The sequence below is a fragment of the Bifidobacterium hapali genome, from assembly GCF_002259755.1.
GTDB lineage: Bacteria > Actinomycetota > Actinomycetes > Actinomycetales > Bifidobacteriaceae > Bifidobacterium > Bifidobacterium hapali.
Window position 1 is genome coordinate 1 of the sequence record NZ_MWWY01000022.1, and the last position, 57671, is coordinate 57671.

Here is a 57671-nt window from a genome sequence, read left to right on the forward strand (position 1 = left end):
CGAGGCGATCTCGCCGCGCAGCGCATCCGCATCAGCCTGCGGTGCGGTATCCTTGCGTTCCGGTTCGTCCTTCGCCACCGCGGCCCCTTTCGTCTTGCCGAGCAATCGCCGCTTCCAGTTTCTCACTACCGACGAATCCACTCCCAATCCCTCCGCCACCTCACGCGAGCTCGCTCCACCGGACACGACCTTGAGCACGGCCTCGCGCTTGAGCTCCTCAGGTATGGGCCCGTGGCGAAGCCGGCGTTCGCCGGGCGCGAGCTCGTCAATCCACGAGGCCAGCAGCGTCTTGCTCGGATACCCCATTTGGCGGATCGTGCGGCTCGCTCGCCGCCCGTGCGTCAGGTAATGGTCCACCGCGTCCCGCCTCTGCTCCAACGTGTAACGCGAATACCGCTCGCCACGCGTCGAGGGTATTCCCGTCTTCTATTCCTCGAGCCAGTCCCGATGCCACATACGCAACGCCTCACGACTGGGATACCCCAACTCCCGGATCGCGTCCGCCGCGCAGCACTCATACCTCACATACAACTCCACCGCACGCCGACGCTGCTCCCTCGTATACCTCGCCATGATGGCTCCTCCCGGATCACAGTCCAAGAAAACGGCACCACCTCACACTGCGGAAAAACACTGCCAAACCTGTCGAACAAACATTGAAACAAAACATTGTTGTGTCAGGTCGATGCTCATTGCTCGCCGCTCTCCTCACGGAGAGCGTGGATTGAAATTCTCTCGCCGATTTGTGCGAACGAACCCGGATCGGCCGCTCTCCTCACGGAGAGCGTGGATTGAAATGCGATCTAACTGACGCTCTGCGCGAGTACGCGCGCCGATCTCCTCACGGAGAGCGTGGATTGAAATACGTACGCCTACGCGGACCGCGACATTGCACACGCCGCTCTCCTCACGGAGAGCGTGGATTGAAATAATACGATAGTCCACTAAAATCAATACGATAGTCCGCCGCTCTCCTCACGGAGAGCGTGGATTGAAATACCTGTTGGAACACGAAAGCAGATGGCACGGGTACCGTCGCTTTCCTTGCGATGTGTTCAATTGGAAGTGGGCCGTGTGAGAGCGGATTGAGATGCATTCGCGCTTGCATGCACCGCCAACGAGGTGATCTCCATAGAGAGTGATCAGCTAACGCTACGCAGAAGCACACACACAGACGTAATTTCAATCTGCGCCTTCGGTAAGGGCGTAACCAAGACCATCTTAAACTCGACGTACGCTCCAAATGATCTCAATCTACGTTAAAGAGAACGACAACCTTTCACTGGGGCAACCACGAACAAGCATATCCTCTCATCCCAAGCGTTCTTCTCATAGAGAGCGAACTCAGTAAAAGCAAACGTTAATGACGGCAAAGCTATTTCAATCCGTGTGCATCGACGTTACTGAGAGCAAGGTTGATGCACGTAGCAGATTTCTCTCGCTTGGATAGTGCTCAGTGAGCATGAACCGTCACGCACCTGTAGCAGTGCAGCAGTGGCAGAAAACGCTCGCTGAGACCACTGTCAGGGAGAGAAAGCTGCCACGCAGTTACTTCCATCTATATTGCATCTTCACTTTGCGAATTGAGAGGCAGATGTTCTGAATAAATTCTCACTATTAATAGGTTTCAGGGTATATAGCAGCCTTACACCAAGGCCACACTGCCTCTCAATTCACAAACTGATCCCTGCACAATCGAGAACTGCCTCTCAATTCGCGAAGAGACTCCAAAACACTGCACACCACCCCCACACAACCACACAAACCAACCTTAAAACACCACAAAAGTCCCACACTCGCTATTGAATTCGCATTCATAAATTCGTGAATGAGAATGCTAGGCAGAAACGAATCTAGAACGTTCTCATCTAGCACTCTCAGCGAGCAAGCTATCACTCATCAACCGCACTATATTTCAATCCACATCTCCAATGCTGTGTGCGCGAGACATGACAAATTGGAGCCTATCACGAGTTGAATCATTATAAACTTTATGGTCTGGTTAACAACTACTGCATCTGTAGATGAGAAAGAAATCATCCCTTAGCTACTTTTTGTGAAGTGAGAGGCAGTTTTACCATCGTGCAGGGGTCTTTCTGCGATCTGAGAGGCACCGTAGTTCGGTTACAAGGCCGATATATACCCCCGAAACCTCGTAATATGAGGGCAGAATGCAGAATGTGGTAAGAACGCCTGCCTCTCAGATTGCAGAAGGACCACTGCAAACACCAAAATCTGCCTCTCAGATTGCATATTGCAAGAGCACAGTACGAATGAGAGCACTGAGTGGCGGTTTTCTCTCGCTGACAGTGGTCTCAGCGAGCGTTTTCTGCCACTGCTACAGGTGAGTGGTGGTTTTTGCTCACTGAGCACTGCTCAAGCGAGCAAAAACCGCCACGCGCATCGACCTAGCCCTCAGTAAATCCAATGCGTGTGGTGTGTTGCGTGTGGATTGGCATGACTGTTTCCCCCTTATTCACTCATCGCATTGAAGTTGATCTTGAATGGGCTGCCGCTAACTGCATATCTGTAGTTGTGTATCCGTAGCAGAATGATGAAATGTTTGAAAATGTGCTATTATGTCATCTTGGTTTTGATTGTTAACGCTAACGTGAGTCAACAATGAATCAGGTATGATTCATTCGCGAGTCAAGTACAGTGAGATTAATAATCGGCCAGAAGAGGAGAGTATCGCGGCAACGCCGCGCAATCATCAGTTAAGTAATGAGGTATGTTGCCATGAGTAATACCACGGGTGACATGAACGATCCAGCCGTCGATCTCACAGACGATGGACGCAACCAACGCGGCTCCGGCCGTTACATTGTCGGTCTTGCATTAAGCGCAGGTCTTGCCGGTCTGCTGTACGGTTATGACACAGTTTCCATCTCCGGCGCAATCGATTTCTTACAGACTAAGTATTCGCTGAGTCCAGCTCTACAGGGCATGGTTATCTCGTCCATCATGATCGGTGGCGTGATCGGTGCCGGTCTGTCCGGCTTCTTGTCCGACCGTTACGGCCGTCGTAAACTACTCATGTTCGGTGCTGCGTTCTTCTTCGTGGCGGCCCTGTGGTCGGCGTTTACGTTCAGCCCGGCCACGCTGATCCTTGCACGCGTCATCGGTGGCGTCGGCATCGGTCTTGCCGCAGCGCTCGCCGTCACGTACATTACCGAATCCGCACCGACCAACATCCGTGGTGCACTGACCAGCGCCTACCAACTGCTGACGATTTCAGGCATCTTCCTGACCAACGTCATCAACTATTTCATCGCATCCTCCGGCACCCGCGACTGGGGTGTGAACATCGGTTGGCGTTGGATGCTCGGCATCGGCGCGATCCCCGCTGCGATCTTCTTCGGCGCACTGTGGTTTAGCCCCGAATCGCCGCGTTTCCTCGTGCAGATCGGCAAGGTCGAGGAAGGTTTTAAGGTCCTTGAACGCATCAATGGCACCGAAAAAGCACGCCGCGACGTTGAAGAAATCCAAAATCAGATTGCTGAAGAAAAACAAGCCAACGCACAGTTCTCCGACCTGTTCAAGCCGGGCCTGCGCAAAGCCCTGCTCATCGGTATCTTCCTTGCAATCTTTAATCAAGCTATCGGTATGAATGCGATCAGCTACTACGGCCCGGTCATGTTTAAAGACATGGGCTTCGGCGGTAACACTGAATTCCTCGCATCCTCCTGCGTGGGTGGCATCGAGCTTGTGTTCACCGTCGTTGGCATGTATTTGATCGATACTGCGGGTCGCAAGAAGCTCATGGCTGTCGGCTCCGGACTCATGGTCGTGTTCGCGCTCGGCATCAGCTTTGCGTACGCGAACAATTATCAACTGCTCATGCTGATCTTCGTGATGTGCTTTACGTCTGCGTTCGCGTTCTCGATGGGCCCGATTCCGTGGATTATGATCCCGGAGCTGTTTCCGACATACTTGCGTGGCCGTGCCACCGGCATCTGCACAGTGTTCCTGTGGGCTACGAACTGGGCGATTGGCCAGTTTACGCCGGTCATGATCAACTCTATCGGCGGTATGGGAACGTTCCTTGTGTTCGCTGGTACTAATCTGCTGTGCTTCCTTGGCGTGGTTACCTTCGTACCTGAGACCAAGGATAAGACGCTGGAAGAGATCGCGGAGCTGTGGAAGCCGAAGTCTGAGCAGTCGAACGCGCAGCTTGAAGTGGCGCGTGCCACTGCAGACCTGCGTCAGGCCGAGGCGGATATCAAGGTAGCCGAAGCTGAGCTGGCTCGCGCTCGTCGTGCTAAGGAACGTGCGATTGCTACGAAGGCGGCTGCTGAAGCGTTGGTCGCCGCCCAAAAGCAACGGTGACCTGATGTGTTGTGTGATGCCATCGCGTGAATCGACGTATTTTGCGGTCACGCGATGGTAAATCACACGTGTATGCCATCTCGTGCCCGAGTTCGCAGCAGAAAAGGATTGCAGATATGACCCGGGATCATGCCCTAGCAGCGCTCCTCGTTACTATGTGAACTATGTGACAGATTCCTCAATATTGCCTCTGGTCAAACGGCTCTGCGATTGCTAGGGTGAATTCGGATTCAATACATTCGGATTCATTGAATCCGAATATCCCTACCAACAGATGCGACTTCCGCGCAACGACCCTGTGCGGACTGGTGAAAGGCGGACAATGTTCGACAAGCGGCTTTTGAGCATGGCACCCGGCGTGCGAGGACTGGTGGCCGGCAAAGTGGCATGCCTATGGGTGTCATTGCTCGCCAATATTGCATTTGTAATGACACTCGTGTCGTTACTTGGTTCGCTGTTAAACACGATCGATTCGACGGGGCATGCGTTAGCCGCCGCAGACCTATTCGGACTCGTCAATGTCCCATTGTCCTCAATGTCAATCACGATCTACACAGTCGTATTTGTCGCATGCGCAGCCGTACGCTACTCTATGACGCGACTCGCCGCAGGACTCGGCACTGAAGCCGCCGAACGAGTTAAACTTGGACTTCGCGATCAGCTCTACCGCAAAATGCTCCGGCTCGGGCCGTCCTATGAAACTCGCGTGAAAACGTCCGACATTGTACAGTCGGCTGGTGAAGGCGTCGAGCAAATCCAAAGTTTCTTTGAACTGTTCCTACCCCAACTGTTTTACGCAATCCTCGCCCCGATCACTTTGTTTGCAGTGCTCGCGCCGGTGAACATGCCCACAGCCGTGACGCTACTTGTCTGCGCGCCGTTGATCGTACTGATCGTTGGTATGGTAGCCATGAGTGCGGCTCGCATGTTTAAGAAATATTGGGGCAGCTACACCGATATGGGTGCCACGTTCCTCGATGACATGCAAGGCTTGGAAACGCTGAAAATCTTCGACGCCGACGAGCGCGCGGCTCGCGAAATGGATGAAAAAGCTGAGCATTTCCGCATAATGACGATGCGTGTGCTGCAAATTCAGTTGCGTTCCCTGTCTTCGATGGACTTGGTCGCATACGGTGGTACTGCAGCTGGCATCGGAGTGGCGTTGTGGCAGTATGCGCAAGGCTTGTTCGCAAACGGGCACGAGCCGTCGCTATCACTTGTTGGCGTGCTGCTCATAGTGTTGCTGTCTGCTGATTTCTTTATTCCGCTGCGTCAGCTCGGCTCATATTTCCACGTTGCGATGAACGGAATGACGTCAACCAAGCGTATTTTCCGTCTGCTGGATACTCCTGAACCAGCTCATGGTGACGTTGAACTGGCTGATACAGGCCGGTTCGCGCCGGTTGTTGCGTTTGAGCACGCTGGATTCTCGTATTTCAACAATGACGAAACCAGCGCGCATCGTGACGAGCGCGCGCTTACTGACGTCTCATTTATGGCAAATCCTGGTCATGTAACTGCAATCGTCGGCGTGTCTGGTTCTGGCAAGTCGACGGCTGCAGCGCTGCTTGCTGGCACGTTGACCGGATACGACGGCTCGATCGCACTGCTCGACTTGCGCGGACGTCACGAGATCCGCGATATTACTGCGCAGTCGCTCACGCGTACGATCACGCTGGTCGGCGCGCGCAGTCACTTATTCGCGGGCACGTTGCGCGAGAATCTTGCAATGGCATGTCGTGACGATGCTTCGGCGACTGATGATGCACTGTGGGATGCGTTACGTCGCGCGCGTATCGACGATTTCGTACGCAGTCAGCCGAACGGACTCGATATGAGTATCGAACCGGATGCTGCGAACTTGTCTGGCGGTCAGCGGCAACGTATTGCAATCGCTCGCGCGCTCCTGCATGACAGTCCAGTGTACGTATTTGATGAAGCGACGAGCAGCGTTGACGTAGAAAGTGAAACGCTGATTCTTGCCTCGATTCGTGATCTTGCGGCGGCTGGCAAGACGGTTATTATGATCACGCATCGCATGGCGAACGCTGAACATGCGGACATGATCGTCGTGTTCAGTCATGGCGAAGTTGTCGAAACAGGTATGCACCGCGGACTGATCGGTGCGCACGGCGAGTACACGCGACTGTTCCGCGCGCAGCAGGAGATTGAACAAGTCGGTCGACGTACGATGACGGATGTTGCGACTGACTCGAACATGAGCGTGAGCGCGAACACTGATGACGGTTTTGCTGTATCGAACAACAGTGATATCGATTCATCTGCAACCGCCGATACGGTGACAGCTTCGTCGCAAACTGCACACGCGCACACAGCCGCGCAGGAAGACACTGCGACAGCAGGCGCGTTTGATACCGCCGTTATCGCGCGGTTGCTGCGCATCGCACAACCGCTCGCCGGTATCATGACACTCGCTAGTGTTGCCGGTACGATCGGTCACCTTGCAGCCACGCTATTACCTGTATTCGGCGTATTCGCATTGGCTGCACTCGCCGGTCACCCGGTTTGGTCGATGGGCGCGAGCGCTGCTGTTGCAGCGATGATCATCTGCGCGGTACTGCGTGGCGTGATGCGATACGTGGAACAGTACAGTAATCACAATGTTGCGTTTCGCTTGCTCGCACTATTCCGTTCGCAAGCGTTCGCCGCATTGCGTCGCCTCGCCCCAGCTAAGTTGGCTGGCAAAGGCAAGGGTGATTTGATTGCGCTCATCACCACTGATGTCGAGTTGCTTGAGATTTTCTTCGCGCACACGATTTCGCCAGTCGTGATCGCGGTAACTACTACGATCGTGTACGCGATATTTCTGCTCGCGCTCAGCCCGGCGATGGCTCTGCTGCTCATTGTGTCGCATCTCATTATTGGTGTGTTTGTACCGCGATTCTTCGCCACTAATGTGCAAAATCTTGGCCCAGTTATTCGCCATCAAGCATCTGAACTTGACAATGTGATGCTTGACGATATGCGCGGGCTTCGCGAAATCATTGGCTTTGGTCGTGGTAGCGAGCGAGCCGCGCGCATTGTAGAACGTACGCACGCACTGTGGAAAGAACATGCGCGACTCAGTCGTGTTAATGGCGGATTTGCGGGCATTGGCATGGTACTGGTGATGGCGTTGACCGTTGCTGCAGCAGCGCTCGCAGTTGTGATGTATGAAGGCGCGGCCGGTTCGGATGGTGCCGCTGCTTTGATCGCTGCATTCACGCTGTTCGCAAGCTCGTTCGGCCCGACACTCGCGTTGAGCGCACTACCGGCGAACCTCACACAAACGTTCGCCGCCGCACGTCGCCTGTTCGATCTTATGGATGAGACTCCAGCAGTCGCTGAAACTGGTACTGCAACGCCAGCATATACGGGTATGTCACTCGACCATGTTACGTTCGCATATCCGACGGCTGGTTCGTCTACAGTAGGCGAGTTGACGTCGTCTGCTGCGGTACTGGATGACGTCTCACTTACTATTCCAGCATCTGGAATTCTCGGCGTGCAAGGACCGTCTGGTCGAGGCAAGTCCACGCTGCTCAAGCTCCTCATGCGCTACTGGGACCCGCAATCGGGCACTGTCCGGTTCTCCGGTGAGCCGCTGCCGAACGTGGATGCGGCCTACCGTCGCCGCACACAAACCATGATGAGTCAGGAAACCGCGCTGTTTGATGGCACGATACGAGATAATCTGCTCATCGCACTGCCGAACACGCTTCGTGACAGTCAGCGCGAGTCAAGCCGTGCAAACGACGCCCAGTCAAGCCGTGCGAGCGACGAACTACTACGTGACGCGTGCCGTAAAGCATCCGTACTTGATCTCATTGATTCGCTGCCTGACGGATTGGACACGCCGGTCGGTGAACTTGGTGATCGACTGTCTGAAGGTGAACGTCAGCGTATTGGATTGGCGCGTATTTTCCTGCGCGATGCTGACCTCATCCTGTTTGACGAGCCCACGAGTCGACTTGACGCGTTGAATGAAGCAGTGATTTTGCAGTCGATCAACGCGCTTGCATGCGAACGTGATGCTGCAATTGTGCTTGTATCTCACCGTGAATCGGCAATGCGTATTGCTGATCGAGTACTGCGATTCTGATAGTTGCCTGTGAATCGTGGTGACCCCCAGTTTCTCAGGTGATCGCGGTGATGGTGAAGGATTGCATCATGATGATGCCGGATTGTCACCGCGCGATGGTGCAATGGTAGGTTGTAGATCAGGAGGTGCCATGAGCGCGGTTGAAACGGTGAACGAGGATTCTCTCGCTGAAGCGAAACGAATCATCTCAGCAGGCGGACTGATCGTTATCCCTACGGATACGGTGTACGGCGTGGCGTGCGACCCTCGCAATGCAGCGGCAATCGCGCGCATTTACGAGGTTAAGCAGCGGCCGAGGTTCAAAGCATTGCAAGTGTTGCTTGCAGATATTGACCAGCTTGACGGTCTCGGGCTGGACCTGCCAGTACCGCTCAACCGGCTCGCCGCGCGTTTCCTACCTGGTGCATTTTCGCCGATCGCAGTTGCTCGTGACGACTGTAATCTAGCGACCGTCAGCGCAACAGCAGATGGCACGCGCACGCAAGGTATTCGCATCCCTAATTCTGCGGTTTCCTTACGCATTTTGAGCGCAACCGGCCCGCTCGCCGCTTCGAGTGCGAATCGTTCCGGCGACCAGAGTGCGCAAACCATCGACGAGGCTTGCAACGCATTTGGTGATGCGATCGACCTATATCTGGACGGCGGTCCGACGCAAGGCCATGTAGCAAGCACGGTGGTTGCTGCCAATCCGCTATCGCGTGACGGCATTGAAATCTTGCGTGAGGGCGTTATTCCGCAATCGGTTATCCGTAAAGCCATTCATCTCAACGGTGGGGGACTGGGCGAGTGAGAATCTACCTGTTCATCGCTGCAATCGCTGGCGGCATTACGTGGCTGATCACCCCGCTGATTCGCCATCTGGCCATACAAATCGGTGCTGTTGGTAAAGTTCGTGCACGCGACGTGCATACCATTCCTACTCCGCGCATGGGTGGACTTGGCATGCTCCTCGGGTTTCTTGGCGCGATGTTCTTCGCAAGTCGGCTACCGTTCACCGATAACTTGTTTCGTTCCAGTCATCAAGCATGGGTAGTAATGGCTGGTGCAGTGATGATCTGCCTACTCGGCATGGCGGATGATCTATGGGATTTGGATTGGATGCTCAAAATGGCAGGGCAATTGCTTATTGCCGTGTTTGTAGCGTGGGGCGGTTTACAAATTATTTCCCTGCCACTTGGCTCGCTCGTAACTGCATCTCCGAGTATCTCGATTACTATCACCGCATTTTTGATTGTCGCATCGATTAACGCTGTCAATTTCGTAGACGGATTGGATGGACTCGCATCCGGTATTGTTGCGATCGGCGGTATCGCGTTCGCAATCTACTCGTATATTATTGCGCGATCGTCGCCTTCATACGCATCAATGGCCACGCTGATCGACGTGGCAATGATCGGTATTTGTGTCGGTTTTATCTTGCATAACTGGCATCCAGCAAAACTGTTTATGGGCGACTCTGGTTCCATGCTGCTCGGCTATCTCATCACATGCGCGTCAATTGTCATGACTGGCCGGCTTGACCCTGCAACTATCCACGCGAGTATCTATCTGCCGGTGTTCATGCCGATCCTATTGCCGATTCTCGTACTGTTTTTACCAGTACTCGATATGTGTATGGCGATTGTGCGCAGACTTGCCAAAGGCCAATCGCCAATGCATCCAGACCGCATGCACTTGCACCATCGCATGCTCAAAATTGGCCATTCAGTCCAAGGTGCAGTATTGACGTTGTGGGGTTGGGCGGCACTGATCGCCTTCGGTTCACTGATGATCCTATTTTTCCGTGCACGTTACGTAGCGATCGGCATGGCTATCGCAACCGTAATACTCACGATTATCACCATGTATCCGTACTTAAAACATCGGATTCCTGAAATACGCGAGGAAAACGCGGAAATTGAGCAACGTGCGAAGCATCTCCGCGGCAATAACGGCAATAGTGGCAATAAATAGCGCACAGCAACATTCCATCTCATACCACAGTCGTGTGTCATTCGTCAATACACGCTCATATAGTGGGTCTATGGCTTTAATTCCTGACATGAATTCAGCAACCAATTACGCCCCGCTTCCTCCGATCTTCTCCCAGCTCGGCCTCGCTTATGACGACGTGCTGCTGCTGCCGAACGAGACGGATGTTATCCCGTCCGAAGTGGACACGACCACGCATCTGACGCGTGAAATCACCATGAAGGTCCCGGCGATTTCCGCTGCTATGGACACGGTCACCGAATCTGAAATGGCCATTGCAATGGCTCGTAACGGTGGCATCGGTGTGCTGCACCGCAACCTGTCGATTGACGATCAGGCTGCACAGGTCGATGTGGTCAAGCGTTCTGAATCCGGTATGATCACCGATCCGCTGACCGTCAACCCTGACGTTACGCTTGCAGATCTTGACAAGCTGTGCGGCAAGTTCCACATTTCCGGTCTGCCGGTCGTTGACAAGGACAACAAGCTCGTCGGTATTATCACCAACCGCGACATGCGTTTCATCGCGTCCGAAGATTATGACCATTTGAAGGTACGCGACGTGATGACCAAGGAAAACCTCGTTACTGGTCCGTCCAACATTTCCAAGGAAGACGCTCACCGTCTGCTCGCGCAGCACAAGGTTGAAAAGCTCCCGCTGGTCGACGATGAAGGTCACCTGACCGGTCTGATCACCGTTAAGGACTTTGTGAAGACTGAACAGTATCCGGATGCTACCAAGGATGAGCAGGGTCGTCTGCGCGTGGCCGCTGGCGTTGGCTTCCTTGGTGACGCGTGGCAGCGTGCTTCCGCTCTGATGGAAGCTGGCGTTGACGTGCTCGTTGTCGACACTGCGAACGGTGAAGCTCGTCTTGCACTCGACATGATTCGCCGTATCAAGTCTGATCCGGCCTTCAACGGCGTGCAGGTTATTGGTGGTAACATCGCTACCCGCTCCGGTGCGCAGGCCATGATCGACGCTGGTGTCGACGCCGTTAAGGTTGGTGTCGGCCCGGGCTCGATCTGCACCACGCGTGTAGTCGCCGGTGTCGGTGTTCCGCAGCTGACCGCCGTATACGAAGCCGCTCTGGCTTGCAAGGCCGCTGGCGTGCCGTGCATCGCAGACGGTGGTATTCACTACTCTGGCGATATTGCTAAGGCTCTCGTGGCCGGTGCATCCTCGGTCATGCTCGGCGGCGCGCTTGCTGGCTGCGAGGAAGCTCCGGGCGAGAAGGTGCTCCTGCACGGCAAGCAGTACAAGCTGTATCGTGGTATGGGTTCGCTGGGCGCAATGGCTCCGCGCGGCAAGAAGTCCTACTCGAAGGATCGATACTTCCAAGCTGACGTCACCTCCAACGACAAGGTTGTGCCGGAAGGCGTCGAAGGCGAAGTGCCGTATCGTGGACCGCTCAACGCTGTGCTCTACCAGATGATCGGTGGTCTGCACCAGTCGATGTTCTACATCGGTGCGCACAACATCAAGGAAATGAGCGAAAAGGGCCGCTTCATCCGTATCACTGACGCCGGCTTGCGTGAATCGCACCCGCACGACATCGTGATGACCGCTGAAGCTCCGAACTACTCCGGTTTCCACAACTGATCGGAACGCGAGTTCTTCTTTCATTGGCTCCCCTAGGGGGAGCCTTTGTTATGCGCGAATAGACTGCCATTGTATTGGGCGCGCGATAGCCTGTACTGTTCGATATCGGACAAGACATGCGGCAAGGAAAGGCGGCTCACGATGGTAGATGCACACGATGCAGAAACATACAGCGCGAAGGATTCGCGCCTGATCTGGATCGATTGCGAGATGACAGGACTCGATATTTTCGGCGGTGACGAGCTGGTCGAAGTATCTGTCGTGCCAACTGATTTCGACCTCAATGTGCTCGATGAAGGCGTAGATTACGTGATCAAGCCAAGCGAAGCCGCCGTGGCGCACATGAACGACTTCGTACGCAACATGCACACCCGTTCCGGTCTGATTAACGAATGGGAACATGGCCTGTCTCTTGAAGAAGCCGAGCAGAAAGTCACTGAATACGTGGCTCGCTTCACCCCAGACGGCGTGCGTCCGCTACTCGCCGGCAACACGATCGGCTCCGACAAGAAGTTCCTCGACCATTACATGCCGAACCTGATGAGTCACCTGCACTACCGTAGTGTCGACGTGAGCACGCTCAAGGAGCTTGCTCGCCGCTGGTATCCGGCCGTATATGAGAATCGTCCGCCGAAGAACGGCGGTCACCGCGCGCTCGCCGATATCATCGAGTCTCTCGACGAACTGCGTTACTATCGCGAGGCGTTCATGGCACCGGCTCCCGGCCCGGATGAAACCACTGCCAAGCGTATCGCCGCCGACGTTGTCGCCACCAGTATTCTGAACAAGTAAAGTAGCGAAGGAGCCCGCATGACCGCAGTCGATTGGACCGAGATCACCTCTCCTGTAGACATTCAGCTGGTCGTCGCCGACATGGACGGCACGTTGCTTGATGAGCACAGTGAGATTCCATCTGATTTCTGGCCGATGCTGGAACGTCTGCAGTCACGCGGGATCGAATTCGTACCCGCTTCCGGCCGTCAGTACGCCACGCTGCGTTCCATGTTCGCCGATCGTGTACCGCGTGAACTGTCGTATATCGCGGAAAATGGCAACGTTGTCGTCGCGGACGGCAAGGTGATCGAAGTCCACGGTGTCGACGTTGCTGTCTCGCGTACAGTCATCGATCTCGTCGACGATGCTGTTGCGAACGCAACGCACGATATCGGTCTCGTACTATGCGGTCTGAACACGGCGTATATTCAGCGTACTGATCAGCCGTTCGTGGACGAATGTCGCAAATACTATCACGCGCTCGAAATTGTTCCTGATCTGCATGCTGTTCTGCCGAGCGTTGAACATGGTGATGAGACGATGCTCAAACTTGCGATCTTTGACTTCGGCGACGCGGAAACAATGGCGGCTGATATGCTCAGCGGCATTGCGCGTGATTACCAAGTGGTTGTCTCTGGTGCGCATTGGGTTGACATCATGAGTTTGGGAACTGATAAACGGCGCGGTGTTGAAGCATTGCAGCAGCATTTGAACATTGCTGCGGCAAACACCGCGGTGTTCGGTGATTATCTCAACGATTTGCAGATGTTGTCTGCAGGCGAGTGTTCGTTTGCGATGGGCAATGCGCATCCTGAGCTCAAAGCGGCTGCGCACTATATTGCGCCTACAAACGTTGAGCATGGTGTAATCACTGTTGTTAACCGATTAATTGGCTGATCGGCTGATCGGCTAACGACGAGCGTGCGGTGATCGTGAACGGATAGGGGGAGAAGCGTGCGGCAAGCTGAGGCGTTGGCGATTTTGCAGGCCGGTGCAAACGTGTTTTTGACCGGTGCACCGGGTGCTGGTAAAACGTATGTGCTGAACGAGTTCATTACTGCTGCTCGCAAATCCGGTGCGAGCGTGGCGGTGACCGCGTCCACAGGCATCGCGTCCACTCATATCAACGGGCAGACGATACATTCATGGAGCGGTGTTGGCGTTGCCACCAGTTTGACGGCTAATTTGCTCAAACTCATTCGCACCCGTCGCCGTAGCCGTATTCAAGCGGCTGACATACTGGTTATTGATGAAATATCGATGATGCACGCGTGGCTGTTCGATATGGTCGATCAAGTATGTCGCGCGATGCGCCGTGACCCGCGTCCATTCGGTGGCTTGCAAGTCGTCTTGTCGGGTGATTTGTTCCAGTTGCCGCCGGTAAGTGTTTCAGGACGCAATAATGACGTAATCGCACCCACGCCGGAGTTTGTCGCCTCGCGCGAACGCTATGCGAAAGCTGGTCTTAACCCAGAAGGATTCGTGACTGAATCGCTGGTCTGGCCTGAGCTTGCGCCGACGATCTGTTATCTGACCGAACAGCATCGTCAGGACGCGGGTCAGTTGCTCACGGTGCTTACTGATATTCGTGACGGTTGCGTCGATCAGGATGATCGTGATGCGCTCGTCACGCGGCTTGGACTTATGCCCGCGCCAGACGAGGTAGCTGTACATCTGTTTCCGGTCAACCGGCAAGCTGATAGCCTCAATGATTTGCGACTCGCACAGATTGACGATACGGAGCACATTTTCCATGCTGAGCAAGCAGGACCTGCAAATCTCGTTGATCGATTGAAGAAAAACATGCTTGCACCCGAACGACTGGTACTCAAAACCGGAGCCGCGGTGATGGCGCTGCGCAACGACGCGGATCGACAGTATGTCAACGGTTCGATCGGCACGGTGCGCGGGTTTGCGACCGAGGCAAAGGGCGGTTGGCCGATCGTTGAGTTTGAAAACGGCAATGTGGTGACGATGAAACCGGCCTCATGGGAAATGATGGATGGCGAGACTGTGCTCGCATCGGTTAATCAGGTGCCGTTGCGTTGCGCGTGGGCGATCACGATTCACAAATCGCAAGGTATGACGTTGGAACGTGCTGTCATGGATTTGCGGCGAACGTTCGCACCCGGTATGGGGTACGTTGCACTGTCTCGTGTGGAAAGTTTGAATGGGTTGTATTTACAAGGTGTCAACGAGCGGATGTTCCTCGTTTCACCTGACGCGGTGCGACTTGACGGTAAGTTGCGCGCGGACTGCGAAGCGGCGGTCGGGTTGCTGGAACGCGACGGTGCGGCTGCGTTTAATCCGACGGCAACGCAAACGAATCCGGATGCCGAATTTGAGCAAGGCGCACTGTTCTAAGCGCTTGGTATGTGACGCTCAATTGTCCATAAATATCGGTTAACGGTGAGACGACTGGTTGTACGTTGGTTGCCAACATATGCGTTTCTGATACAGTAGCGAGGTTTGCCAGAAAGGAGTATGACATTGGCAACTGAAGATACGACGAAGAACGTGGACGACATCGCCGCATCGAAGAAGAAACGTACGGAGATTATCATTGCTGCGATTGTGGCTGCTGTAGTGATCGCTGCCGCTGTATTTGTTGTCGTGACTAGGTTCGGCGGTAAAGACGTGGAAACGCTCAAGGCCGAATGTGCAACGGTATCCGATGATTTGCGCGTCTCACAAAACGAGTACAACAATCTTGTCAACGGAGATGCTGCTACGGCTGCCGCATATACCGAGGATGATGTGACCGATGCGGCGACTATTGATACGCTCGCCAAGGAGCTTGCGGTCGAAACCCCGGAACTCGCATCCTGCAACGTCGATGCTGATTCCGAATACGAGTCCGCGATTGACTCCATCAAGAAAAACACCACATGGTATCAGGAGCACACCAAGAGCGTGCAGAAAGCAGTGGACGCCGTCAATAACAGCCTCAAAAAGTGAACTGACGCTATACGCCATCTGTGACCAAGCCCTCCGGCACATTGTCCGGAGGGCTTTTACTATTTCTAGGGCTACAGGACTGTTGTGTGGCGTCCCGTGCGTGGCGTCTCTCCTGTGCGTGGCAGAAATCGCTCGGTGAGTACTGCCTAAGCGAGAGAAAACCGCCACTCGTGCGGTCGGGGCTTATGCGGTGGCAAGGCTGTTAATGAGTTACTCTGCGACACGCCGATTGTCGAGGCGGGTGGTATCGTATGAGCCATGACGTATCTCATGTGTTGTTGTTGTCGCTAACCGAAAGCCGCCCCTTATGGGCTTGACGATCGGCTGACAGCAGCATAATTTGAGATAGGATTCATTCACGCGATTAGTATCGCCAGATGTGTGCGATGATTGTTCTGCGTAACAACATTCAGCAAACAGCAGTGCTCTTGGTAGAGATGTAGTGGCGAACGGCAGTGAGCCAAGGTAAGTCGCGCGTGGCGCGTTCATTATTGCACAAGAGAGTTGTCAGCGTAGCTGACTGAGTTACCTCAAGAACGTCTGGCAATCGTGACCATCCCTCAAACCGCTTCACGGCGAACTCTAACAAGGGAAGACACGAATTTGGCATCATCCCATAGTTATTCACGTGAACGAGAGAATCCCGTTTCTACTGTCATTCAGTCGATGAGTCGGCCCGAACTTCCGCCATCATCATTCGCACTCAATAGAACTATCTGACAGATCAAGAAACGAGCATTATTATGGCTATCCACCACTCACTTGCAGAACTCATCGGCAACACGCCACTCGTCACGTTGAATCACGTTGCCAGCGACGTACGCGCCACTATCGCCGTCAAAATCGAATATCTCAACCCCGGCGGCTCATCCAAAGATCGCATTGCTGAACGCATCATCGACGCAGCCGAACGTGCCGGTCAACTCAAGCCCGGCGGTGTCATTGTCGAACCAACTTCCGGTAACACTGGCGTCGGCCTCGCGCTTGTCGCACAGCAGCGAGGTTATCGTACGATTTTCACCTTGCCGGACAAAGTCAGCGAATCCAAGCGTGCTGTTTTACGCGCCTACGGTGCTGAAATCGTCGTTACACCAACCGATGCCGGCCCAGACGATCCGCGTTCGTACTATCAGGTTGCGCAACGACTTGCAGATACCATTCCCGGCGCGTTCCGACCTAACCAATACGACAATCCCAACGGTCCAGCCAGCCACTACGCAACCACCGGCCCTGAAATCTGGCGAGACACAGATGGCAAAGTCACGCATTTTATAGCCGGTATCGGCACTGGCGGCACGATTTCTGGAACTGGACATTATCTTAAAGATGCGTCAAACGGTGCGGTTACGGTCGTTGGTGCGGACCCAGAAGGTTCGATCTACTCGGCCAGCGACCGCTCTGCCATCCACCAGTACGATATCGAAGGCGTCGGCGAAGATTTCTATCCGAAAGCCTTCGATCGCACCATCACCGACGATATCGTCAAAGTCAACGATCACGATGCATTCCTCATGACCCGTCGTCTCGCAGCTGAAGAAGCGTTACTCGTCGGCGGATCATCCGGCATGGCAGTAGCCGCAGCCGTGCGATACGCGCGCGAACATAACCTCGACGAACACCAACTCGTTGTCGTGCTGCTGCCCGACTCAGGACGCAGCTATCTCGAGAAGATATTTAACGACGATTGGATGCATGCGCATGGTTACGGCGATATCGTCGAAGCAACTGCGCAACCGTCCCTCGCCGCGCAATATCACACTCTGTAACGCGCTATCGGCAATACCAATAGCGACACCCATACGTTTCATCACAACTTCCATTACTCTCAAATAAGAATTATCCGAAAGGACACGAACCATGACCATCTCCACTAACGCCGCCGCGCTCGCCGCATCCAAGCTCGCCACTCGTGCCATTCACGCAGGTCAAGAGCCAGACCCTACCACTGGAGCAGTTGTCACGCCGATCTACGCTACGTCTACGTTCAAGCAAGACGGAGTCGGCGGACTGCGCAACGGTTACGATTACAGTCGCTCGATTAACCCGACTCGTAACAGTTTTGACGCGCAGCTTGCTTCTGTAGAAGGTGCGAAATATGCGCTCTCATTCTCATCGGGCCTTGCCGCGATCGACGTATTGCTGCGCTCGACGGTTAAGCCGGGTGACAATATTTTGCTCGGCAATGACGTGTATGGCGGCACGTATCGACTGCTGTCGAAAGTGTTTGTGCCGTGGGGTGTGGGCCTCGATGTGATTGACATTACGGACACGAATGCGGTAGATGCTGCGCTTGCGGCTAAATCGTACGCGTGGATTTGGGTGGAAACGCCGTCGAATCCGCTGCTCAATATTACTGATATTGCTGCAACGGTTGCGGTCGCGCACAAGCATGGTACTCGGGTCGCGGTTGATAACACGTTTGCATCTCCGGTGCTTCAGCATCCGCTTGATGACGGTGCCGATGCAGTCGTATATTCGACGACCAAGTATATTGGTGGTCACTCTGATGTGGTCGGCGGTGCGGTGCTGCTCAACGATGAAGAAACGCGCGATACAGTAGCATTTTTGCAAAATGCAGCCGGTGCAGTGCCTTCGCCGTTTGATTCGTGGCTTGATATTCGTGGGCTCAAGACGCTTGACCTGCGCGTTAAACAGCACAGTCGTAACGCATTGAAGATTGCACAGTGGCTTGAAGGACATGACGAGGTGGAGCGCGTGTGGTATCCGGGTCTTGAATCACATCCGGGACATGAGATCGCGGCACGCCAAATGCACGGTGGTTTCGGCGGCATGATTTCCGTGCAGATTAAGGCCGGATTTGAGGCGGCTAAACGGTTTGTTGGAGCGACTCAGGTGTTTACGCTTGCCGAGTCGCTCGGCGGTGTTGAATCGCTCATCGAGCATCCAGGCGCGATGACGCACGCTTCGGTGGCGGGCACGACGCTTGAAGTGCCGGCGAATCTGGTTCGTTTGTCGGTTGGCATTGAGGATGCTGACGATTTGATCGCCGATCTCGATCAGGCGTTCAAAGCGATCTGACTGCTTTCGCTGATTATGTGAAGGCAGACGCTATGGTTGCTGAGGATGAGGACCCTCTCATGAGGGTTTTCGCAAACTGAGAGGCAGATTTTCGACTTTGCAAGGGTCTTTCTTCGATCTGAGAGGCAGTAGCCAAAGTAAATTACACCTATTACCACATTGTTCGGGGGTGTATCGCTCGTTATTACCAAGGACTGCTGCCTCTCAGATCGAAGAAAGACCCTTGCATTGGAGTAATACTGCCTCTCAGATTGAAGAAAGCCGTGTCACGTCATGTCATGTATCGAAAGGGCCGACATATTATACCGTTTATACCGTGTGGATGGCCTCGCCTACACTGGTGAGACATGACGGATAATGCGGCGGCGCTAGGCGCGCTCAAACGGTATTTTGGCTATGATTCATTCCGGCCAGGTCAATCTGGGCTGGTCGAGTCGATCCTCGCCGGGCGTGATGTGCTTGGAGTTATGCCTACCGGCGCAGGCAAATCAGTGTGTTATCAGATTCCTGCCACGTTGCTGCCCGGCGTTAGTGTGGTTATCTCGCCTCTGATCTCGCTTATGCGCGATCAAGTTGACGCGTTAGCTGACGCGGGTATTCCTGCCGCATTCATCAACACCACGCAAACTCCGGACGAGCAAGGCATGGTGCTCGCGCAAGCAACTCATGGTGATGTGAAACTGTTGTATGTTGCTCCAGAGCGCCTTGAAACTGAACGATTCCGTGACTTTGCCGCACGCACGCCCATCAGCCTCATTGCCGTTGACGAAGCCCACTGCGTCTCCCAATGGGGACAGGATTTTCGTTCTTCATATCTTGGCATCGGCGAGTTTATCGCAGCATTGCCTGTGCGACCGGTCGTTGCAGCATTCACGGCCACTGCCACTGAACGAGTGCGTCGTGACATCGTTGCCATGTTGGGGCTGCGCAACCCGCAGGTCACGGTCACCGGGTTCGACCGAGATAACCTGTATTTTGATGTCATTAAGCTGGAAACGAAGCGCAAGGCGGCATGGGTGGCTAGTTATATCGCATCGCACCCAGACGAATCAGGCATTGTGTATTGTGCCACGCGCAAAGAAACGGAAGCACTCGCCGCTTCGCTCAATCAAACTGTGCTAGTGTTGCGTCGTGCTTCTGGTACGAAGATCGAAGAGCAAACTGCAAATCCGGTGGCGGTCGCTTACCACGGCGGTATGTCGCCCGAAGCGCGCAATCAAGCCCAACGAGACTTCGTTACCGACCGTATTCCAGTAGTGGTTGCCACTAATGCGTTCGGCATGGGCATCGACAAATCAAACGTGCGTTATGTGATTCATCACAACATGCCCGATTCGATCGAAGCTTACTATCAAGAGGCTGGCCGTGCAGGTCGAGATGGAGAGTCGAGTCGTTGTACATTGTTGTGGAATGAGTCAGATATCGTTACCCGTCGTCGCCTGCTTGACACTGATTATGACAACGATCGCATGACTGCTGAGCAGCAGGAGATCAACCGAATCAACAAACGACGCAAGCTCGAAGCGATGATAGGCTACTGTCGCACAACAGATTGTCTTCATGTGTATATGACGCGTTATTTCGGTGAAACTGTGCCGACCGATCCTCATGAAAAAGGACAGAGTCATGCTGTTTGCAAGGGTGGTTGCACGAATTGTAATAGTACGTTTGCCACACTTGACGTGACTGATGTTGCGCGTGCAATTAGTCGCTGCGTGCACGATGTTATGTATGACTATGACGAGCAGGGGCGGCCAACTCGTATGCCCATGAGGCAAGGTTTGGGTTCGGGAAAGATCGTGGCCGTGTTGCGTGGTTCGCGTGCGCAAGATGTACTTGCTCGAGGGTTGGACCGTTGCCCGAGTTACGGTCGGCTTGCGCAAACACCCGAGGCTCGCGTACGTGATGTGCTCAGTCAGATGACCACTGACGGATTGTTGACGATTTGTGAAGGCCGATTGCCGATTGTCGGATTTGGTGGTCGTGCGGCGGAAACTGTCGCGCCAGATTTTCATTATGAAATTAAACGCATCGAACGCACGACATCTCGATCGACTGGACGTCGCAGTGGCGGTTCGATGGCAACGTCCGGCTCTGCTCTGGGTTTGTTCACATCGGCAAACGGCAACATCAACGATCTCAATAATCTCAACGAGATGAGTGAAACTGATGAAGCGCTCTTCCAGCGATTGCGCACGCTACGTCGTGAGATTGCGCAAGAAATCGGCAAACCGCCGTATATCGTGTTCTCTGACAAAACGTTGCGCGACATGGCTCGCGTCAAACCATCCAACGACGAACAATTTCTGTCGGTCAACGGCGTCGGTGCGAGCAAACTCGAACAGTATGGTAAGCCTTTCATGGAGGCCATTGCTGAGTTTACCGCAAGCATTCCGGACGCTACGAGCGCAGTTGAATCGTGAGTCATAGATAACGCTTATAGGCAATTTGCGCGGGTACGCTTGCGCGTGCCAGCGATGGTGGAAGAATAGAAATCGGTCAATCATCCCTCAAATAAGGAGTCCGATATGGCAGATAAGCCAGTAGTCGAAAGCTTCCAACTGGACCACACGAAAGTCAAGGCCCCGTACGTGCGTTACATCGACACGCAAACCGGTCCCAACGGCGACGTGATTTCTAATTACGATTTGCGTCTCGTCCAACCGAACGAAAACGCAATTCCGACCGGTGGGTTGCACACGATCGAGCACACGATTGCTGTGCTGTTGCGCGAACGTATTCCCGGGTATATTGATTGCTCGCCGTTTGGATGCCGTACTGGTTTCCACCTGCTGACGTGGGGCACTCACTCGACCGAAGATGTTGCGCGCGCTCTTAAGGAATCGCTTGAGTTTATCGCATACAAGGCTACGTGGGATGACGTACCGGCGACGACGATCGAAAGCTGCGGTAACTACCGTGACCACAGCTTGTTCACGGCGAAGGAGTGGGCGAAGGATATCCTCGCGAAAGGTATTAGCTCCGATCCGTTCGAGCGCAAGGTAGTCTGATTTCGATCAGTTAACTGACTGGTAACTGACTTGGTCAAGTGACTAACGGGCGGCGAGTTGCATGGCTGCTGCGTCAGATTCGTCAACGATACGACGAATCGCTGACTCGGCGCCAGCACCGTCGCCTTTGCGAATAAGCGCCGCTGTTTCAACGTGGAGATTGAGCGCTGTTTGATTCGCGACTTGCGGCATGAGTTCGTATTGTGTGCGTCCTTGCAAGGTTGATGCAACCACGTCGCCGAGCCGCGCAAACATGAGGTTTCCGGATGCTTCAAGTAGCGTGCGATGGAATAAGGTGTCGGCGTTGAGATAGTCCTGACCGTTGGCATGGTTGGAATATGACACCATGTCAATGGCTGCGCCAGTGAGTGTAGCCCAGTGTTCGGTTGTTGCATTGGAGGCTGCGAGTCGCGCGGCGATTGGTTCGACTGCGGCGCGTAACTGGAACAGCTCATGCAGAGCTTGTTGACGATGAGTACCGCCGAGACGCCACTGTATGACTTGCGGATCGAACATATTCCATTGATCGATGGGGTTGACTGTAGCGCCGATCTTACGTTTGACGCTTACAAGCCCCATTGATTCGAGAACACGCGTTGCTTCGCGGGTTACCGTACGCGATGGGGTAGTGTTGCCGTTCATATCTGGCTCTGGCAGTCGTTCGCCGATGGCAATATCACCGTTAACAATTGCCATACCCCATTCGTCGAGTAGACGATCGTGTAATGGACGGTCGGTTACAGGTGCAGCGGTTGGAGAATTGATCTCATGAGCATGCGATGTATTGGTATTTTCGGCGGTGAACACAACAGACATAAGACAAGTATGACATAGATTTCTGATTATGGCATACATATTCCGTACTTTAGTGTCGTGTTGTGTTGCGTAATCCAATTATATGGTCTATATTTAATTACGACATATGAAATATTAGTATGACTATGAAATGTCATACAACATAACGTGACTAGAAAGAAATGCAGTATGAATAACGCAGCAACGTCGACGCAGCAACAGAATATTCCGAGCATTGTCTCTGCGAACACTGTGCCAGCCGGATATTTTGCCGATTGCAAGCCTATCGCCATCATCATGGGCGTATGTGGATGTGGCAAAACCACAGTTGCCGAGCATCTCGCTGCTGAACTTGGTGTGAAATATGCTGAAGCTGACGATTTCCATCCTAAAGCCAATATTGAAAAAATGGCCGCTGGTCATCCTCTGACCGACGAAGACCGTTGGCCGTGGCTTGACGCGCTCGCAGCATGGATTGATCAGCGTGTTGCTGCCGGTGAGCCAGCCGTGGTCACCTGCTCGGCACTCAAGAAAATCTATCGTGATCGACTGCGTCGCAAGGGCGTAGTGTTCGTCTATATGAAGGGCACGTATGACGAAGTATTACAGCGTATGTCTGGTCGTCAAGGTCACTTTATGAAGACGGATATGTTGCAATCTCAATTCGACATTCTTGAAGAGCCAAGTGCAGACGAAGTACATATCGATGTTGAAATCGGCCACGGTACTACGCCACAGCAAGAAGCTGCCGCAGTCGTCGCTGCGCTCGGTTTGTAAATTTGTTCCATTATCAACCACATCACCAAGGAAGGTACTATTTATCATGCAAATGGGAATGATCGGCCTCGGCCGTATGGGCGGCAACATGGTTAAGCGTCTGCGCGATGGTGGCCATGAAATCGTCGGTTTCGACATGAATCCGCAGTCAGCGCGCGACGTTGACTCGCTGGAAGCGCTTGTTGCTGCGCTCAAAACGCCGCGTGTCGTCTGGGTTATGGTGCCAGCTGGCGTGCCGACTGAATCAACAATTGCGAAACTTGGCGAGCTGCTTGAACCGGGCGATATCGTTGTCGACGGCGGCAACTCAAAATACACGGAAGATCGCGAACATGCGGCTGCGCTCGCTGAACGTGGTATCGGATTCCTTGACTGCGGTGTTTCCGGTGGCGTATGGGGTGCTGAGCGCGGCTATGCGTTGATGGTTGGCGGCTCAGCCGAGGATTACGCCACAGTACTGCCGATTTTTGAGACGTTAAAACCAGCCGGTGAATACGGACTCGTACACGCTGGTCCGGTTGGCGGCGGCCACTTTGCGAAGATGGTGCATAACGGCATTGAATACGGCATGATGCAAGCGTTCGGTGAAGGATTTGCCACCATGATGCGCAGCGAATATGTAACCGATCCAGCAAAAACAATGGCTTCGTGGCGTTCTGGTTCTGTGGTGGCTAGCTGGCTGCTCGACCTATTCGAAAACGCCACCAAAGATGATCCGACATTACACAATGTACCGCCGGTCGCCAATGAATCCGGTGAAGCTAAGTGGATGGTAGAAGCGGCGCTTGAACTTGGCGTGCCAACGCCGACCACTGCTGCAGCACTGTGGCAGCGTCAAGACTCGCGCGGTGCAGCCGATGATATTCTGCGCGTAGTCACCGCACTGCGCGCCCAGTTCGGCGGTCACGTCACCAAGATCGACGAAATCGCCACCCACTGACGCGCGTTGTGCTCATTGCGAGTTGCTGGGCGCGCAATTCTGCTGCGCCCCAGCAACTATTTGCTTAAATTCGCAATTAATGGGTAAGTGATTGCAGCCGTGAAGCAAACAAAGGACATCCAGTGTTCTTGAGATGTAGAGTCTCTTCCTGCATAGTGCGTGGAGGACGCTTCTTTGAAGAGACAAGCAGACACATCACTAGTATTCTGCGTCAGAAGTTCGTTTACGATGTTCGTTGCCCCTCTGGCAGTACACCGCCACGTGTTCCGATACGTGGCGGAAAACGCTCGTTGAATGGCTTTCAGTGAGAGAAAACCGCCACGCGTATTGGTGGCCTCCTGGCTTCCTTCGCAAGGGGAGCCACTCTCACTAAAGGGGAGTGAATGCTCTAACGAATTAACGACTCAGGAGACTAATGGTTTGTTATGTCTTTAATCAACAGTCATAAGCGGCTGCATGCCGATCTTGCGGCCGAAACGCATGGCCTGTGGCTTGTGCGGGTCGAAGGCAGTCCATTCAGCAAACGGAGAGTCGCTGTGGCTGGTGTTGTTCGGATTGCCTGTGCGCATGAAATTCGCCCAGTAATCGCACATGGTGTTCGATAGTTCATAATGCCAGCCGCTGAATGGTCGCCAGCATGTGTGCAGCGAGTTAAAGGTGAACCATAAGTCGGATGAGTGGAATGCGCCGGCATCGTCGCCGGGCATCTGCACGTCGAACTGGTAGAAGAATGGGCGTGGGTTGCCGGCATCAATCCATGTACGTGCTAACGCGATATTGCCGAGTTCGCCTTCGGGTACTGTCGTGCCATCGCTGCGGGTAATCGTGAACTCGCCGGTAGTGTTACCTACCAGCAGATCGATGGGGTGCCGACGATCTTGGGAGAGTAAGCTGTCACCATACTGTCCGGTCAGGAAACGACCATCAACACACGGTATCCAGTTGACGAGCATCGGCCAGTCACCGTCTCTGCCGGAATCTGGTGGAACTGGGAACGCGCATGCTGCGTCGAGCAGTTCGTTCGCTGGAATTTTGCGTGCTTCCTTGACGGATTTGACGCCAAGAAACGATAGGAATCGTTCACCGTTGTGTTGCGATTCCTCAAGTGACCACAAGTGCTTGTTGAATACGCCAAGTCCGCCACCGGATTGCATGATTGCATGCTGGAAGAGATTGCCTGACATCGAGCTTGCGCACTGAGCAAGAACACTGGCAGACCCGGCGGATTGTCCAGCGACGGTGATGTTGTTCGGATCGCCACCGAACACAGCAATGTTGTCTTTTACCCATGCGATTGCCGCATGCTGATCCAGCAAACCGAAGTTCGCTGCCGGCTCGTTGCTGCCGTTGCTGCGGTTGAGATCAGTGTGGGTAAAGAAGCCAAACACGTTCAACCGATACGCAATGGTCACCACAACAACGCCTCGGCGTGCGAGCGATGAACCGTCAAATTCCTTTTCTACGGTACTGCCACACTGGTATGCGCCGCCATAAATCCAGACCAATACTGGCAGTTTAGATTGACGCTCATCAACACAGTGTGCTGTGCCGGAACCGCGCAATGCAGGAGTCCAAATGTTGAGATATAGGCAGTCTTCACTGGTAGGGGTATCTGGGTCTACGCTCCATTCGCGACCGTAGAATTCGGTTGGCTGACTCATCGGTTGCATGCTGATTGGCGCGAAATCATGGGCTGGTAGCACGCCTGTCCACGGCCTCGCAGGCTGGGGAGCCCTCCAACGGTATTCACCGACAGGTGCCGCTGCGAACGGAACGCCTCGAAACGCAGTGATATTCGGATCTTGCATTGCAAGACCTTCGACGATGCCGTAGCGAGTGGTGACTTGTCTGGTGACCATTATTGTTGCTCCTTTGCTGTTGTGGTGACATGTGTTGTGGTGACATGTGTCGGGATGATATGGCTGACGCGATCAGTGTCCAGTGTAATGGTGATTTGTGTCTGGTCAGGGAAAACCACAGTGACTCTGCCGACTCGGGTACTGGTGATATCCAGTGCAACGACGTGGCCATTCCTCCATGTCATATCGAGCACGGCTCCGCATATGAGTCGCATCCCGGTGAGCGTGCCGCTGTGAAGTGGGTCGGGAAGAGATGGCAGTACGTATATAGTGTCACCGTAATCTTGAATGAGTGTCTCATACATGGCAGCGACAGCACCAAAATTGCCGTCGATCTGGAACGGCGGATGATTGTCGAGTAGGTTATCGAGTGTCGAGTCGGTGAGCAGTTTCGTCATATTGAGCCACACGTTGTGCTTGTCCCATAGCCTTGCGTAGAGAGCGATAACCCATGCTTTGCTCCATCCCGTGTTGCCGGAACCGTTGCTCATACGTTTGCGAACAAATCGCGCTGCGGCATTGATCAGATCTGGCGTGGTGTCGTGACGGATTTCGGTGCCGGGGAACAGTGCGAACAGTGGAGAAAAGTGACGGTGTCCTGGCTCGCTATCGGCGTATTCTTCGGACCATTCCATGATGCGTCCATCGGAGCTGATCGATGTGGGACGAAGTCCATGCAATCGTTCACGTACGTCATTCATGAGATCGGAGGAATCGTCGCAGACGGCGTCCGCCGCTAACTCGAGATATCCAATGAACAGCGCGCGCAGTATTTGGTTGTCGATGGTTGCGCCGGTACACAACGCGCCGCGCGTGCCGTCACGCATCACATACTCATGTTCCGGCGAAATCGAAGGAGATACTGCCCAGTACCCGTCCTTGTCGCGGATCATGGTATCGATGAAGAACGTTATGCATTCGGTGAGTACGGGTAATTCTTGACGGAGGAATACCAAGTCGTGCGTATACCGGTAATGCTCGATAATGTGTAGGCAGAGCCATGCGCCACCTAACGGCCACGCGCATGAGGGGAGGAACGCGTCCTGCATGGCACAGTCGCCCCACACATCCGTATTATGGTGGGCGACAAATCCTCGCGCACCATACATATGCCGCGCGACTGCTCGTCCGCTGGGCAGCATGGTATGGATGAGATCGATTAATGGCAGTTGTAGTTCGCCTAATCCGGCACGTTCCGCGAACCAATAGTTCATTTCTGTATTGATATTAATGGTGTATTTTGAACCCCATGCTGGCTCATAATCCTTATTCCAAATGCCTTGTAGATTGGCTGGCAGACATCCTGGCCTGCTGGACGAGATCAATAGATATCGTCCGAATGCGAGATATGTTTCCCATAGTGCGACGTCTGGGTTGGTGTTTGTGCTTTCTTGACGAAGTCTGTCGAGCCGCTGCTTCGTGGTCAGCTGTTCAAGTGACGCATCTTTGATGCTGTCATCGAAGTGAATCGCACTGCGATCGTACAGTTCGTGATAATCGCGAATATGGCGTTCTCGCAGCGCATCGTAGTCGTGTGCTGCTGCTTTGTTGAGTGTCTGCCGACACCAGTCAAACGGATCGGCGGTGCGATAGGTGGTGCGTCCGGTTATGTATATCGTCGCTGCGGTGGTATTCGTTGTGCGCACGGTCGCGCCGATACGATCGACGACGCCGTTATCGGCAACGACACGAACCAGAAGTTCGTAGCTGATGCCGTTCGAGCCGCCGTTCGTACCGTACAAGCCGATGGTTGCGTTATCTACGATGCGCATGCCGTCGCATCGCCAAGCCAATGGATTGTGCAAATCCATACGAGATACGGTCGTAGTGAATGAGATAGGCTGTTGCGCGGTGATGCGGTATGCGATTACGTGATCAGGATAAGTTGCGAAACATTCGCTATGCATAGTGACGCTACTGTCAGCGCGTGTGACAGAGACGACGGCTTCGTCGATGTCGAGTGTGCGTTGTGTGGTGTGCGGTTTCGTTGGCGTGGTGAAGCTGATGTGCACGTCGCCAAGTGGCTCGTAGTGGCGCATATCAGGGCTGGTTGAGCACAGGGATTGGCTTGCGAGCTTGTGCGCTTCGCTGATATTGCCTTGTTGGAGTAGTTGACGGATGATGGGCAGATATTGTTGTGCGTCCGGGTTGACGCGGTCCATCGGCCCGCCTGACCATACGGTTTCCTCGTTGATTTGTAAGTGTTCTGTACGGTCGCCGCCGTATATCATCGCACCGAGGCTACCGTTGCCGACAGGGAAGGCGTCATTCCAGTTCGCCGCTTGACGGTCTGATACGACAAGGTGTTTGTTCATGGAGGGCTCCTGTATGGAGATGAATCATTCGTTGATTCTTGATATAAAAATTTCTTTTCTATTAAGAAAATTTCTACTGCTGGATAGAATGGTACCATGATGATGTAACTTGTCAAACAATATGAAGTGGCACAAAAAGTCAATAATGAGAACACTCTCCTTCTTGATTTTAGCTGATAGATATACTCGAAATAGTGCGAAAACTTTCTGATTTACAGAGGTATTGATGATGACAAATGAGGGACGTAAAGTAACGTTGGCTGAAATTGCTCGTCGATCAGGAGTTTCAATTGCTGCAGTATCGAAAGTGGTGAATGGTCGTGATGGCGTATCTGACGCGACACGGCAGAACGTCGAGCGTGTACTTGAACAGGTCGGTTATCGTCGTAAGCGGCAGCTTGACGCAAAAATGTCATCTACTATTGAGGTGATTCTTCCATACACGGATAGTAACGGCATTGTGGAATTTCTTCGAGGCGCGACCACGCAGGCTAATGCGATGGGTGTTGGTATTACCGTTAGCGAACCTGGACCTAGGGTCGATCGATATGAGCTGTTTCTGCAGATTCTCAGGCGTAACCCGTTGGGTGTGGTTGTTGAGCTTCCTGATATCACTGATAAAGAGCGACGACTTTTTCGTTCTCGATCAATACCGTTTGTCATTGTAGATCTCGGCCGTGGTACGAGTGATGAATCCTTGTCTATAGGCGTAGATAATTGGACGGGAGGACTACTGGCTGGTCGGCATCTTACGAGTCTGGGGCATCGCCGCATCGCGGTGGTGTCAGGACCAGAAACTTCTGAATCATCATCGGCTCGTATGGCAGGGTTTGCTATGGCACTGAAGGAGAAAGGGCTGTATCTTGACCCAGAAATGGTGTGGACAGGAAGTTATCTGGTGGAATCTGGTTATGAAGCTGCGATGAAATTGTTAAGTATGAGGGAACCTCCTACAGCCATATTCGGTTTCAATGATTTGTCGTGCCTTGGAGTATTGCAAGTTGCTGCAAGGCGACGCATTGTAGTGCCTGAAGAACTTTCTGTTATCGGTTTTGATGACGTGTTCCCGGCTCCAGCAATCGGGTTGACTACAATTCATCAGCCGTTTGAAGAGATTGCGCAAGAGTCGGTCAAGATGCTCGTGAATGCGAAAAATCAGCAGGATGAAGGTCGACATATCGTTGACCGTCGTATTGTTATGACGCCGAAGCTTGAGGTGAGGCAAACCACGGCTGCGCCTCGAGCCTAATCTGAAACGTTATGAACGCTTGCGTAAGTATGAGGTCTCATGCTCCTAACCGTTGTATGGCGAAGCGGTGCTGCCCCGTATGATCAACTCGGTGGGGAACGTGAGATTGGCTGACGGCAGGTCCTGCTCATGGCGACGTAGCAGCATATTGACGGCTTCGGAAGACATCTCGCGAATGGGCTGACGGATGGTGGTGAGCGATGGCCCCATGTATGCGGAGGTCTGTACGTCATCGAATCCGACGACCGACAAATCATCTGGAATGCGTAGGTGAAGTATATGGGCGGCGTCATATACGCCCATGGCCTCCAAATCATTGCCGGCCACAATGGCGGTGGGTCTATGGTCTTGATCAAGTAGTTGCAAGGCGAGTTCCCTTCCGCATACCGTAGTGAAATCGCCCTCTTTGATGAGTGAATCGTCGGCTGGGATTCCTCGTGCGGCAAGTGCGGCAAGATGCCCGGCAAGTCGTGCCTGGGAGCACAGCATGGTCGATCGACCGGTAATCACGCCGATATGGGTATGACCCAACGCTAACAGATGACGAGTCGCTGCCAATCCTCCGCCCCAGTTGTCTGCCTTGATTGACGGTACATTCGGATTCGGATCTCCTGATGGGTCCAGCAATACGTAAGGGATGCCGCGTGAAGACAGTCGTTGTGCGGCATCTTGTGCCGGGTTGCTCAATACGAGTATCACTCCGATCGGATTGCGTTCCAGGCAGGCGTCTACCCAAAACGAAGGGGCGTCGCTGACTCCAAGCGTTTCGGTGATGACCACGCCTAGTTGACGATCTCGGGCGGCGCGTTCCACGCCGGTAATGACTTCGAGTCCCCAGACGTTGTCGAGTCGTTCCAGCACTACGTCAATGAGAGGGGCGGCAGCGGATCGATTCTTGCGGTAGTTCATTTCCTCTAGTACGGCCTGCACTTTATCTCGTGTCGCTGGTGAGACGTCTGGCTTGCCGTTGAGCACTTTGGATACCGTCGCCGTGGATAGCTTCAGTTGGGCGGCGATCTCTGTCAATGTGGCCCTTTGCTGGAGGGAGGGCGGGCGTTGCTGCGTCTTGTTTCGTGCCATGATCAAAACTCGTCATTGAGATATTTTTCGAAAAAAAATCTTAAAATTATTTTACATGATGTTGCATGGGTGGGGGTGTTGTGAGCGCTATCAATAACGATTACAATGCTTGTAAAACACAGTAATTTCAAGGTTTTTGCATGTCTTGGTCGGGAAAGTGCGTACGGGCGTGTCGGAATGCTATGTATACTTGACAGCCTTTCTTGGTGGGTTGTATAACAATAACTGTTCTTGAAATATCGAGAACAGAGAGAAAGTTTTCGCACACAAAGGAGAGTGCAATGGCACGACGTGACAGTAAAGCTCGATTGATGAGCGTGGCAGCGGCGACCTGTGCGGCCCTGACTGTTTTGGCGGGCTGCGGATCAAGCTCCAAGGATAACGGCACCCGTCTTGCTTCGGACGGTAAGCCTGAGGTGGAGATTCAGGTCCTTAAATGGGACAATCAGGCAGCCATGAAGGATATGAAATGGACCGACGAGCTGGAAACTGCTTGCGATTGCCATATCACATGGAAGGAAGTTTCCACCACTGCGTGGGATCAGCAGAAGGCCACGGCCCTCGCAGCCGGCGACGTCGCCGACATTTCCATCAACGGCCTGTACTATTCCGATGCGGTCAGCCAGTATCCGTACTTCGAAGACCTCAGCAAGCATCTGGACAAGATGCCTAACGTCAAGAAAATGCTTGATGAGCAGCCCATCCTGAAGAAGTGGGTCACTGATCTCGAGGGCCATATCTATGTGATGGGCATGAGCAACGTGCAGGGCGGCATGTCCGTGCACCGCCGTCTCATTAACAAGACCTGGCTGGATAAGCTCGGCCTGGACATGCCGACCACATGGGACGAGCTCATCAACGTGCTGGAGAAGTTCAAGACCGAAGACCCGAATGGCAACGGCAAGGCTGATGAAATCCCCATGGACATCAGAAAGTTCGCCACCAATTCCTACCGTTGGTGGGACCCGTTCGTCATCATGAACGATACCGGAATCCCGACGTCATTCAATACGGCTCCTGGTCAGGAAGGCGTCTATGTCGACAATGGAACGGTGAAAGCGTGGATGACTGACGACCGCTACAAGGCTGCCATCGAGTTCTATCACACGCTGTCGAGCAAGGGGCTGCTGCCTGCCGACGCGCTCACTCACGAGGATTCCTCGTATGATTCCGAGAAGCAGGGCGATGGAGAGGTCGCATCCGTTGGCGTCGCCATTGAGACGAATGCATACTCATTCGGTTCCGACCTGGCGGACCAGTATGTGGCGCTGCCGCCGCTGAAGTATGACTCGTCCATGTCGGACGATGATCTGGTCTGGGATACCTCTCTGCAGGCGTCCAAGTACGGTCAAGGTGCGCTTGCGGTCGCCAAGGATGCTCCGAACAAGGAAGCCATCTGGAAGATCGTCGACAAGATGTACAGCACCGACATGGCGCTGCAGATCAACTACGGCACCGACTACGTCAAGAAGACCGGTGACAAGGAATACACTGTTGATCCCTCCCGATACGATCCTGACCTCAAGATTGCGCCGACCATTAACATGACCACCTATATCCCTGATGACATCGTGGTAAAGGGTGATCTGGACGCCGACCGCAATAAGGCCGTGGATGCTCCGTTTGAAGCGGCTCAGCGTCACGTCAACGAGAAAAGCTACATGCCGGTCTATGTGAAGATGACCACCGAAGACGGCACCACGCTGAGCAACCTGTATAACCGCGTGATGACGTATGTCATGACCACCACCGGTAACTGGATTCAAAACGGCGGCATCGATGAAGGCTGGGACGAATACGTCAAGCAGGTCAAAGCCGCGGGTCTCGACGAAATGCTCAGCCTTTGGCAGAAGGCGTATGACGAGCAAGTCACCGATCCTCTGCCGCTGTTCCCCGACGAGGAGTAATAAATAGCGGCCAGGCTTGGGAAAGACTCTCATGGAAGAGAGTCTTTCCCAAGCCTCTCACCCACGATTTCATCGACATACTTCATAAGGAAGACCAACTATGAGCAAGACAGCGCAACGAGGCGTACAAAACGCAGATTCGTCCGTACCTGACAACATTGCATTACAGCGAAATCAACCACTGCCAATCCGACTGATAGCGCATTTCCGGCGCTTCTGGCAGATATGGCTGATGATTCTTCCGGGTTGTTGCTTCGTGCTGTTCTTTGCATACGTGCCAATGTGGGGCATTCAGCTTGCTTTTCGTGATTTTGACCCGCGAAAAGGCCTTACGGGAGGCAAATTCGTTGGATTCAAATACTTCAATCAGTTCTTCACTGATCCGAATTTCGTGGCGGTCATTACCAATACGGTACGCATCAGTCTGTGGACGCTGGTCATGGGATTCATTTTCCCGATCATCCTTGCACTGATGATCAATCAGGTCGCCAATGCCAAAATCAAGGGATTCATTCAGACGATCACCTACATGCCGCATTTCATCTCCACGGTGGTCATCGTCTCAATGCTCAATATCCTGTTGACGCCCAACACCGGCATCATCGGACGGCTGTTCCCCGGACATAACCTGATGGGTGAACCCAGCGCATTCACCGCATTGTACTGGGTCAGCGAGGTCTGGCAGCATGTCGGTTGGAATTCGATCATCTATCTGGCGGCACTGTCCGGAGTGAACACGGCGTTGTATGAGGCCGCGAAAATTGACGGCGCAGACAGACTTCAACTCATACGACACGTTGACATCCCGACCATCCTGCCGACCATGGGCATCCTCCTGATCATGAACATGGGCGGCGTGCTGTCGGTCGGCTTCGAGAAGGTCTATCTGATGCAGAACGTGCTCAACCAGCCGGCATCCGAAGTCATCACCACATTCACCTATAAGATCGGCATCCAGCAAAGCCAGTTCTCGTATTCCACTGCCATTGGCCTATTCAACACGGTCATCAATTTCTGCTTCCTCGTCATGGCGAACTTCATCGCCAAGAGGACGTCGGACACCAGCATCTTCTAAGGAGTCACGCCATGAGCCAAGCTACGCAAGCGACCGCGATCCCCGCGGCCAAGGTATCATCCTCAGACATTCCATGGAACAAGCATGTTCGGCAAAAGCAGACCGTGTCCGATTGGGTCATCAATATCGTCATTGCGACACTGATGGTTGCGGTCATTCTTGCGATCCTCTACCCACTATGGTTCATTATCATCGCGTCCATCTCCGATCCCAAGCTTGTGGCTACGGGACGCGTGACGATGTTTCCTCGCGGCGTGCAGATGGGCGGTTACCAACGCATTTTCGAAGATGCCCGCATCTGGACCGGATACCGCAACACCCTTATTTACTCGTTCGTCGGCACCGCCCTGAACATGGCGGTCACCCTGCCGATGGCTTTCGGTCTGTCTCGCCGCGAATTCAAACCAAGACGAGTCATACTGTTCCTGCTGACGTTCACCATGTTCTTCTCCGGCGGTCTGATCCCCAGCTACCTGCTGTTCAAGGAGGTTGGCCTGCTCGACACCATGTGGGTATTCATCCTCCCCAGCGCTCTATCGGTGTGGAATCTGATCATCGCACGATCGTTCTTTGAAACATCGATCCCGGAAGACTTGCACGATGCTGCGCAGATCGACGGTCTGGGATATTTCGGGTACTTCTGGAGAATCGTGCTGCCATTGAGTTCGGCGATCATCGCGGTCATCGCACTGTACTATTTCGTCGGTCACTGGAACGACTACTTCACTGGCCTTATCTACATCAGAACTACCAATAAGCAGCCTTTGCAGGTGGTCCTGCAGTCCATTTTGCTGTCGAACCAATCCGCGCAGAACACGGCGACATTCGGCGATACCGCCCAGCAGGCGCGTCAGGTCGCCGATCAGATCAAATACGGCGTGATCATCGTGTCGACCCTGCCGCTGCTCATCCTCTACCCCTTCCTGCAGAAGTACTTCAATAAAGGCGTGATGATCGGCGCGATCAAGGGCTGAACCTACCTTCATTGTCGTTCATTCCGTGATTTCTCATAGGAGAGACAACCATGACTCAAATGACACATGCCGAAGCGCTCGAACAGGCGAAACGCATTGTTGCGCAGATGACGCTTGACGAGAAAATCGATCAGCTCAACTACACGGCTCCGGCGATCGAACGGCTCGGCATTCCCGAATACAACTATTGGAACGAAGCGCTGCACGGCGTGGCCCGTGCGGGAGTCGCCACCGTGTTTCCCCAGGCGATCGGCTTGGCTGCCATGTTCAGCACGAACGAACTTGAGCGAGTGGCTGAAGTGATCGCCGAGGAAGGTCGTGCGAAATACAACGAGTATTCCGCGCACAACGATCGCGATATCTATAAGGGCTTGACCTTCTGGTCGCCGAATGTGAACATCTTCCGTGACCCGCGTTGGGGCCGTGGCCAGGAGACATACGGCGAGGACCCGTATCTGACTTCGCGCCTCGGCGTCGCGTTTATCCGCGGGCTGCAGGGCGATGGTCGGTACCTCAAACTTGCGGCTACGGCTAAGCATTTCGCAGTGCATTCCGGCCCGGAAGCCAAACGCCACGAGTTCGACGCGATCGCATCGGCCAAGGACATGGCTGAAACCTATCTGCCGGCATTCAAGGCGGCAGTCAAGGAAGCTGACGTGGAATGCGTCATGACAGCCTACAATTCCACCAATGGCCAGCCGTGTTCGGTCAACGATGATCTGCTCAAACGCCACCTGTACGGCGAGTGGGGATTCGAAGGCCACGTGGTATCCGACTTCATGGCACTTGAGGATGTACACGACAACCACCATTACACGAAGGACGCGGCCGAAACGATGGCCGCGGCGATCAAGGCAGGACTTGACTTGTGCGCAGGCCGTTGCTCGGGTGCGACCAAGGAAGCGATCGAACGCGGGCTGATCAGCGAGAGCGAGGTCACTCGTGCGGTCGAAGCGCTGTATGCCACACGCGTGCGGCTCGGCATGTTCGCAGACGACTGCGAATATGACAGGATCGATTACACGGTGAACGATTCAGCCGAACATCGCGCTTTCAACCGTGCGCTTGCGCCGAAAACGTTCGTACTGCTCAAGAACGACGGTATTCTGCCGCTCGACAAGTCGAAGCTTCACGCAATCTCAGTAACTGGCCCGAACGCCGATTCCGTGCAGGCAATTCTTGGCAATTATTTCGGTCGTCCAAGCCACAAGTCCACTATTCTCGAAGGCATCGAACGCGCGTGCGGTGACGACGTGCGTGTCTATTCGGGACTTGGATGCTCGTTGTTCGGCGTGCATGCCGAATCGGGTTTGTCCCGCGAAAACGAGCGCGAATCCGAAGCGATCATCGATGCCGAACATTCCGACGTGATCATCGCCGTGCTTGGCCTCGATGCCACTATCGAAGGAGAGCAAGGTGACGCGGGCAATTCGATGGGAGCCGGCGATAAGGCCGACCTGAGCTTGCCGGGCCGTCAACGTCACTTGCTTGAGCAATTGCTCGCCGTCGGCAAGCCGGTGATCGTATTGCTCGCATCCGGCAGTGCGTTGAGTCTTGACGGACTCGAAGACCATCCGAACCTTGCTGCGCTCATGCAAGTGTGGTATCCAGGCGGTCAGGGCGGTGACGCCGTCGCCGATGTGTTGTTCGGCAAGGAGAGCCCGTCCGGCAAACTGCCGGTCACGTTCTACCGTGACTGCACGGCGTTGCCTGATTTCGAGGACTATACAATGGCGGGACGCACCTACAAATATATGGATGGCGAAGCCCTGTACCCGTTTGGCTATGGCCTGACGTATTCGACTACGGCGCTTGGCGACATGAGCGTGGATGTGAACCGTGTCGCTCGCACGGCAACCGTGAACATCGAGATCGAAAACACGGGGGAGCGCGCTGAACGCCAGATCGTACAGGTGTATGTCAAGAACCTTGATTCGCCTCTCGCCGCACGCAATTGGCAACTTGCCGGTTTCGAGCCGGTTGAACTGGCTGCGGGGGAGACGCGTACGGTGAGCGTGTCCGTTGATCCAGATGCGTTCATGGTCTACAACGAGCGCGGCGAGCAGATCATCGACGGCGATCGCTTTGAGGTCTACGCCGGTGTAAGCCAGCCTGACGCGCGGTCTGCGGAACTGCTCGGCTTTGCGCCGCAATCTCAGATCGTCGAATTCTGACGATCGCGTAAAACCGCCGTTGCAGTCTGAGCGCGGCATGCATAGCAACCATATGCATGAGGGCTGCAACGGCTTTTCATCCATTGGTTTCAAGGAGATCATCATGACGTTGCAGGTTACTCCGTTGGTGTCTGACGGTTGTCTGATTCAACGGGACAAGCCATTCCATGTGTGGGGTTGCGGAGAGCCGGGGCGTACCGTCATCGTGACGCTGACCGTATCAGCGGGCGAACCGGCAGGCAAGTCCACCACTGAAGCAGCTATTGCTGCGGCCGCCGATGGCCGTTGGGAAGTCGAGTTGCCAGCCCAGCAGGCCGGAACCCGGGCGACGATCGGCGTGACCGACGGCACGTCAACGATCAGCGTCGGCAACGTGCTGTTCGGCGACGTATGGCTGCTCGCAGGGCAGTCGAATATGGAAATGCGTCTCGACCGCATCGCCAAGGAAGCCCCGCATCTGCTTGACGAGGCCGATGACGACAACATTCGCTGGTTCAACGTGCCGCAAGTGTTCGACTTCCAGCACGAGCATGATGATCTGTATGCCGGGGAGTGGTTCCCGAGCGCGGCGACACGGGCGATTGACATGTCCGCAATCGGCTACTTCTTCGCCAAGCGACTGCGCAATGGCGTGGATGTGCCGATCGGACTGATCAACACCGCGGTCGGCGGCAGCAAAATCGAAACGTGGATGAGCCGCGAACGACTCGCCTCGATGGGTGCGCTACCGGATGATTTCGACAAATACACGCCTGATTATGTGGCGCGTCAGCAGCGGCTGTTCATCGAAGCCGCCGCCGCATACGATCGTGAAGCGGACGCAGCGGATTGTGGATTGTCCCAGCATTGGCAGAATCCCGAATTCGACGATGCCGACTGGGATACCATGACGCTTGGCGAATCAGGGCGACCTGAGTTGCAGTCGCCAGGCATCGTTTGGCTGCGCAAACATATCACGGTCGATGATCGGTATGTCGGCAAGCCTGCGCAACTGCGTTTCGGTACGCTGCACGATGCCGATCGCGTGTATATCGACGGCGGGCAGATCGGCGAAACGTTCTATCAGTATCCTCCGCGCGATTATGATATTGCCGCATTGCCGAAAGCGTTCACGTTGGCGATTCGATTGAAAATCGAAGGCAATGCAGGCGGATTCACGGCCGGCAAGCGGCATCTTATCGTCGTCGGCGACGCGCTTGAACGTGACCTGAGCGATCTGAACGAGCGGGCCGAGTGCACTGGGCGCAACGACGAGACTGCAGAAGATTGCTCGGTTGATGGCGTGATTGACGTGGATGCTTTAGGCGCATGGCGATTCCGCCGTAGCGTATGGATGCCGGTCAAACCGGGCGATGAGTTCTTCCGCATGGAGCCGGTGGGCGACTACCATGCGATGATCGTGCCGTTGCGCCGACTCGGCTTCACTGGTGCACTGTGGTATCAGGGCGAGTCGAACTGCGCTCACCCGCGCGGATACGCGGACCTGCAAATGGCCATGGTTCAGGATTGGCGGCGACTGTTCAACCAAGGCGAATTCCCGTTCATTTACGCCCAGCTGCCGAACTATCAGCTTGACGATCCGTCGTCCTGGCTGTATTTGCGCGATGAGCAACGACGTGCGCTCGCGCTGCATAACACGGCGATGGTGACGACGTACGATGTGGGCGATGACAGCGATCTGCATCCGTTCAATAAAAAAGCGGTGGGCGAGCGTATGGCCATTGCCGCCGAGACGCTCGCTTACGGGGCCGATCACGAGCCGATGGGACCGTTGCCGTGCGCGGTGAGGTATGAGAGCAATCGCATTGTTGTGCGGTTCACGCACGTCGGCAGCGGATTGCACGTGACCGGTCGCCTGCGGTTCGATCTTGTCAACGGTGCCGGTTTGCCTCGCGTTGCTACGTTCGACGGGCGAATTATTGCGCGTGACCGTATTGCCATCGACCTGCCGCTCGGTACGGTTCCCGGCCGGGACGCACGACTGCGTTTCCTCTGGGAGGCCTCGCCGATGCCGACGCTCGAAAATTCACAAGGATTGCTCGCCACTTCGTTCGACATGGCCGTCGACTGACACCATTGACTGACAACGTCGGTTGACAATACCGGCTGAAATTACCGTACCGCTGAGCCACAAGGAAAGACATCGACCATCATGACAACGACATCCTCACACTCACTGTTATCCCGTTTCGGCTATGATCCGGACGACATCAACGCGCGCCTCGCACATGTCTGGCATGAGATTTTCGAAGGGCCGAACAAGTTCTACTGGACCACCGACGACGGACTCGGCTACGTGATGGATACCGGCAACCATGACGTGCGTACCGAAGGCATGAGCTATGCGATGATGCTCGCCGTGCAATACGATCGACAGGATGTATTCGATCGGTTGTGGGTCTGGGTCATGCGCCACATGTACATGCCGGAGGGACATCACGCGCATTATTTCTCCTGGTCGGTGAAACCAGACGGTTCCGCTCGTGCCAACGGTCCGGCTCCCGACGGTGAGGAATATTTTGCAATGGCATTGTTCCTCGCCAGTCGACGCTGGGGCAACGAAACCGGTGTATGCGACTATGCCGCACAAGCGCGTGAACTGTTGCATTATTGCGTGCATAAGGGGCGCGAAGAGAGCGGCGACCCAATGTGGAACGCCAATAATCGACTCATCAAATTCATTCCCGAAGTTGAATGGACTGACCCCTCATATCATCTGCCACATTTCTACGAAGTATTTGCTCAAGAGGCAAATGAACAAGATCGTACCTTCTGGCGTGATGCTGCCGACGCGAGTCGCGTCTATCTGACACGTGCATGCGATCCCGCCACCGGCATGGACCCCGAATACTCATTGTATGATGGCACACCACACACTGAAGAACAGTTCGGACGACACGACTGGTTCTATTCTGATGCTTACCGTACCGCCGGCAACATCGGACTAGATTGCCTCTGGAATGGAGTAACCGACACGATACTGTGCGATCGCATCGCCGCACTGCAGCAATTCTTCCTCACCCATGACCGCACCTGTGCCTACACGGTAGACGGTACACCAGTCGGCGACGAACGCGTATTGCACCCGGTCGGATTCATTGCCGCCACGGCTGAAGGCGCGCTCGCGGCAATCCATGCCGATCCGCTCGCCTACCCGAACGCCGAACGCAACGCGCGCGCATGGGTTGACCTGCTATGGCATACGCCAATGCGCGTTGGCCCGCGGCGATATTACGACAACTTCCTCTATGCGTTCGCCATGCTCGCGCTCGCCGGCAGCTACCGGTGCGAGTGGTGAGCGGAACGCGTCGAAGTTGCTGATTGTGCGCGGTTACCTCTCGTTGTAACGGGAATGGAATCGGGATCGATAGAGATACGTAAGATTCTAGGGAGACGACAACCATGATTCAGTCGATTCAGCCGACTAAGGCATTGTGCGAAACACGCACTATTCTCAACCCAATTTTGCGAGGAATGCATCCGGACCCGACGTGGATATGGGATGATACGCGTGAGGAAGTAGTGCTGGTGAACTCGTCATTCGAGCTTATCCCAGGGCTGCCTATTCATACGACGCGTGATTTCGTCACGTGGACTCACATCGGTGATGCAGTCGACGAAGACATGGCACATCGGCTGTTTCTCGACGGTGTTGCCGACTCAGGCGGATTGTATGCGCCGACTGTGCGGCGTATCCACGGACAGTACGTCATTGTCTGTACTACGACTCGTATCAATCGTGACAAGGCAATTGCTGACGGGTTGAGCGAAGAACTTGCCCAATGTGATGCCGCCGGCGGTAACTTCGTCATCACCGCCGACTCGCTCACCGGACCGTGGCGCGGACCGTTCTGGGTACGCGGTGCACAAGGCATCGATCCGGATATTTTCGAGGATCGAGACGGCACTATTTGGTGGACGCAGACACGACCGGCCATCGACTCGCATTGGGATGGGCAAACCGAAGTGTGGACCGCGCCGATTAACCCGGAAGACTGGACGATTGCGGGCGAGCGCACCGTGATCTGGCGAGGCTACGGTTTAGATGCGGTATGGGCAGAAGGCCCACATTTGTACCGGCTCGGCGACTGGATATACCTCATGACTGCTGAGGGCGGCACCTCGTTTGAACATAGCGAGATGATCATGCGCACGTTCGCACCCGATGGGCTTGCCCGTGCGATAGCCGATTATGAACAGGATTGCGCTACGCGTGGAGTCAGTATTCGTCCGGCGAGCGCAGGGGAGCGTAGCGTACTCGGTGAGTATGATCGTTTGTTCCGTGCGTGTAAGCGCAATCCTGTATTGACGCATCGTCATTTTGGGCCGTCTGAAACAGTGCAATGTGTTGGCCATGCTGATCTGCTGCATCATCCTGTGGCCGGTTGGATGCTGGTTTGTTTGGGCGTGCGGCAGAGTATTGGTGCGTCGCCGATGCAACGATACAGTTATTTGGGGCGTGAAACGTTTATTGCACCGGTGACTTGGGATTATGAGCTGGAAGGTGCGTTGGACTCGCTGGGCGATGGCATAGACCCGGGATGGCCGATCGTGACTCCGGGAATTGGTCGTTTGCCGAAGTGGTTGAGCGTGTCGCTTGATGAATCTGGTGCGGCGGTGGCGATTGAATCGTTGCATAGCGGTGAGCGTGACGACTGTATGAGTGTTGGTGATGATACTGCGACTATTCGTGTACATGCAGCGAATGGGTACCGTTTTTGTCTGATTGACGATATGGATTGTTCTGCTGTGGTCGGATTAGGCCATACGCTGATGTTGCGGCAGGATTCCTCGCATACCGTCACTGTGAGGGCGACTGATTCGCGGGTAGGGCCGATTGCTGTAGTGCATCTTATGGATGGTGATGACCCGATATGGGCACAGTTCCCGTTACATGGTCAGGAACGAGTCGGATTGCGATTGCACGATAATCAGCTTGATGTGATTGCTCTAGCGGATACGACGTTGACTGGTCCTCATCCATTGGTCGCGTCGCAATCGTTGCATATTGTGCACGGAGATGTTGCCGGTGCGCGAGTGCTGGCTTCGTATGATGCGCGATTTTTGAGTACTGAGCATGCCGGCGGGTTTGTCGGATGCTTGTTCGGCGTTCGCGGTGACGAGCCGGAATCGTAAGCGATCTGACCGTTCCCACAGATTGAAGGAGTGAATCATGGTCGATCATATGTGGTTGGAGCCGCGTACTATCCGTCAGGCAGTATGCGATGACACGTTTTTCATTGACGTTGCTGCGGTCGGTGAAGATGCGCGCTCGCTGCGCATTCGTAAGGATATTGCGGAACTGTTGCAGCGGCCGTGCGTACTGAATCCTGCGGTCGCCACGGTACTGCTGGCTGTCGGTGATGTGGGGTTGCGATCTGACGAAGGATTTGTGATCAACGTTGTTGACGGTCGTACTGAGATCGTCGGCACAACGACGCGGGCGCTGGTATATGGGTTCTACGATTGGTTGCGTCGGCGTATGCTTGGCGAGCCGGTGAACCATGTCGTGAGCGAGCCCTCCCAACCGATTCGCATGATCGACCATTGGGATCAGACTGACGGTTCTGTAGAACGAGGATATGCTGGCGAATCGATATTCTTCGGTCGATGGGGCAGTAACATTCATTGTGAGATTGGCGATTTTCCCGAGCGTGACGCATCCGATGTGTTCCGTGGCGACATGCGTAGGATCGAGGATTACGCGCGATACTTGGCTTCGGTTGGTATTAATGCGGTGTGTTTGAACAATGTGAACGTGCGTCGGTTCGCGATCCGTTTGATCGTGCGCCCGTGGATTGACCGCGTTGCGCAAATCGCACGTATCTTCTCCGAATTTGCGATCAAAACGTACTTGTCGGTGAACTTCGCCGCGCCGAAACTGATTGGTGGGCTTGACACTTGCGACCCATTGGACCCGGCAGTGAACGCGTGGTGGCAGGCGACGGTTGACGCCATCTACGATGCCATACCAGATTTCGGTGGATTCGTGGTGAAAGCCGATTCGGAAGGTGAACCCGGACCGTATGCGTATGGGCGCACTCATGCTGATGGTGCCAATATGTTCGCCCGGGCACTGCAGTCGCACGGTGGCATTGTTATTTGGCGTGCTTTCGTGTATGACTGCCATCAGGACTGGCGTGATCGCAAGCTTGATCGAGCCAAGGCCGCCTACGACAATTTCCATGATCTCGACGGCCAGTTTGCGGATAATGCGATATTGCAAATTAAATTCGGTCCGATCGACTTCCAGCCGAGCGAACCGCTCAATCCGCTGATCGGTGCGATGAAGCGTACCAATTTGATGATCGAATTCCAGATTGCTGCCGAATACCTCGGCCATCAGATCGATGTCAACTACATGCTGCCGCAATGGCTTGCAGCTATTCGAACAGATACGGGCGCTGGCGATAACGGTGTATTAGATACTGGACAGTATTTGCAGCAGGCCGCTGTCAATCCTGCACTGGTCGGCTATGCTGCGGTCGCTAACGTCGGTATGGACGATAACTGGACTGGACACAAGCTTGCGCAAGCCAACTTGTACGGGTACGGACGCATGTGTTGGGACCAGTCGCTGAGTGCGCAAACCATCGCACGCGAATGGGTTTCATTGACGTTCGCCGATGCAGACACTGATGCGCAGCAGACGATCACATGGATATTGGACACGTCGAATGATACGTATGAATCGTATGCGGCCCCTCTCGGCGGTGGATTCATGGTTCGACGCGAAGACCATTACGGTGTTGGCATTAACGATTTCGAATACGATCGCTGGGGCACCTACCATTATGCGGATCGTGACGGCGTCGGCGTAGACCGCACTGTTGCGACAGGCACAGGATACATCGGCCAGTATGCCACCGCCATCGCCGCTACATTGGAAAACGTAGATACTTGTCCGGATCAGATGCTGTTATTCTTCCACCATGTGCCGTATTCTCATGTACTTCACGACGGTACGAGCGTTATCCAGCACATTTACGACACGCATTTTGCTGGCGTAGATATGGTGGACGAGTATATCCGCCGTTGGGCGACGCTGCAGGATCGTATTGACGACGAATCTTTCGCTAATGTGGCTGAACGGCTACAACGGCAACGCCGCAATGCTATCGAATGGCGTGATCAAATCAACACGTATTTCTATCGCATGAGTGGCATTGCTGATAGTCAAGGACGACTTATCTACCGGTGAATTTGCGAGCCGTTGTTCGAAGTGAAGCAACGGCTCCTCACATAGAACAGGACTATATGATGACCAATGATGTGCTCATAACCGTAACCGGAACGAACCCTGTGATCAACAGCGACGTTCCCGATCCTGACATCATCCGCGTCGGTGACACCTATTACATGGCTACCACCACCATGTTTCTTATGCCAGGGTGCGATATTCTTCGATCGTACGACTTGATTCACTGGGAATTCCTCACCCACGCCTACGCCAAACTAGGAGATGAGGCGACACAACAACTCGCCGAACACGGTCGCAACGCGTATGGGCGTGGCATGTGGGCTCCCTCGCTGCGCTATCATGACGGACTATTTTCGATCGTGTTCGTAGCCAACGATACGCATCGAACGTACGTGCTCGAAGCAACTGATCCGGCAGGCCCATGGTCGAAACGTGTCATCGAAGGCTTCTATCACGACAACAGCGTGCTCTACGATGACGACGGCCGCGTGTACATCGTCTACGGCAATATGCAGCTGCATCTCACCGAAATGGAACCTGACCTGAGCCGACCCAAACAAGGCGGTCTTGACCGTATCATCGCCGAAGACAATCCTCGTGCCGGGCTCGGATATGAGGGATGCCATATCTACAAGCACAACGGTCGATACTATGTGTGGACTTGCCATTTCCCACCGAATCATCGCAAAACCGAGGCTTGTCTTGTCAGCGAAACGTTGGACGGCGAATTCACGGCTCGAGAAATTCTCGACGACGATCTCGGCTTCCACGGACTTGGGGTCGCACAAGGTGGCATGGTAGACACGCCATCCGGCGACTGGTATGCGTTTATGATGCACGATCGCGGCGCGCTCGGACGAGCGCTGACGATCATGCCAATGCGATTCGACGATGACGGATTCCCAGTGCTTGGCGACAATGGTCGTGTGCCACGTACCGTGAGCGTGACCGGTGTGAGCGCTGAACGTGCGAAGCACACGTATGCACCGCTCAACGGCAGTGACGATTTTCGATATATTGCGGATGCTGATAACAACGTTGCATCAACCGACCTTCACCCATACTGGCAGTTCAACCACAATCCCAACCGTGCAGCATGGTCACTCAGTGAACACTCGGGCTGGCTGACCATACGTCCCGATCACGTCGTGCCGAACATCAACTATGCGCACAATACGCTCACCCAACGCACTGTCGGTCCACGTTGCGCCGCCGAAGTCACACTCGAAGCATCCGATCTACGGGTTGGAGACGTCGCTGGACTTGCCGCAATGCAAGGCTATTATCGGTTCGTCGCCGTTACCAGAACCGCTGACGGTCTTCAGCTTACGGTGCGTGTGAAACCGTACCGTGAAGGCAGCGTATTTGGCGACGGCAACTGGGATTCGGCGGCAGTCGAGACAGCGTCCGCGATCCTGCACAGCTCGCGCGTACGACTGCGTGCCGTATACGATTTCACAGACATGGCAGACACCGTAACGTTCTTCTACCAGCCAATAGAAGACGTTGATGCGGGCAACGGCACGACTCGGCACGCTGACAACACGTTTGACGTGACCTCGTACGATTGCTCATCCCGTTCGTGGCAGCAGCTAGGCGATACATACCGACTGTATTACACACTTGACTACTTCACTGGCTGCCGAATCGGACTATTTGCCTATGCCACAGCCCAAATCGGAGGCGAAGCACGGTTCGCTGATTTCCGTTTCATCGAACCACAAGATTTGCACGTTAAGCCATAACTTCATGCTAAAGAAGCGTACTGCTATCAATACTTGATCAGCCCATTATTCAATCCACTGCCATCACATACATCAAACCGCCAACCATGTCATCAAGGAGGATCTCATGACTCAGTATCACGTCAGCCCAGCCGGCAATGATCTCAATACCGGCGACGAAACACATCCGTTCGCAACGATTTCGCACGCGGCAGCAATCGCCGTTGCGGGAGATGTAGTGACCGTGCATGAAGGCACGTATCGCGAATCAGTCGATCCGCGCAACAGCGGACTAAGCGACCAATATCGCATCGTATATCAGGGTGCGCCGGGCGAGAAACGGCCGGTAATCACCGGTTCTGAGCGCATCGCCAGCTGGCTGCCAGTGGACGAGCATCCGCAAGTATGGACTGCAACGGTGAACAATGCCATGTTCGGTGATTTCAACCCATTCGCCGACATTATCTTCGGAGACTGGCTGGAAGCACCAAAACGCGGGCGCGACCCAGAAAAGCATCTCGGCGACGTCTACCTCAACGGCCGATCATGCTACGAAGTCACCGACTTGAAGGACGTGTATGAGCCAGTCGAACGCACTACGGTCACCGATAACGCGTTAGGTATCGAATGCCCAGTACTCGACAGCGACCAGACTCGCTACGTTTGGCATGCGCGCGTTGATCAGGCGGCTGGCACAACGACGATCTGGGCAAACTTCCATGATTACAATCCCAACGAAGAATTGACCGAAATCAGCGTGCGGCGCACCTGTTTCTTCCCGTCTCAACATTTCATCAACTACATTACTGTACGCGGATTCGAAATGTGCCAAGCCGCATGCGACTGGGCGCCGCCCACATCGCAGCAGTGGGGCATGATCGGTCCGAACTGGGCGCGTGGCTGGATTATTGAAGACAACGTGCTGCATGATGCCAAATTCAGTGCGGTCAGTCTCGGCAAAGAGATTTCCTCCGGCAATAACGAATGGTGGCGTCAAGATCGCAAAACCGGCTACCAGTACCAGCTGGAAGCAGTATTCAAAGGACTACGCGTCGGTTGGAAGAAGGAACAAGTCGGTTCGCATATCGTACGCGACAACGACATCTACGACTGCGGGCAGAATGCTGTCGTCGGACACATGGGATGCGCGTTCAGCCGAATCGAACATAACCACATTCATCGTATCGGACTCAAACGTGAATTCTTCGGTTGGGAAGTCGCCGGCATCAAATTCCATGCGGCAATCGACACAGTGATCGCTCATAACAACATCCACGACTGCTCGCTCGGCACATGGCTCGACTGGCAGGCGCAAGGTACTCGCGTGACCGGCAACGTGTATCATCACAACGTTCGTGACTTGATGATCGAGGTCAGTCATGGCCCATACCTTGTCGACAACAATATATTCGCGTCCGACATTATGTTCCAAAACTTCGCACAGGGCGGTGCATTCATCAACAATCTCATCTGCGGATCTATCGACACGCACACAGTGCCAGACCGTTCCACGCCATACCATTTCCCACACACCACCGAAGTGGCAGGTTGCGCGATCGTCTCGGGCGGTGACGAACGATACCTCAACAACGTGTTCGCACCACAGCTTTCGCAAGCGATCATCGGCACATACGGACTGAACGAATACCTCGACTGCCCAGCATCCAAAGCCGAATACTGTAAGAGAATCGCACAAATGTGGCGTGACCCGAATCTGGTCGGCGAGCGCAATCCGTTACAGCCGCTGTATGCGGGTGGTAATCGATATCTTGATGGTGCAATTGCGGCTGCGCTACCCGATGGTGGGTCACGCTCGAAGGCTGATCTGCCGTTCTTTGGTGGGACGGATGCGTTGGATGTGACAGTTGCGGGGCGTATGCCGGTTCGGCTGGTCGAACGCGCCGATGGCATGCATCTTGAATGCGACGTGCCGCAGGATGTTGTGCGGTCGCGCGTGCCGGTGGTCACTAGTGAGGTGCTTGGTACGACGCGTATTGTCGAGGAAACGTATGAACAGGCGGATGGAACGCCGTATGTGCTTGACCATGATCTATTAGGGCGGGCATGTGGCGGTGATACACGGCTTGCTGGTCCTCTTGAAGGGCTTGTCGCTGGTGCAAATGACGTGCTGGTGTGGGCGTCGCTGTGAGTGGGCAGTGGCTGGCTACGTGAGCTAGGGAGTTTTCATGAACTACGACAATGGTGACGTGTTTATCCGCGCTTACTGTGCGGAGACGGTTGAGGGACGGTATCCTGCTGCATTGGCGAACAGCGTCCACTTCGCATGGAGTGAGAATGGTCGTGATTTTCAGCCATTCCATCGCAATTACGGCATGTTATTCATCGAAGGACGAATTACAGAGCGCAACACTATTCGCTCTCTCGGCGTGGCCGATCCGCAACTTGTCGTGTTGGCCAACGGTGAGTACGGTGTTCTTGCCTGTCCAGTTGACAATGAGCCGGGGCAGTATGAGCCAGTGCAAGGGTTGCAATATTGGACTACCCGCGATTTTATTGATTTCGAAGATCATGGTCTGATTGATGCTGCCGATGTGCTAGCGGCTGGAAACGATACTGTGCGCGTAGCTCGTACAATATTCGACCGCATGAGACTGCATTGGGACCCGATCGAGCATGTCTCCACGCGCGTGCCAGAACGTATCACTGCCGCTTGCGCAGATGATGTTGCTGCGGTATGGGCTACTGCTTGTTATTCGGACGGGTCAACTGCGCGCAAACGTGTGCAATGGGATACGAGCACGGTGAATTTCTCTGTGCCAGGCGAGTATCCGGTTATCGGCGGTATCGAGGACCGGCGGTATCCGTTCCCGTTGGCTGAAGGCTACGGTGACCCGGTGATCTTCCCGTGGAAGGGTAAATACTATTTCCTTGGTACCAACGATAACCTCAACGACATTGGCATCTACATTCGCGAAGCCGACACGCCCGAGGAATTGTTTGCAACGGATGTTGAACAACATCTCATCCTGCCATACGACGAATCACGCGGATTGATGCAGACCTTTTGGGCACCAGAATTCCATGTTATTGGCGGCGAAGCCTATATTCTGTTTGCGGTTAGTGGCCGGCAGTGGGCGCCGCAATGCCATATGATGCGACTCAAATCAGGACAATCACTGATCGACCCGGACAGTTGGGAAGACCCTGTGCCGGTATGCCGACGTGACGGCGGGCCGCTTGCACCGAACGCGATCAGTCTTGATATGACCTACATTGAATCTGGTTCCACTGGATATATGGTTTGGTCGTATCGAGAACATATCGGTCAACCTTTGGACACTGGCTCCATGTTGTATATCGCCACAGTTGACAGGCATGAACCGTGGCGTCTGACCAGTGAGCCAGTGCTATTGTCGCGGCCGCTATTGGGATGGGAGAACGTTGCTGGCACTATCAATAATGAGGGTCCCAACTCGTTCATCGCCGATGGGACCATCTACTTGACCTATTCGGGTGGTGACGCTTGCGGATATACCTATGCGTTGGGATTGCTTACCGCCAAAGTCGGAGATGATCTCACCGACATCGGCAATTGGAGGAAACGCAATACGCCGGTACTTTCGTTCCGTTCGATTGACGGTGTATATGGTCCCGGACATAACGCTTTCTTTGTTGACTCTGAAGGAAACCTGATGATCTCGTATCATGGGGAAACCGCTATCGACTCGAGATTGCGATGCGATGGCATCCATCGCGTGCATTGCGGAGTTGATGGCGTGCCTATCTTTGATCTGGCTCCCACTCGGGACCTCTCACCATCATTATGTATGGTGTCATCCACGGTGTCTGTGCGTTAATGCGTGCAGTCTTGTGACGTGACATTGTTGTGCTGCTGGCGTGATAGGGTGAACCCTCGGTTACGTCATTGTGTATGACGTAACCGAAAGCGTGACATGCTGCCGAGTGTGAGGTGAGTAGTGGGTTCTGAAATGTCATCTGTCGCGTCGTCCAGGCGGTTTCGTCATGCGACTATGCAGGATTTCCCGCAAATGCAGCAGATTTATGCGCATGCCCGTGAACTGATGGCACGCACCGGCAACCCGACACAATGGGGGCACACGTTCCCGCAGGAAGAAGTCGTGCGCGACGATATTGCGCATCGACGCAGCATGTTGCTCGTTGACATGGTTGACGGGCGTGAGCGTATTCTCGCTCAATTTGCTTTATGCCCGGGTGAAGACCCAACCTACGCATCGATTGATGGCGCGTGGCTGGACGATGACGCCTACGTCACCATTCATCGCATTGCGTCATCTGGACTGGTGCGCCACGCGGCGCGCGAATGCATTGCGTGGGCACTTAAACAGTATGGTAACGTGCGCGCCGACACGCACCCTAATAATAAGGCCATGCAACATGTCCTTGAAACCAGCGGTTTTGCCCGCTGTGGTCTGATTCAGCTCATTGACCGGCCTACAGATACTACCCGGATTGCTTATCAGCGCCATGAGTGGTGACGGGTGCGCAGCGAATCGTTCTCAATAAGAAAAGTGTGAGCCTGACATATTGTCAATCGAACATAGGGATTGTTGCAAACGTTGCAATTCCAAGGATCTCTTGAATGTGCGATTGTTTGATAATGTGCGTTTGGCTCACACTTTTCTTATTGAGAACGATTCGCTGCACAACACTCAGTTCTTATGCAACTTAGCGTTAAGCTCAATCCCTGTCTTACGGTAACGGGCTTCAATGCAGCCGGTCACCGAGTTGCGAATAAATAAAATATTGTCTTTGCCAGACAGGTCCGCACCCTTGACAACGTCAAGCGGCTCACCGGCAGCGACTTTAGCCTTATCAATCACGGTGATCTTGGTGCCGGCGGTAATATATAGGCCCGCTTCAACGACGCAATTATCACCAAGCGAAATGCCAATGCCGGCGTTCGCGCCAAGCAGCGAATGCTCACCAATGGAGTTGCGTAGTTTGCCGCCGCCAGACAGAGTGCCCATAATAGATGCGCCGCCGCCAATATCGGAGCCGTTACCAACGACTACGCCTTGCGAAACACGTCCTTCAACCATTGATACGCCGAGTGTGCCAGCGTTGAAGTTCACAAAGCCAGCGTGCATAACAGTCGTGCCTTCAGCTAGATGTGCGCCGAGTCGCACGCGGTCTGCGTCACCGATACGCACACCAGTCGGCGTGACATAGTCGATCATGCGCGGGAATTTATCAACGCTAAATACAGTGACCATTGCCGCCGGGGAAGCGACTGGCAGTCCAACTTGTGCAGCGAATGCGTCGGCAGCAGTGAGTGCAGCTGACTCGAGATCAATCTTGCGCAGTGCAAAGTCTTCAACCGCGAATGGACCATAATTCGTCCAAACAACATTGGTAAGCTGAGCAAAAATACCGTCAAGGTTAATGGTATTCGGCTGGGCGAGACGCATGCTCAGCAAATGCAGACGCAGATATGCGTCGGCAGCGTCTGCGATCGGCTCATCTAGCTCAGACACGGTAAATACTGGGATGCGTCGTACACCGCGAGCATCGGCGGTGTCGTGGACTAGCGCGCCGAATCCATGATTCGGACGGTCGGCTTTTGCGGGCGCTTCGCCTAGTTCAAGTTTTGGATACCATACATCCAGTGTCGTACCGGATGCGTCCACCGAGGCCAAGCCCCAACCCCATGCGGTGCGTTCGTTCGTCATTCGTTGCTCCTTATCATTCTGCACGTGAGCAGTGCCGGTAAGCACCTAAATTACATCCAGCATAGGTTGAGGACTCGCCCATCGCATGTCAGTGCTTCTCCTCGGTATCCCAAACAGTGGTGCTGTTTAGGATACCGAGGTGTGCAATCTACTTGTGCGTGCTGTCTGGTCGCGCATCATTCGCAAAACGTTCGGCGACATGCTGCGCGTGGATGCGGGTGGCCTCGTTGACGAAGTCCGCGCAAGCCTTGCTGCCGTAAAGCGCCGCACCGCAGGGATCAGCAAAACGCGGGTCACCGGTCAGCGCGGTACGGATTGCGCCAAGCATGGCCGACAGTGGCATGGCTGATGACGACGAGTCGGTATCGGGCGCGGTTGCAGCGGATGGTTGACCGGCCGGCAACACCGTTCGCGCCGCTTCTTGGATGATGCGTTCGGCCAGTTGCTGTGCTTCCGTCGAATCCGGAGAGACGCCAGTATTGAACAGTTGCTCCCATTGCTTGGCGTCAGCGAGCATCGTCTCACGTGCATGGCGTTCGGCATCGTCATGCGCCTGTTCGACTTGTTTGCGTTGTTCGTCGGATAGTTGCTCCCATTGTTGCGCTGCAACGATTCCATATTGAGCCAGTGCTGTATTGGATGCGGTCTGGCGCATCTGGGGAATGTCGCCGTTATCGTCGCACAGGTCAGACAGGTTGTGCAGCACTTGTAGCTTGTGTTGTATCGCTGCGATTTGACGGTGCATATCCTCCGTCTTGTCATCGATTGCCTGTCGGATGTCGTGTGTCCCAGGCTGTACTATCGCGGCGATATCCGCAACAGACAGTCCGGCATCGCGCAACATGATCACGAACTGGAGCTGAACCAAGGTCGGCCAGTCGTACCAGCGTTCGCCGCCGACGGAGGTTTCGGTTGGCTTGACCAAACCGGTTTCGTCGTAATAACGTAGCGTACGCGTCGTCACGCCGCTGACGAGAGCAGCCTGATTTATTGGCCATAGCTGATTCACATCCAGCAGGGAACTATTGGCATCATTGTTCGTCGTATTTTCGTACTCGCTCATGACACATCTCCTTATGAAATCAATCATCCATTTCGGCCTGCAACGCACAGTCTGCGTCGTTGCAAACAGTATGGCCCTTTACGTAACGTCAACCGCAAATCGCATCCCGCCGAGCATCTACGATGCACGTAGCTGTTTCTCTGTGCGCGGAGCATCCGGGCGCGTCGCGGTGGGCCGTTACAATGGCCGATTGTGAATGAATACAAGGCCGACCGGGAGCAGCGTGAACGCCGCCGTCGCATGATTGTGCGGACGGTGTGCATTGTTATAGCTGCTTCTATGCTCCTTAGTCTTGTTATTCCGGCTATTTACGCGGGCCTTTGACGCGTGAGCGCATGCCCAACGGGGGATATGCGCTATTCGCGCATATGATGCGCACTGAGGAACAGTGACTAGATAATCCAATTAAATACGGTGGTATACGATGGCAGAATTTGATTACAATCAGGCGATCGGCGAGGCTCGTGCCAAATACGAGTCTATTGCCAAAGCATTGGATATGGATCGGCTGAAAGCTGATATTAAGGATCTTGAAACGCAAGCCGCGGAACCTGGCTTGTGGGATGATCCAGAAAACGCGCAGAAGATCACGAGCCGACTGTCTGCAGCGCAGGCGCAGTTGCGTCGACTGAACTCAGCGAACCAGCGCATTGACGATGTTGAAACACTCGTCGAGCTTGGCCGAGAGATGGAAGATGCTGACTCGCTTGCTGAAGCGCAGTCCGAAATCGGCAAGATTAAAAAAGATCTCGACGACATGGAAATCCAGACGTTGCTCGACGGTGAATATGACGAGCGCTCTGCGGTCGTGACGATTCGCTCCGGCGCGGGCGGCGTGGATGCGGCCGATTTCGCGCAAATGCTGCTGCGCATGTATTTGCGTTGGGCGGAACGCCACGGCTACAAAGCCAAGATGATGGACACTTCGTACGCTGAAGAGGCTGGCATTAAATCGGCGACGTTCCAAGTGGATGCGCCGTACGCGTTCGGTCGTCTGTCGGTTGAAGGTGGCACGCATCGACTGGTGCGTATTTCTCCGTTCGACAATCAGGGCCGTCGTCAAACCAGCTTCGCTGCAGTTGAAGTCGTGCCGCTGGTCGAGGCGACTGATCACATTGATATTCCAGACACGGATATTCGTATTGATACGTACTGCTCGTCTGGCCCTGGCGGTCAGGGCGTGAACACCACGTATTCTGCAGTGCGTATCACCCACCTTCCAACCGGTATCGTCGTCACCATGCAGGATGAGCGTTCGCAGATTCAGAATCGTGCGGCTGCAATGGCTGTGCTTCAATCGCGACTGTTGGTGCTGCGTCACGAAGAGGAAGCTAAGAAGAAGAAGGAAATCGCCGGCGATATTAAGGCCAGCTGGGGCGATCAGATGCGTTCTTACGTGTTGCACCCGTATCAGATGGTTAAGGATCTGCGTACCGGCTACGAAACGAGCCAGACGCAGGCTGTATTCGACGGCGATATTGACGCGTTTATTGAAGCTGGTATTCGCTGGCGCCATGAGCAGCGTCGCGAGGCTGCTGCTGAGGCGGAACAGTAAATATACGCAGTGCGGCCTGCTTTCTTGTGGAAGATAGCGGGCCGCTTCTGTAGTTCGGATGGTTGAATAGGGGACGATCATGGCACTCATTTCGTTGGATCATGTGAGCAAGATCTATCCGCGCGGCACTCGTCCGGCGTTGGATGATATTAATTTGCACATTGATCGCGGTGATTTTGTCTTTCTTGTCGGTGCGTCCGGCTCTGGCAAGACGACGCTGCTCAGTCTCCTACTGCGTGAAGAAGAAGCTACTGACGGTGAGATTCATGTTGCCGGTAACGATTTGCGTCGTTTGACGAACCGGCAGGTGCCGCAATACCGTCGTTCGATTGGTTTTATTTTTCAGGATTACAAGCTGCTCAATAATAAAACAGTTTGGCAGAATGTTGCGTTCGCGCTTGAAGTGATCGGTACGCGTCGCTCGACGATTAAGTCGTTGGTGCCGAAAGTGTTGGAAACGGTTGGTTTGACTGGTAAGGAGAACAGTTATCCGCACGAACTGTCGGGTGGTGAACAGCAGCGTGTGACGATTGCGCGCGCGTATGTGAATCATCCGCAGATTCTGCTCGCTGACGAGCCGACCGGTAACCTCGACCCGACTACGTCACTGGGCATTATGGAAGTGCTTGACGCGATCAACCGCACTGGTACAACGATTGTGATGGCTACGCATAACGAGGAGATTGTCAATTCGATGCGCAAACGCGTTGTCGAATTGCATGCTGGCAAGATTGTGCGTGACGAGCGGCAAGGATCGTATGATTCTGCACTGTATTTCCCTGATGCGGACGTTGAGTCGAAATCGAAGCAAGCGCTCGGTATGCCGTCGGTTGGATCGACTGACGATCGGTTCCGTGCGAATGTATCTGCGACCACGGTGACGATTGACGATGCGTCTGGCACGCGCGTGGAGCAAGCTGAGCAGATTGTTGAGCATGTGTCTGCTGTGGTGAACAGTGACGAGACGAACGAGGGGATTGCTCGGCTTGCCAATTCGGTGCATTCTGGTCGTACGGGTCGCTACGGTGAGGTGTTCGCGCCGGTGGAAACGACATTGACGTGGGGCAAGGGATTGAAGCTTGACGAATATACTGCTGAGCAACAGGCCGCTCAACAAGAGTCTTCTGATACGCGAGCTGACCAGCAGGATGCTGTGGACCAGTCTGTGAAACAGTCTGTGAAACACGACGATAAGCAGGTTGATCAGACTGATGATAGTGCAGCGACAGCAGCGTCGGAAGAACATCGTGAAGATAATCAACAAGCCGATCAAGCCGATCGTGAGAATATCACACAGACAGACGGGACTGATGTGACTGACGCGAGCGTTGCACAATCGGAGTCGTCTGAACACGCAGATAACGCAACCACCAAGGGCGACGACTCGACTCCTACTAACACGGTCGAATCTGACATGCCCCCGGCGCCTCCGGCACCCCCAGCTCAACCAACACCGCGCGCAACATCAGCTGATACCAGCACCACGCCATTAAAGGAGGCCACCCGATGAGAGCACGGTTCATCCTGTCTGAAACGTGGACGAGCTTGAAACGCAACGTGCCAATGCTGCTGTCTGTCATGCTGGTCACGTTTATTTCGTTCCTATTTATTGGTGCGTCCGTGCTTACGCAGGCGCAGATTACTAAAGCAAAATCTGGCTGGTATGAGCAGGTTGAGGTCGTTGTGTGGCTGTGCCCAGATGGCACAAGTCAGTCTGCAAATTGTGCGAGCGGCCAGTCGCCGAGTGCGAGCGAAATCACTGCGTTGCAGCAGAAAATTCGCGACGAACTGCCTGATGTTGTTTCTAACATCACGTACGTGTCTAAGGAAGACTTTTATAAAGACACGTTCTTGAAGCAGTATCCAAACGGTCAGTATCAAGGTCGCACGCTTACGGCCGACGATATGCAAGCGTCGCTGTGGCTCAAACTCAAGAATCCGGAAAAATATCAGGTTGTTGCTGAAGTACTGTCCGGACAGGATGGTGTTGAGGAAGTTTCGGACCAGCGCCAGATTTTTGAGCCGGTGTTCGCAGTGCTCAATCGAGCCACGGTCGTAACTGCTGTGCTCGCTGCGGTGATGGTACTTGTTGCGATTTTGCTCACGGCGACGACGATTCGTATGTCGGCAGCTTCGCGCAGTAAAGAAACTGAGATTATGCGACTAGTCGGTGCGTCAAACTGGACGATTCGACTGCCGTTTATTCTCGAAGGTACGATTGCGTCGCTGGTTGGCTCGCTGCTGTCGTGTGTGATGTTGTCGGTGATTGTGCGCACGTTTATTACCGGCTGGCTTGCGCAATCAGTGACGTGGATTCCATACGTTGATCAGATGACGGTACTTATGATCTCGCCGTTCCTCGTGCTTGGTGCGATTGTACTGTCGGCGGTTGCGTCGATGATTTCGCTGCGACGGTATCTCAAGGCGTGAGACGGATTTGTCTTGCGTGAGATAGACCACATTGCCGAGCGCGAAGTGTTCTCGCTGATCTCAGATAGGTATGTTATGGTGAGTTCCGTTCGTGAACGAAAGGACAGGTTGATGGGTCGGACACGAGTGGGCAAATCCGCAATCGCGATGATGTCAGCTGCGGCAATGTGCATGACATTGGCAATCTCAATGACGAGCGTTGTCATGTCGCCGATCGCGCAGGCGGATACGTACAGTGATCTGTTGGATGCGCAGTCGCGGCAACAGTCGAGTGCGGCTCGTGAGGCGGAGTTGAAGTCTCAGCTTGCTGGTGTCAGTGACGAACTGGCTGCCAAAATTCTCGAATTGGATACGCTCACTAACACGACGATTCCAGCTGCCCAAGACGCGGTGACTAAGGCGAACGAGGCTGCAGCTCAAGCCAAGTCTGAGGCTGACGCGATGGCTGAACGTCTTGCCGCTGCACAGAAAGATAAGGAAAACCTCGAAGCTGAGATCGCGAAAACCGGTAAAGATTACGACGATGCGCATGCGGCTGTTGCGCAAATGGCACGTGACTCGATGCATGGTTCTAATGCGTCTGATGTGATGAGCGTGGTTACCGGTTCGACGAGTACGAAAGAGTTTGTGAACTCGATGCAAACGCGTGACGCATTGTCACGTACTGAATCGAATGCGGCTTCGGATGCCGCGGTCACACTGAACACGTCGATGAATCGTAGCGATCGTCTGGCGGCTATTGAAACGAAGATCACGCAGTATAAGGCGAAGGCTGACGATGCGGCTGCAGCAGCGCAGAGTGCTGCAGCTGATGCGAAGTCTAAGCGTGATTCGCTCGAAGCGTTACGTGTAAGCGGAGAATCCAAGCGTGCTGAGTTGCAGCAACTGCAGGGGCAGTTGAAGAGTGATGCTGCAAAGCAGGCTGCGCAGACGGTGTTGATTGCTTCGCAAGTTGATTCGTTGAACGAACAGTATGCGGCTGAACAGGCTGCTGCTGCTCAGCGTCCGAGCTCGGGTCAGCAGCAGGTGGAAACTGGTGGATCAACGTCGGGTGGCTCGACGGGTGGATCTACTGGTGGTTCAACGTCAACGCCAAG

Annotated in this window: 42 protein-coding genes, 1 pseudogene and 1 CRISPR repeat array (1 of these 44 running past the window's edge); of the genes and pseudogenes, 33 read left to right on the forward strand and 10 right to left on the reverse strand. The window is 54.2% G+C overall.

Going from position 1 to position 57671, the window contains the following annotated elements; translation table 11 throughout:
• Both BHAP_RS11865 and BHAP_RS11870 read right to left on the reverse strand, forming a co-directional pair.
• Nucleotides 1–306 (reverse strand): transposase (locus BHAP_RS11865; protein ID WP_244569314.1); only part of this gene is annotated, 306 nt, incomplete at its 3' end.
• Nucleotides 307–426: 120 nt separating this feature from the next.
• Entirely contained in the window at nt 427–573 is a 147-nt protein-coding gene (locus BHAP_RS11870; protein WP_244569315.1) for an integrase, read from the reverse strand.
• A 130-nt stretch (nt 574–703) separates the two neighbouring features.
• Nucleotides 704–998: direct repeats of the CRISPR family, unit length 28 nt; unit sequence TCTCCTCACGGAGAGCGTGGATTGAAAT.
• Nucleotides 999–2739: 1741 nt separating this feature from the next.
• On the opposite strand from BHAP_RS11870, the gene BHAP_RS05255 reads away from it, so the two are divergent.
• The 13 genes from BHAP_RS05255 (at nt 2740) to BHAP_RS05315 (ending at nt 21784) form a co-directional block, all read left to right on the forward strand.
• Nucleotides 2740–4329: a sugar porter family MFS transporter gene (locus BHAP_RS05255; RefSeq protein WP_158216437.1), complete on the forward strand. Its 1590-nt coding sequence runs from the start codon at nt 2740–2742 to the stop codon at nt 4327–4329.
• Nucleotides 4330–4651: 322 nt separating this feature from the next.
• Nucleotides 4652–8431, forward strand: coding sequence for a thiol reductant ABC exporter subunit CydD/CydC (locus BHAP_RS05260; RefSeq protein ID WP_094729699.1), 3780 nt, complete (start codon nt 4652–4654; stop codon nt 8429–8431).
• A gap of 130 nt (nt 8432–8561) precedes the next feature.
• Nucleotides 8562–9221 (forward strand): L-threonylcarbamoyladenylate synthase, encoded by a 660-nt coding sequence (locus BHAP_RS05265; protein ID WP_094729700.1) that lies wholly within the window; start codon nt 8562–8564, stop codon nt 9219–9221.
• On the forward strand, nt 9218–10384 hold the full coding sequence (locus BHAP_RS05270) for an MraY family glycosyltransferase (protein ID WP_094729701.1): 1167 nt from the start codon (nt 9218–9220) through the stop codon (nt 10382–10384). The genes BHAP_RS05265 and BHAP_RS05270 overlap by 4 nt, the downstream gene beginning before the upstream one ends.
• 70 nt (nt 10385–10454) lie before the next feature.
• A complete protein-coding gene (gene guaB, locus BHAP_RS05275; protein ID WP_094729702.1) occupies nt 10455–12002 on the forward strand; it encodes an IMP dehydrogenase in 1548 nt (515 codons plus the stop codon).
• A 141-nt stretch (nt 12003–12143) separates the two neighbouring features.
• Nucleotides 12144–12794: an oligoribonuclease gene (gene orn, locus BHAP_RS05280; RefSeq protein WP_094729703.1), complete on the forward strand. Its 651-nt coding sequence runs from the start codon at nt 12144–12146 to the stop codon at nt 12792–12794.
• An 18-nt stretch (nt 12795–12812) separates the two neighbouring features.
• Nucleotides 12813–13673: a Cof-type HAD-IIB family hydrolase gene (locus tag BHAP_RS05285; RefSeq protein WP_094729704.1), complete on the forward strand. Its 861-nt coding sequence runs from the start codon at nt 12813–12815 to the stop codon at nt 13671–13673.
• A gap of 57 nt (nt 13674–13730) precedes the next feature.
• Nucleotides 13731–15140 carry a PIF1 family DEAD/DEAH box helicase gene (locus tag BHAP_RS05290; protein WP_094729705.1) on the forward strand — a complete coding sequence of 470 codons (1410 nt, stop codon included), beginning with the start codon at nt 13731–13733 and terminating at the stop codon, nt 15138–15140.
• Nucleotides 15141–15260: 120 nt separating this feature from the next.
• Nucleotides 15261–15734: a hypothetical protein gene (locus BHAP_RS05295; protein ID WP_094729706.1), complete on the forward strand. Its 474-nt coding sequence runs from the start codon at nt 15261–15263 to the stop codon at nt 15732–15734.
• 743 nt (nt 15735–16477) lie between these two features.
• Nucleotides 16478–17500, forward strand: coding sequence for a pyridoxal-phosphate dependent enzyme (locus BHAP_RS05300; RefSeq protein ID WP_094729707.1), 1023 nt, complete (start codon nt 16478–16480; stop codon nt 17498–17500).
• A gap of 91 nt (nt 17501–17591) precedes the next feature.
• Nucleotides 17592–18773 (forward strand): cystathionine gamma-synthase, encoded by a 1182-nt coding sequence (locus tag BHAP_RS05305; RefSeq protein ID WP_094729708.1) that lies wholly within the window; start codon nt 17592–17594, stop codon nt 18771–18773.
• 347 nt (nt 18774–19120) lie between these two features.
• The gene (locus BHAP_RS05310; protein ID WP_094729709.1) at nt 19121–21196 is read left to right on the forward strand and encodes a RecQ family ATP-dependent DNA helicase; all 2076 of its coding nucleotides are present in this window, start codon (nt 19121–19123) and stop codon (nt 21194–21196) included.
• A gap of 105 nt (nt 21197–21301) precedes the next feature.
• A complete protein-coding gene (locus BHAP_RS05315; RefSeq protein WP_094729710.1) occupies nt 21302–21784 on the forward strand; it encodes an S-ribosylhomocysteine lyase in 483 nt (160 codons plus the stop codon).
• A 42-nt stretch (nt 21785–21826) separates the two neighbouring features.
• Here BHAP_RS05315 and BHAP_RS05320 read toward each other — a convergent pair whose 3' ends face one another.
• Nucleotides 21827–22600, reverse strand: a complete 774-nt coding sequence (locus BHAP_RS05320; protein ID WP_094729711.1) for a FadR/GntR family transcriptional regulator — start codon at nt 22598–22600, stop codon at nt 21827–21829.
• Between the two features lie 168 nt (nt 22601–22768).
• Here BHAP_RS05320 and BHAP_RS05325 point away from each other — a divergent pair, with 168 nt between their 5' ends.
• Entirely contained in the window at nt 22769–23356 is a 588-nt protein-coding gene (locus BHAP_RS05325) for a gluconokinase (protein ID WP_244569316.1), read from the forward strand.
• A gap of 46 nt (nt 23357–23402) precedes the next feature.
• Complete coding sequence (gene gnd / locus BHAP_RS05330; RefSeq protein WP_094729712.1) at nt 23403–24296, forward strand: phosphogluconate dehydrogenase (NAD(+)-dependent, decarboxylating); 894 nt, start codon at nt 23403–23405, stop codon at nt 24294–24296.
• A gap of 76 nt (nt 24297–24372) precedes the next feature.
• Here gnd and BHAP_RS12220 read toward each other — a convergent pair whose 3' ends face one another.
• The 4 genes and pseudogenes from BHAP_RS12220 to BHAP_RS05340 form a co-directional block, all read right to left on the reverse strand.
• Entirely contained in the window at nt 24373–24492 is a 120-nt protein-coding gene (locus BHAP_RS12220; protein ID WP_476693256.1) for a VapC50 family PIN domain-containing toxin, read from the reverse strand.
• A gap of 235 nt (nt 24493–24727) precedes the next feature.
• Entirely contained in the window at nt 24728–25159 is a 432-nt protein-coding gene (locus BHAP_RS12110) for a carboxylesterase family protein (protein WP_420807714.1), read from the reverse strand.
• A 9-nt stretch (nt 25160–25168) separates the two neighbouring features.
• Nucleotides 25169–26155, reverse strand: a pseudogene (locus tag BHAP_RS05335) (carboxylesterase family protein); the annotation flags it as partial.
• Entirely contained in the window at nt 26155–28470 is a 2316-nt protein-coding gene (locus BHAP_RS05340; protein ID WP_094729714.1) for a glycoside hydrolase family 95 protein, read from the reverse strand. The gene BHAP_RS05340 and the pseudogene BHAP_RS05335, both read right to left, overlap by 1 nt.
• A 226-nt stretch (nt 28471–28696) precedes the next feature.
• On the opposite strand from BHAP_RS05340, the gene BHAP_RS05345 reads away from it, so the two are divergent.
• A complete protein-coding gene (locus BHAP_RS05345; protein ID WP_094729715.1) occupies nt 28697–29719 on the forward strand; it encodes a LacI family DNA-binding transcriptional regulator in 1023 nt (340 codons plus the stop codon).
• Between the two features lie 45 nt (nt 29720–29764).
• On the opposite strand, the gene BHAP_RS05350 is transcribed toward BHAP_RS05345, so the two are convergent.
• Nucleotides 29765–30745 carry a LacI family DNA-binding transcriptional regulator gene (locus BHAP_RS05350; protein ID WP_244569317.1) on the reverse strand — a complete coding sequence of 327 codons (981 nt, stop codon included), beginning with the start codon at nt 30743–30745 and terminating at the stop codon, nt 29765–29767.
• Between the two features lie 335 nt (nt 30746–31080).
• On the opposite strand from BHAP_RS05350, the gene BHAP_RS05355 reads away from it, so the two are divergent.
• The 12 genes from BHAP_RS05355 (at nt 31081) to BHAP_RS05410 (ending at nt 50332) form a co-directional block, all read left to right on the forward strand.
• Nucleotides 31081–32706, forward strand: a complete 1626-nt coding sequence (locus BHAP_RS05355; RefSeq protein ID WP_094729717.1) for an extracellular solute-binding protein — start codon at nt 31081–31083, stop codon at nt 32704–32706.
• A 100-nt stretch (nt 32707–32806) separates the two neighbouring features.
• Nucleotides 32807–33781: an ABC transporter permease gene (locus BHAP_RS05360; RefSeq protein WP_094729718.1), complete on the forward strand. Its 975-nt coding sequence runs from the start codon at nt 32807–32809 to the stop codon at nt 33779–33781.
• 11 nt (nt 33782–33792) lie between these two features.
• The gene (locus BHAP_RS05365; protein ID WP_094729719.1) at nt 33793–34755 is read left to right on the forward strand and encodes a carbohydrate ABC transporter permease; all 963 of its coding nucleotides are present in this window, start codon (nt 33793–33795) and stop codon (nt 34753–34755) included.
• Between the two features lie 50 nt (nt 34756–34805).
• Entirely contained in the window at nt 34806–36929 is a 2124-nt protein-coding gene (locus BHAP_RS05370; protein WP_094729720.1) for a glycoside hydrolase family 3 C-terminal domain-containing protein, read from the forward strand.
• Nucleotides 36930–37032: 103 nt separating this feature from the next.
• A complete protein-coding gene (locus BHAP_RS05375) occupies nt 37033–39000 on the forward strand; it encodes a sialate O-acetylesterase (RefSeq protein WP_158216438.1) in 1968 nt (655 codons plus the stop codon).
• Nucleotides 39001–39081: 81 nt separating this feature from the next.
• Nucleotides 39082–40227 (forward strand): family 8 glycosyl hydrolase, encoded by a 1146-nt coding sequence (locus BHAP_RS05380; RefSeq protein WP_094729722.1) that lies wholly within the window; start codon nt 39082–39084, stop codon nt 40225–40227.
• Nucleotides 40228–40331: 104 nt separating this feature from the next.
• Nucleotides 40332–42065 carry a glycoside hydrolase family 43 protein gene (locus BHAP_RS05385; protein WP_094729723.1) on the forward strand — a complete coding sequence of 578 codons (1734 nt, stop codon included), beginning with the start codon at nt 40332–40334 and terminating at the stop codon, nt 42063–42065.
• A gap of 37 nt (nt 42066–42102) precedes the next feature.
• The gene (locus BHAP_RS05390; RefSeq protein ID WP_211279693.1) at nt 42103–44130 is read left to right on the forward strand and encodes an alpha-glucuronidase; all 2028 of its coding nucleotides are present in this window, start codon (nt 42103–42105) and stop codon (nt 44128–44130) included.
• A gap of 56 nt (nt 44131–44186) precedes the next feature.
• Nucleotides 44187–45875, forward strand: a complete 1689-nt coding sequence (locus BHAP_RS05395) for a glycoside hydrolase family 43 protein (protein ID WP_244569318.1) — start codon at nt 44187–44189, stop codon at nt 45873–45875.
• A gap of 106 nt (nt 45876–45981) precedes the next feature.
• On the forward strand, nt 45982–48003 hold the full coding sequence (locus BHAP_RS05400; RefSeq protein ID WP_094729725.1) for a DUF1565 domain-containing protein: 2022 nt from the start codon (nt 45982–45984) through the stop codon (nt 48001–48003).
• Between the two features lie 37 nt (nt 48004–48040).
• Nucleotides 48041–49672, forward strand: a complete 1632-nt coding sequence (locus BHAP_RS05405; RefSeq protein WP_094729726.1) for a family 43 glycosylhydrolase — start codon at nt 48041–48043, stop codon at nt 49670–49672.
• A gap of 132 nt (nt 49673–49804) precedes the next feature.
• Entirely contained in the window at nt 49805–50332 is a 528-nt protein-coding gene (locus BHAP_RS05410; protein ID WP_094729750.1) for a GNAT family N-acetyltransferase, read from the forward strand.
• Nucleotides 50333–50506: 174 nt separating this feature from the next.
• On the opposite strand, the gene dapD is transcribed toward BHAP_RS05410, so the two are convergent.
• Both dapD and BHAP_RS05420 read right to left on the reverse strand, forming a co-directional pair.
• Entirely contained in the window at nt 50507–51526 is a 1020-nt protein-coding gene (dapD, locus tag BHAP_RS05415; protein WP_094729727.1) for a 2,3,4,5-tetrahydropyridine-2,6-dicarboxylate N-succinyltransferase, read from the reverse strand.
• A gap of 148 nt (nt 51527–51674) precedes the next feature.
• Complete coding sequence (locus BHAP_RS05420; protein ID WP_094729728.1) at nt 51675–52589, reverse strand: MerR family transcriptional regulator; 915 nt, start codon at nt 52587–52589, stop codon at nt 51675–51677.
• Between the two features lie 192 nt (nt 52590–52781).
• On the opposite strand from BHAP_RS05420, the gene BHAP_RS11985 reads away from it, so the two are divergent.
• The 5 genes from BHAP_RS11985 to BHAP_RS05440 all read left to right on the forward strand — a co-directional run.
• Complete coding sequence (locus tag BHAP_RS11985) at nt 52782–52913, forward strand: hypothetical protein (protein ID WP_275542097.1); 132 nt, start codon at nt 52782–52784, stop codon at nt 52911–52913.
• A gap of 100 nt (nt 52914–53013) precedes the next feature.
• Nucleotides 53014–54144 (forward strand): peptide chain release factor 2, encoded by a 1131-nt coding sequence (prfB, locus tag BHAP_RS05425; RefSeq protein WP_094729729.1) that lies wholly within the window; start codon nt 53014–53016, stop codon nt 54142–54144.
• A 79-nt stretch (nt 54145–54223) separates the two neighbouring features.
• Nucleotides 54224–55654 carry a cell division ATP-binding protein FtsE gene (ftsE, locus tag BHAP_RS05430; protein WP_094729730.1) on the forward strand — a complete coding sequence of 477 codons (1431 nt, stop codon included), beginning with the start codon at nt 54224–54226 and terminating at the stop codon, nt 55652–55654.
• Nucleotides 55651–56574 (forward strand): permease-like cell division protein FtsX, encoded by a 924-nt coding sequence (gene ftsX / locus BHAP_RS05435; RefSeq protein ID WP_094729731.1) that lies wholly within the window; start codon nt 55651–55653, stop codon nt 56572–56574. Before ftsE ends, ftsX begins: the two co-directional genes overlap by 4 nt.
• A gap of 111 nt (nt 56575–56685) precedes the next feature.
• Nucleotides 56686–57671: the 5' portion of a CHAP domain-containing protein gene (locus BHAP_RS05440; RefSeq protein ID WP_094729732.1), read on the forward strand. The gene runs 439 nt beyond the window's last position; the window shows 986 of its 1425 coding nt (coding positions 1–986); its start codon is at nt 56686–56688; its stop codon lies beyond the right edge, outside the window.

What these genes read in the sequence shown, in the direction of transcription:
- BHAP_RS05360 (WP_094729718.1), top strand. Translation starts at nt 32,807, where the DNA reads ATGAGCAAGACAGCGCAACGAGGCGTACAAAACGCAGATTCGTCCGTA.
- BHAP_RS05255 (WP_158216437.1), top strand. Translation starts at nt 2,740, where the DNA reads ATGAGTAATACCACGGGTGACATGAACGATCCAGCCGTCGATCTCACA.
- BHAP_RS05390 (WP_211279693.1), top strand. Translation starts at nt 42,103, where the DNA reads ATGGTCGATCATATGTGGTTGGAGCCGCGTACTATCCGTCAGGCAGTA.
- BHAP_RS05315 (WP_094729710.1), top strand. Translation starts at nt 21,302, where the DNA reads ATGGCAGATAAGCCAGTAGTCGAAAGCTTCCAACTGGACCACACGAAA.
- BHAP_RS05310 (WP_094729709.1), top strand. Translation starts at nt 19,121, where the DNA reads ATGACGGATAATGCGGCGGCGCTAGGCGCGCTCAAACGGTATTTTGGC.
- BHAP_RS05385 (WP_094729723.1), top strand. Translation starts at nt 40,332, where the DNA reads ATGATTCAGTCGATTCAGCCGACTAAGGCATTGTGCGAAACACGCACT.
- BHAP_RS05400 (WP_094729725.1), top strand. Translation starts at nt 45,982, where the DNA reads ATGACTCAGTATCACGTCAGCCCAGCCGGCAATGATCTCAATACCGGC.
- BHAP_RS05285 (WP_094729704.1), top strand. Translation starts at nt 12,813, where the DNA reads ATGACCGCAGTCGATTGGACCGAGATCACCTCTCCTGTAGACATTCAG.
- BHAP_RS11870 (WP_244569315.1), bottom strand. Translation starts at nt 573, where the DNA reads ATGGCGAGGTATACGAGGGAGCAGCGTCGGCGTGCGGTGGAGTTGTAT.
- BHAP_RS12220 (WP_476693256.1), bottom strand. Translation starts at nt 24,492, where the DNA reads ATGTGTCTGCTTGTCTCTTCAAAGAAGCGTCCTCCACGCACTATGCAG.
- ftsE (WP_094729730.1), top strand. Translation starts at nt 54,224, where the DNA reads ATGGCACTCATTTCGTTGGATCATGTGAGCAAGATCTATCCGCGCGGC.
- BHAP_RS05295 (WP_094729706.1), top strand. Translation starts at nt 15,261, where the DNA reads ATGACATTGGCAACTGAAGATACGACGAAGAACGTGGACGACATCGCC.
- BHAP_RS05305 (WP_094729708.1), top strand. Translation starts at nt 17,592, where the DNA reads ATGACCATCTCCACTAACGCCGCCGCGCTCGCCGCATCCAAGCTCGCC.
- BHAP_RS05320 (WP_094729711.1), bottom strand. Translation starts at nt 22,600, where the DNA reads ATGTCTGTTGTGTTCACCGCCGAAAATACCAATACATCGCATGCTCAT.
- BHAP_RS05420 (WP_094729728.1), bottom strand. Translation starts at nt 52,589, where the DNA reads ATGAGCGAGTACGAAAATACGACGAACAATGATGCCAATAGTTCCCTG.
- BHAP_RS05370 (WP_094729720.1), top strand. Translation starts at nt 34,806, where the DNA reads ATGACTCAAATGACACATGCCGAAGCGCTCGAACAGGCGAAACGCATT.
- orn (WP_094729703.1), top strand. Translation starts at nt 12,144, where the DNA reads ATGGTAGATGCACACGATGCAGAAACATACAGCGCGAAGGATTCGCGC.
- BHAP_RS05355 (WP_094729717.1), top strand. Translation starts at nt 31,081, where the DNA reads ATGGCACGACGTGACAGTAAAGCTCGATTGATGAGCGTGGCAGCGGCG.
- gnd (WP_094729712.1), top strand. Translation starts at nt 23,403, where the DNA reads ATGCAAATGGGAATGATCGGCCTCGGCCGTATGGGCGGCAACATGGTT.
- BHAP_RS05380 (WP_094729722.1), top strand. Translation starts at nt 39,082, where the DNA reads ATGACAACGACATCCTCACACTCACTGTTATCCCGTTTCGGCTATGAT.
- BHAP_RS05260 (WP_094729699.1), top strand. Translation starts at nt 4,652, where the DNA reads ATGTTCGACAAGCGGCTTTTGAGCATGGCACCCGGCGTGCGAGGACTG.
- BHAP_RS05375 (WP_158216438.1), top strand. Translation starts at nt 37,033, where the DNA reads ATGACGTTGCAGGTTACTCCGTTGGTGTCTGACGGTTGTCTGATTCAA.
- BHAP_RS05300 (WP_094729707.1), top strand. Translation starts at nt 16,478, where the DNA reads ATGGCTATCCACCACTCACTTGCAGAACTCATCGGCAACACGCCACTC.
- BHAP_RS05325 (WP_244569316.1), top strand. Translation starts at nt 22,769, where the DNA reads ATGAATAACGCAGCAACGTCGACGCAGCAACAGAATATTCCGAGCATT.
- prfB (WP_094729729.1), top strand. Translation starts at nt 53,014, where the DNA reads ATGGCAGAATTTGATTACAATCAGGCGATCGGCGAGGCTCGTGCCAAA.
- BHAP_RS05405 (WP_094729726.1), top strand. Translation starts at nt 48,041, where the DNA reads ATGAACTACGACAATGGTGACGTGTTTATCCGCGCTTACTGTGCGGAG.
- BHAP_RS05265 (WP_094729700.1), top strand. Translation starts at nt 8,562, where the DNA reads ATGAGCGCGGTTGAAACGGTGAACGAGGATTCTCTCGCTGAAGCGAAA.
- BHAP_RS05395 (WP_244569318.1), top strand. Translation starts at nt 44,187, where the DNA reads ATGATGACCAATGATGTGCTCATAACCGTAACCGGAACGAACCCTGTG.
- BHAP_RS05345 (WP_094729715.1), top strand. Translation starts at nt 28,697, where the DNA reads ATGATGACAAATGAGGGACGTAAAGTAACGTTGGCTGAAATTGCTCGT.
- BHAP_RS05410 (WP_094729750.1), top strand. Translation starts at nt 49,805, where the DNA reads ATGTCATCTGTCGCGTCGTCCAGGCGGTTTCGTCATGCGACTATGCAG.
- dapD (WP_094729727.1), bottom strand. Translation starts at nt 51,526, where the DNA reads ATGACGAACGAACGCACCGCATGGGGTTGGGGCTTGGCCTCGGTGGAC.
- guaB (WP_094729702.1), top strand. Translation starts at nt 10,455, where the DNA reads ATGGCTTTAATTCCTGACATGAATTCAGCAACCAATTACGCCCCGCTT.
- ftsX (WP_094729731.1), top strand. Translation starts at nt 55,651, where the DNA reads ATGAGAGCACGGTTCATCCTGTCTGAAACGTGGACGAGCTTGAAACGC.
- BHAP_RS05340 (WP_094729714.1), bottom strand. Translation starts at nt 28,470, where the DNA reads ATGAACAAACACCTTGTCGTATCAGACCGTCAAGCGGCGAACTGGAAT.
- BHAP_RS05365 (WP_094729719.1), top strand. Translation starts at nt 33,793, where the DNA reads ATGAGCCAAGCTACGCAAGCGACCGCGATCCCCGCGGCCAAGGTATCA.